Here is a 45,874-nt window from a genome sequence, read left to right as displayed (position 1 = left end):
TACCCCGGTCGTCGATCCGCCGCCACGGGGGCCGACGACCGGGGTACGTGGGGCGCGTCGGTCGGATGGGCGGTGATCGCCGGTGGCGCGGGCGCGGCGGGCGCCGGACGCCACGTCACCGCGATGGGCGGCCGGGGTGTGCCGTCCAGCGCCGCCCGGAGCAACTGTTCGGCCACGTCGGCGTCCATCCGCTCGGCCGGGTCCTTGCGCAGCAGACCGGCCAGCACCGGCGCGAGCGGTCCCGCGCGTCGCGCCACGGGCGGTGGCTCGGTGACCAGCGCGGTGAGACTCATCAGACTCGACGGCCGAGCGTACGGCGACTGGCCCTCGACGGCGGCGTACAGGGTCGCGCCGAGCGACCAGAAATCTCCCTCCGGACCCACGGTGCCCCGCATGGCCCGCTCGGGAGAGACGTACGCGGGCGAGCCGAGCACCACACCGCTGAGGGTCAGGTTCACGTCCTCGACGGCGGTGGCCAGGCCGAAGTCGGTGAGCACGATGCGGCCGTCCACGCCGACGAGGATGTTGGCCGGTTTGACGTCGCGGTGCATGATCCCGGCGCGGTGGGCGGCGCGCAGCGCACCGAGCACGGCCAGCCCGATCTCGGCCGCCCGTACCGGCGGGACGGGGCCATCGGTGGTGATGGTGTCGTGCAGCGAACGGGACGGCACGTACTCCATCACGATCTGCGGGTCGCCGTCGGCACTCAACAGCACATCGAAGACCCGGACGACGTTGACGTGGTCGAGCCGCGCGATTGCCCGGGCCTCTCGAAGTGACCGGACCCGCAATTCCTGTCGCGCCTCATCGGTCAGGCCGGGCGGCGGAACGATTTCCTTGATGGCGACGTCCCGTTGCAGCATTCGGTCGCGGGCTTTCCACACTCGACCCATTCCGCCCTGGCCGATGAGCTCGACGACGTCATACCGATCGGTAACAAGAAGCGGTAACATCTGCGACACCCGGAGAGGCTACCTGGCTTGTCGCCGAACAATTTCCGGCAGTCGAATCGAACCACCGTATGTGATTCGGCTCATCCCTACCGGGAACGTCGAATGTGGAGCCGAAGACGGTGCGGGCGCACCGTTGAGCCGCCAGGAATTGGCCTTTTGTTCACGATGGCACCCGCACCAGTCGCGGCGGAATCAGCCGATGTCGGCCAACCGGGGCAGCACCTCGTCGCCGAGTCGCTGGGCGAACTCGACCGGGTGCCGATCCGGCGTCACCTGCACCTCGCTCACCCCGAGCGCGGCGTACTCGGACACCTCGGCGAGGAACGCGTCGGTGTCGTCCAGCGGCGCCTGGGAGGCGACCACCGTCTTCTCGATGGTGTCGTAGTCGCGGCCCTCGGCCGCGCAGTGCGCGCGCAACACCTCCAGCTTGCGCGCGACGTCGTCGATGCCGCCGCGGCCGAACAGGTTGCAGGCGTCGGCATACCGGGCCACCAGCAGCAGTGTCTTCTTCTCACCGCCGCCACCGATCATGATGGGCGGGTGCGGGCGGCTCAACGGCTGCGGCGAGTTGATGGTCTCGGCGAGCTGGTAGTGCTTGCCGTTGAACGGGCCGTCGTCGGCACTCCACATCTGCCGGCAGATGCGCAGCGTCTCCTCCAACCGCTCGAACCGCTCGGCCACCGGGACGACCGGCACACCCAGCCCGAGCTGCTCCCGCTCGTACCAGGAGGCGCCGATGCCGAGACGGGCCCGGCCGCCGGAGAGCACGTCGAGGGTCGTCACGGTCTTGGCGAGCAACCCCGGATAGCGGTACATGACGCCGGTGACCAGCACGCCCAGCGTCATCCGCTGAGTCGTCGCCGCGACGTAGCCCAGCGTGGTGTACGCCTCCAGCATCGGTTCCTCGGCCGCGAACACCGCGTCCATCTGGAAGAAGTGGTCCATCACCGTGAACGACGCGACGCCGGCCTGCTCGGCGGTGGTCGCCGTCTGCGCCAGGGTCGGTGCGATCGCGGCCGGGTCGGCCGGGGTCGAGTAGTTCCAGTAGTGCAGCCCGAGTTTCATGTTCGGCACCTCCGCAACGAGCCTAGTGCCGCCGGCGTCCGCCGACAGCGGCTTGGAACCGCCGACGAATCGGGTCCGGCGACGGCCATTACCGGACCATGACAATTCGTGGATCACGTGCGGATATCCGGCTGGCAGCTTTCGGTGGGTGATCCAACAGCTGACCGAGTCCCGGCCCGCCGACCTGGGCCCGGGCGCGACGCGCGTCCGATCCCGTCACCGGACCATGCCCGCCCCCGCCGTGGGACGACCACAGCGGGCCGAGTGGGCCGATGCCGCGAAGGGCGTCTGCATCATCCTCGTCGTCCTGTGGCACGTCGTCGTGAAGGACTATCTCCAGATCGACTGGCACGTCGGCGTACCAATGCCGGGCCTCTGGGGGACGCTGGGTGAGCAGTTCCTTCCGTTGCGGATGCCGCTGTTCTTCACCATCTCGGGCGTGTTCGCGGCGAACGCCGCCCAGCGACCGTGGCGAGTGGTCGCCCGCAGCCGGATCGCCGGGTTCCTCTACCTGTACGCCGTCTGGCTGCTGATCCACACCGTGGTCCTCGCCGCCGCGCCGGAACTGCCGACCGACCGTGCCACCTCGGCTGTCGGCCTGCTGGAGCAGCTCACCGTCACGCCGTCCAACCTCTGGTACCTGTACGCCCTGGCGCTGTACTTCACGATCGCCAAGGCGACCCGTCGGGTGCCCCGGGCGCTGGTCCTGGTCCCCGCCGCCGCGTTGTCCGCCGTCGCCGCGGCCGGCCTGCTCGACACCCCGGGCAACCGCGCCGGTCTCTACCAGAACCTGCTCTTCTTCCTCGCCGGCCTGTACCTGCGGCCGCAGATCCAGCAGTGGGCCGGCAACGCCAGCCGCCGCAGGCTGGTGCTGACCTCGGGCGCCTATGTCCTGGCGCTCGCCGCGATGGCGGTGGCCGGCGCCCAGCAGTGGTTCGGGGTATGGACGGCGGTCTCCGTGGTGGCAGTGATCTTCGGCATAACCGCCGCTTCTCGGCTGGCCCGGTGGTCGGCGCTCAGCAAACCCCTGGCTAGGCTCGGCCGCATCACCCTGCCGATCTACGTCATACACATGCCGGTCCTGGCCCTGCTGCACCGGCTGTTGCTCGTACCGGTTTCCGGGCTGGGTCGGTCCGCTCAGGGCCTGATTGTCCTCGGTTATCCCATTCTGCTGACCGGCCTGGTGATCGGCCTGAGCCTGGCCGTCCACCGCGGGCTGCTGGCGGTTCGCGCCGGCTGGCTGTTCGCGCTCCCCGGCACGCGTCGGATGGGGGCGGCCGGATGAGCGCCCTCGCCGAAGCCCTGGTCGACCTCGACGCGATTGCCGCCAACGTGCGGACGATCGCGTCGGTCACCGGCACCGGACTGATGGCCGTGGTGAAGGCCGACGGGTTCGGCCACGGCGCGGTGCAGGTGGCCCGGGCCGCGCTCCGCGCCGGCGCCGCCTGGTTGGGGGTGACCTCGACAACCGAGGCGCTGACCCTCCGCGAGGCGGGTGTGACCGCGCCCACGTTGAGCTGGCTGCACGGCCCGGATGACGACTTCGGTATGTTGATCAAGGGTGACGTGGACGTCGGCGTGTCCACCACGACGCACCTGCACGCCGTCGCCGACGCGGCCCGTCTGCTCGGCGTACCGGCGATGGTGCAGCTCAAGGCGGACACCGGGTTGTCCCGCAACGGGGCCGCCGGGGACGACTGGCCCGAATTGGTCAATTGGGCCCGAAAGTACGAGCGGGAGGGCGGGATCCGGGTGCGCGGGGTGTGGTCCCACCTCGCCGACGCCGACCTGCCGGGCGCCCCCGCGCTCACCCGGCAGGTGGCGGTCTTCGAGGAGGCGCTGCGGATCGCACGGTCGGCTGGTCTGGACCCCGATCTCGTCCACCTGGCCAACTCGGCGGCGGCGCTCTCCGCGCCGCAGACCCGCTTCGACCTCTGCCGGATCGGGGTCGCCCTCTACGGTGTGGACCCGTTCGGCGCGAGCGGTCCGGGCGAGTTCGGGTTGCGCCCCGCGATGACCCTGCGGACCAGTGTGGTCAACGTCAAGCGGGTGCCGGCCGGCACGGGCGTCTCCTACGGGCCCGAGCACGTGACCGGCGCACCGACCACGCTGGCGCTGCTGCCGCTCGGCTACGCCGACGGGCTGCCCCGGGCCGCGGGTGGCCGCGCCTCGGTGTGGCTGGCCGGTCGGCGGTGCCCGATCGTCGGGCGCATCGCCATGGACCAGTGCGTGGTCGACGCCGCGGATCTTCCCGTGACGATCGGCGACCCGGTCGTCGTGTTCGGCCCGGCCGAGGGTGACCAGGGCCCTCCGACGGTCGTCGAGTGGGCCCGTTGGGCCGGCACCAACCCACACGAGATCTTGACCGGCATCGGGGCCCGGGTGGCCCGCGAGCACCTCCACGGAAGGGCACGGAATTCATGACAACCCGACTGGCAGTGCTGTACGGCGGGCAGAGCGGCGAGCACGAGGTGTCCTGCCGCTCGGCGGCGAGCATCCTCGCCCACCTGGACCGTGAGCGGTACGAGGTCACCGAGGTGCTCATCGACCGCGACGGCGGGTGGCACGTCGACGGCCGGCCGACACCCCTCCCCGCGGCGTTGCGCGTCCTGCGCGCCCAGGATGTGGTGTTCCCGGCCCTGCACGGCCCGTACGGCGAGGACGGCATCGTGTCGTCGCTGCTGGAATGGCTCGGCGTGCCGTACGTCGGCAACGGCGTCTTCGCCAGCGCCGCCGGCATGGACAAGGGGGTCACCAAGCGGCTCCTCGCGGCGGAGGGCCTGCGGGTCAGCCCGGGGGTGACCCTGCGTCCCGGGGAGGACCTGTCCCCCGATGACCAGCGCCGACTGGAGCTGCCGGTCTTCGTCAAGCCGGCCCGGGCCGGGTCGAGCCTGGGCGTGGTCAAGGTGGACGAGTGGGCCGGGGTTCCCGCCGCGCTGGAGCAGGCCCGCCAGGTCGACCCGAAGGTGCTCGTCGAGCAGGGGGCGCGGGGGCGCGAGATCGACGTGGCCGTCCTGCAACACCCGGACGGCCGGGTGCAGGCCGGGCCGCCGCTGGAGATCCGGGTGACCGGTGCCGGCTTCTTCGACTATGACGCGAAGTACGACGGCGGGGCGATCTTCCAGATTCCCGCCCCGCTCGACGCGGCGACCACCGAGGTGCTGCAGGACCGGGCGATCCGCGCCTTCGAGGCCCTCGACTGCCGCGGGCTGCTGCGGGTCGACTTCTTCCTGCCCACCGAGGGGTCGACCGAGCCCATCGTGAACGAGGTCAACACGTTCCCCGGTTTCACCGCCGCGTCACAGTTTCCGCAGATCTGGCAGCAGGCCGGCATCGAGTTCGCCGCACTGATCGACATCCTGATCGCCGGCGCGTTGGTAGACGGGGACCGCGTTCGCCACAGCGGGTCGTCCCGGCCGGAACGGGCGGTCGACCAGCTGGTGTGAGTCGGTGCCCGGTCACCTCATCGGGCATGCCCGAGGCCCCCGGGCGCCGTCCGGCCCGACGACGGTGACGGTGGTGGCGGTGTTCGCGGCGCTGACCTGCGCCGCGGCGGCGACCGCGGTGCAGATGATCTGGTCGACCGCGTGCGCTGACAACACGTGCGCGGCGGCGTCCGTCCGCACCGTGAGGTCACCGGACTGACCGGTTCCCTCCGTCACCGTCACCGGGCCGAGCCCGGCCGGAACGTCGCTGGTGAAACCCTGGTCGCGTTCGTTCTCCTGCGGACCGGCCGCGAGCAGCGCGAGCGCGGCGGCGGGCGACGGGTCCGTCGGGGCCGGGCGGAGGACCAGCACCAGTTCGCCCTGCGCGAGCAGGTAGAGCCAGGTGCCCTGGGCGCGGCCGCTGATCGGCGGGCGACCGATGATGACGGCGCTGGGTCGTACCCCACAGCCCGCCGTGAGCAGCGTCAGAAGCAGCCCGCCGGCGAGCAGCGCGCGGCCGGTCCGCCGGCCGGTCACCGGGCACCTCCGGTGTCGGCCGTGTCGCGGGGCAGGCGGAGGGTGAACACCGCGCCGCCGTGGGCGCCGTTGCCCGCGACGAGACTCCCCCGTCGCTCGCCGTGGCGGTGCAGGCGCGCGTTCTCCCAGGAGATGGCGAGGCCGAGGCCGCTGCCCTCGGAGCGGGTCCGCGCGGTGTCGGCCTTGTAGAGGCGGTCGAAGACGTGCGGCAACACCTCCGGGTCCAGTCCCGGCCCCCGGTCGGCCACCTCGACGGTGACCCAGTCCGGGTCGGCGCCCAGGCGCACCGACACCGGCTCGGCACCGTGCCGGAAGGCGTTGCCGACCAGGTTGGCGACGATGACGTCCAGCCGGCGGGGGTCGAGTCGGGCCACGACGCCGGGTGGCAGCTCCGTTCGTACCCGGTCCAGCCAGCCGCGGATCCGCAGGGTCGCGGTCACCGCCGCGGCCACGTCCACGTCGTCCAGGGCGAGCCGCGCGGTGCCGGAGTCGAACCTGCTGATCTCGATGAGGTCGTTGACCAGGTGGGTGAGGTTCTGCGTCTCCTGGCTGACCAGCCGGGCCGCCCGGCCCGCATCCCCGGGCAGGTGTTCCGCCTCCTCGTCGAGCACGTCGGTGACCGCCGTCATCGCGGCCAACGGCGTACGGAGTTCGTGCGAGACGTCCGCCACGAAGCGGCGGGCGTCGGATTCCAACCGGCGCAGCTCGCCGACCTGCCGCTCCAGCGTGCCGGCTGTGTCGTTGAAGGTCCGCGCGACATCGGCCAGCTCGTCGGCGCCCCGGACCCTCAGCCGGGTGGTCAGGTCCCCCTCACCGAGGCGGCGCGCCGCCCGGCCCAGGTCGCGAACGGGTCGCAGGACTCCGCGGGCGGACAGCAGGGCCAGCAGGACGGCGAGGACCAGGGACAGGCCGCCGGTCAGCCACGCCCTGGTGGCGAGCCGGTCGATGCTCTGCTGCTCGGGCACGAGATTGCGCACCGAGTAGACCTCCACCCCGGACGGGCGGGACGTGCCGTCCGGGCGGTCGAGCGCCAACTGGGTGCCGATGAGCAGCGCGGGCTCTCCGGCGAGTGACACACGTTGCCAGGCGATGCGACCGTCGCGGACCTTCTGCCGCAGCTCGGGGGTGAGCGGGTCGGCGGCTTCGGAGCCGCCCTGTGCCCGCAGGTCCCGGTAGACGACCACCGCGAAGCTCTCCCGGTCGCTGAGGCGCTGAGCCAACAGCTCAAGATCGTCCTGGGTCGGCGGAAGCTGGGCGATCGGGTAGATCTTCGTGAGCTGCTCGGTCAGCGACATCACCGCCGCGTCCTGCGCCTGCTGCAGGATGACGGTCCGAGCCTGGAAGTAGCTGCCACTGGCCACGGCCACCGTCGTCGTCACGCCCAGCAGCGCGAACGCCAGCACGAGCCGGACCCGTAGACCCGAGACCCGCGCGCCGATCCGGCGCCACAGTGTCACAGCGGCCCGAACCGGTATCCGAAACCACGCACGGTCTGGATGAAGACCGGCGCCGACGAATCGGCCTCGATCTTGGCGCGTACCCGCTGGACGCACGCGTCCACGAGTCGCGAGTCGCCGAGATACCCGTGCTCCCACACGGCCTCCAGCAGTTGCTGGCGGCTGAGCACCTGGCCCGGCGTGTGCGAGAGTTCGAGCAGCAGCCGCAGCTCCGTCGGGGCGAGGCTGACCGGCGTCCCGTCCTTGCTGACCACCAGTGCGGCCCGGTCGATGGTCAACGCGCCGTGCTGTTCCGGGCCGGCCCGGTCGCCGCCGCGCCGCGTCTCGGCACCGGTCCGTCGCAGCACCGCGCGGATGCGCGCCTCGAGGACCCGGGCCTGCACGGGCTTGACCACGTAGTCGTCGGCGCCGGCCTCCAGGCCCGCCACCACGTCCATGTCGTCGTTGCGGGCCGTGAGCATGATGATCGGCAGGTCCCCGAGCTGCCGGATCCGGCGGCAGACCTCGAACCCGTCCATCCCCGGCAGCATGAGATCGAGGACCACGACGTCGGACGGGGTGCTGCGCAACCGCTCCAACCCCTGCTCACCGGTCCCCACGGCGTGCACCGTGTGGCCCTGTCGGGTGAGCGCCAACTGCAGTCCGTCGCGCACCGTCTGGTGGTCTTCGATCAACAGCACCTGGGACATGTCGTCAAGTATCCCATCATGAGATATTTCGGAATTCGGTCGATGGCTGCGACCGCTCGGGGCTCCCCGTGCCGAACCGCGCCGCGAAATCCGTCGAACGCACCAGGAACACCACCGCGCCCACCAGGAACATCGCCGCTGCGGCCGTGGCCACGATGGCCACCAGCAAACCGCGCTGCACCGACGCGGCCAGACCGGGTACGACCACCACCAGCGCCCAGACCAGCACGACCAGCCCGACTCCCGTCTCGGCCAGCCGGCGCCAGAGGCCTCCGCCGTCCGACCCGCCGGCCGCGTGGCGGTCGCCGGGCCAGGCCGCCAACGCGGCCGCGGCCAGGCAGAACAGGGTCACCCCCAGCAGTACGCCACCGAGCACGTCGCTGAACCGGTGCCAGCCCGCGATCATCGTGGCGGAGGCGATCACGGAGACGGCCACCGCGCCCGGCACCGCCAGCCACCGTCGGGCCCACCCGGGCAGGACCAGCATGAACGCCAGCAGCAGGGCGGTCGCCGCCGCGACATGGCCGCTGGGGAAGCTGTTGTGGGTGGTGGAACTCTCGATCTGCAACTCCGGGCGGGGCAGCGCCGACTTCACCGCGCCGGCCACCAGCACCACGCAGACGACCAGGCCCACGCCGACGACCCCGGCCACCAACCGTCGGCGGAGCACACCCACCAGCAGCACCACGCCGAGCAGGGCCGCGATGAGGGTCGGGCTGCCGAAGGTGGCCAGCACGCTCCGGGCCGGGCCGACCAGCACGGTCTGCTGCTCGTACCCTCCGCCCCGCTCGGCGCGCGGCAGGAGCACCCCGTCCAGCCACTGCCCGGGGTACGTCCGCACGAAGACGGCGGCGGTGAGGACCAGGGCGAACAGACCGCACAGCGCCACCGCGAGCAGCTGAAGCCCCAGCGGCACCGCCGCGCGGGCGTGGGGCAGCGGTCGCGCCGGACCGGGCGTCGACCGCCCGACGGAGTACGACGATCCGATGGACATGGCGACCATGCTCGCCCCGGCAGGTCCGTACCCCGTCCTCGAATTGTCTTGGTTCTGTCACAACCACCCACACCGCTTCCGGAAAAGCGGATCGTCGGCGGTGGGACCGGGTGGGCCTGGACGGCACGGCGGGATTCACATGCTTACATGCGGCGATGTTTAACCCAGCCGAGATCAGCCACCACTAGGGTCAGGACGCCGATCGATGTTTCGGTCGGCGGCGCGAAAAATCCATCCGGAGTGAGTTGGGGAACCGGAAGGTGTTGGTAAATGCAGGGAGTTCCAGTCGCCAGCCTGGTCATCGGCATCGCATCATCGCCGGCCGAGCGACGACATCTGGCCCGGCTGCTCGGCGGCAGTGACGCCTTCCTGATCGTCTCGACCGTCGACCAGGCACGAGAGTTCCTCGGGGTGGTCGAGGCACCGCCCGTCCCGACTCCCCCGACCAGGGCGGCGCTCGCCGAGGTGACGCCGATCCCGCAGCCACCGCCACCGGATCTGGCCGTCGACTCCGACCGCCGGGTGCTGCGGTGGCGCGACCAGGAGATCGACCTGACCCGGTTGGAGCACGACGTCCTGCTCTGCCTGGTGCACGCGCCCGGGCAGGTCTGGACCTACGAGCGGCTGCACCTTGAGGTCTGGGGCAACCGGCACCTCGGCCGGGGCTCCGACATGCACTCGGTGATCCGCCGGGTGCGCGGCAAGCTCGCCAGGCTCAACGCCGCGGCGACGATCCACTCGGTGCGCGGCGTCGGCTTCCGACTCGCTCCCGTCTGACCACCCGGACGTCTTCGGCTAGCGCTCAGGCGTCAGCACCGGATGGGCGCCAACCCGAAGTTCTCCACCGTGGGAGTGGCGGTGTCGATCCTCGTCTGACGGGTCTGCGGCTTCCAGCCGTCCTTGGCCACGATCATCGTGAGCGGGTTGTTGCGGCGGTCCACCCAGTAGGCGTACTTGCCCTCGGCATCGGTGGCGAAGGTGTACGACGCCGCCCACGAGTCGACCTGCACGACCGCGCCGGTGAGCGGCGAGGTCGCACCCTGGCAGCTGGTGCCGGTGACCGTACCCATGAGCTTGCCCCAGGTCTTCGGGGGGTTCACGGTCATGGTCACCGCGACCGGCGCCACCGAGTACGGGGTGTTCTCGGAGATCGCGACCGCGCCGGAGTAGGTGCCCGGCTGGTCCACGTTCGCCGTCAGACCGACGGTGACCGTGACCTTCGCGCCCGGTGCGAGGGTGACCGCCGACTTGTCGATGGTCATCCAGCTGACGTCGGCCGCCGACTCGGAGCATCCCTCGAAGCCCGGGAGCACCTCGCTGTCCGGAGCCGCGTTGAAGCTGCCGGACGATCCGCCGATCTTGTAGAAGCCGCACGCCGCGCCGCCGCGGTACCGCGCGGTGTTGGCGTTGGGCAGGTTGGACCACGAACCGGCGGCCGGGTCGAAGGCGAAGCCGGCGTTGCTGATGGCCCCACCCTGCGAACCACCCACGACGAGGAGCTTGCCGCTGGCGACGGCGTACGAGCTGGCCCAGTTGTCGGCCGGCGCGTCGGCGATGGCGGTCCACGTGTTGGCACCCGGGTCGAAGGCGTAGCTGGACTTCTGCGCGGCGGAACCGTCGTTGCCGCCGGTGCAGTAGAGGACGCCGTCGATCCCGCCGCAGGAGGCGAAGGCCACCGACTTCGGGTAGTTGGCCATCGTCTCCCAGGTGTCACTGGTGGGGTCGTACCGGACGACGCTGTTCGACATCGGCAGGCAGGCCGCCGTCGTGCAGCCACCGACCGCGTACAGCTTGCCGTCGACGACGGCCTGGCCGGCCGCGGCCCGCGGCGCCGGGTTGTCGGCCAGCTCCGTCCAGGTGTTGGCCCCCGGGTCGTACGACCAGGTGGCGGAGTCCGGGCCGGCGTCGGCCCAGCCACCGGTGACAATGATCTTGCCGTTCACCACGCCCGCGGTCAGGGCGTTGCGCGCGCCGGGAAGGTCGGCGATCGCCGTCCAGGTCTGCGCGGCCGGGTCGTAGGCGTAGTTCTTGGTGGTGGAGGCCTCACCGTCGCCGCCACCGAGCGAATACACCTTGCCGTCCAGGTTCACCACCCGGTTGTCCATGATCGTGGCCGGGTAGTTGGCGATGTCGGTCCACGGCGCCGCCTGCGGGCCGGCCGCCGCGGCGGTGGCCTTGGCCTCCTTGCCGGACGCCTTGGCGGCGAACGACGTCGGTACGGTGAGCCGCTGCTCCGGCGCGCCGCTGGACCCGAGCACCTGCTGCCGGGTGACCGTGGAGCCGTCCGCCCGCAGGAGTTCGAATCCGTTGTCCCGCTCACCGAACTTGACCTCGACCGGCGCGCCGCCGGTGTTGGTCACCGTGAACGTCTTGCTGGTCTTGCCGCTGGGCATCTGGAGCGTCGCGCTCAACTGCGTCGGCGTCACCGACAGCCGCCCGGCCGCGAGTTGGAAGTTCGCGGTGGTCGCCCAGTCGGCCTCGACGTCGACAGGCTTGGTCTGGCTGACGTAGTTGCCGGCGGTCGCCGTGAACGGGTGCTCGCCGGTCAGCGACGAGTAGATCCAGTAGAAGCCGTCGGCCAGCCCCGGGTCGTCCGGGGTCGCCACGGTGACGGCCTTCTCGGCGGGCCGGTCGTTGCTGGTGACGGTCGCGCCGTTGACGTAGCTGTCGTCGTTCTTGTCGCGGACGTTGCCGACGACCAGACCGCCGTCGACCGGCACGCAGGTGACCTGGCTGCCGATCAGGACGTTGTCGACCTCCCACCACCACTCGTACGAGGCGTCGTAGTAGTGGAACCGCACCTGCACCTGCGCCTTGCCGGCCGCCTGCGGGATCGGGATCTCGGTCAGCTTCGGTCCCCGGACGTCGGTCTCCTGCCGGAGCACGTTGGTCCAGGTGGCACCGCCGTCGATGCTCAGGTCGACGTCGGCGGTGTCGTCGTTGAGCTGGTTGAAGTCCTGGTTGAAGCGGATGACCGGGGCCGTGACGCTGGTCAGGTCGACCACCGGGCTGACCAGGGAGGTGTCCTGGCTGGTGCCCGCTCCGTAGGCGTCGCTGTCGATCATCGCGAAGTTGCCGGTGCCGCCGGTCAGGTTGCCCCGGTCGCCGTCGTCGGTGAACTTCCAGACCTGACCGCTGCCCGCGTTGTCCACGACGGTCCAGCCGGCCGGCGTGGTCGTGGCGTCGAAGGTCTCGTACTCACCGTCGGAGCCGGTCGTGTATCCGGGCGCGGTGGTGCAGAGGGTGGTGTCCACCGGCACGGCGACGTTGGCGGTGGCGTTGCCCGAGCCGACCACGACCTCCTTGGTGACGGTCTGGTAACCCGGGTACTGCGGCTCGTACTTCAGGGTGTACGTCTGCCCAGCCGGCAGCTTGATGCTGTAGCGGCCGTTCGACGGGGTGGTGTAGTCGTAGACACCGGACACACCCGTCACGGTCACCTTCGCGTACAACGGCCAGCCGTGGCCGGAGCCGTCGGTGACCGCCCCGGTGACGTTGACACTCGGCACCGCCGTGAGGGCGACGGCGAGCGTCGTGGTCGCGCCCTTGGTGACCGTTGCCGTCCTGGTGGTGCTGGCGTACCCGAACGCCGCGACGGCGACCTGGTAGTCGCCGGTGGGGAGCTGGGTCGAGAACTTACCGTCGGCACCGGTGGTCAGCTCACGCTCGGACGGGCCGGTGAGCGTCAGGGTCGCGCCGGCGACCGGGGCGCCGGAGGTCGCGTCGGTGACCGTGCCGGTCAGCGTGCCGATGTCGCCGGTCGGGGCGGCGTTGAGCAACGCGAGGGCGTCCAGTCGGCCTTCGCCGTAGACGTTGTTGTCGGCCGCGGTGCCACCACACTGGTCGTCGGCCTTGTCGACCGCGGCGCCGTTGAGCAGCGCACGGGTCGCGTTGACGTCACCGACCAGCGACGGTGCCGCCGAGTACAGCAGCGCGATCGCGCCCGCCAGGTGCGGTGCCGCCATCGAGGTGCCGCTGATGCTGCCGTAGGCGTTGCCCGGGATGCTCGACCGGACGTTCACACCCGGCGCCGAGATGTTGGGCTTGATCTCGCCGTTCTGACCGGCGCCGCGGGAGGAGAAGCCGGCGACGTTGTTGTTGACGTCGTACGCGCCGGTCGAGTAGTTGCTGACGAGGCTGCCCGGCGAGCCACTGGTCTGGCAGGCCGGCCCGCTGTTGCCGTTGGACCAGGTGCCGAAGATCCCGGAGGCGGCCCAGGCGTCCGTCACGTCCTCCATGAACGGCTCGTTGGACGGGTCGCGGGTGCCCCACGAGTTGTTGATGATGTTGGGTCGCTTGCTCGCGTCCGCGTTCTGACCGTTGAGGTCCAGCGGCTCGAGCATCCACTGACCGGATTCGACCAGAGCGGCGTCACTGGGGCAGCAACCGTTCGCCGCGATCCACTTGACCCCGGGGGCGACACCGATCTGGTTCGCGCCGTCGGAGCCGGCCATGGTGCCCATCGTGTGCGTACCGTGGCCGTCGCCGTCGCACGGGGCGGTGGCGCAGGCCCCGGTGGCGTTGGCGGCGTTGAACCAGTTGTAGTTGTGGTCGAACGTCCCGTCACCGTTGTTGCCGCGGTAGGAGTTCACCAGCGCCGGGTGGTTGAACTGCACCCCGGTGTCGATGTTCGCGATGGTGATGCCCTCGCCCTTGACGCCGTACTGGGACCAGACGTCGTCGGCGTTGATGTTGGCGATGCCCCACTCCAGGGCGTTCACGGTCTTCTCGTCGGTGCCCTTGGTCGTCTCCGGCACCTTGTACGCGACCGGCGCGTAGAGGCCCTCGACCTCCGAGTGCCCGGCGAACTTCTGCGCCATCGCCAGGGAACCGCTGTTCACCTTGATGGCGTTGGTGGCCCAGAAGGTCTGGTACCTGGTGCCCGAGCTGTCGAGGTCGGCCCGGATCTTGCCCTGGCTCGCGGCGGCGGTCTTGCGCAGCGCGTCCGCCACCGCCGTGCCACGCTTCGACCAGTCCTTGATGGCGCTGGCCTTGCTCAGGTCCGCCCGGTCCTTGAACCGGATCCAGAAGTCCCCTTCACTCTTGGCCTGGAGCTGCTTGGTGAGCTCCGGTCGGATCTTGTCCCCGGTCGGGGCGCCCGCCCCCATCGCACCGCCCGGCGCTGCCTGCGCGCCCGAGCTGATAGTGGCCAAGCATGTCGCGGCGAGGACCGTCGCCGCGCCGGCGCTCACCAGTGATCTGGCTGCGCGCCGCCATTGTGGACGTCTGAACATCGGTGCTGCCTCCCTCAGAACGACCCAGGGTGTGATGGGCCATGGTGGACCTCCCCATGCACCGCGCGGGTCACGCCGGTTGCCCGAGTGGACACTATGATCGAGAAGAACGGACGATCAAGAACTTGCCGTGAGCAACTTGTCGCTAAGAGTTGCCCTGGCTGGCGGCGCGCTTGCCAATCATTGTCAGGACCGTGACGAGAGCTGGGCAGGGATGCCCATCGATCCCGGGTGGTGCGGTGGCCGAGGACGAGGCAACGGTGAACAGGGGTGACTCGGCCGACGAGCCGTTCCCACTGCTGATCGCGGTGACCCCGTCGCCGGCCGAGCGCATCCGGCTCGCGGAGCTTCTGGACGGCATCGCGCCGCTGCTGCTGGTCTCCGACCTCGACGAGTTGCGCCGGCTGATCGCCGCTCCGCAGCAGATCGTCGCCCCGTCCGCACCGGCGCCGGTCGCCGCGCTGGTGATCGACTCGGCCCGCTCCAGCGCCCGTTGCGGAGAACGCGAGATCGACCTCACCCGCCTGGAGCACGACCTGCTGACCTGCCTGATCACCGAGCCGGCCCGGGTCTGGAGCTACGCCGAGTTGCACCGGTCGGTCTGGGGTGACGAGGGGCGCGAACGCAAGGCGGACGTGCAGTCACTGGTGAAGCGGCTGCGCCGCAAGCTGCACGACCTGGGCACCGGAGCCACCATCGATGTCGTCCGCGGGGTGGGGCTGCGCCTGACCGATCACCAGCAGGCGCGGGTCGAGCGGGCCTGACCACGACGGCTGCCCGATGTCGCTCCGTCGAGGGACAACGGGTCAGATCAGCCCGGCGCGGGCCCACAGCAGACGACCCGGCCCGGCCACCAGGCCAACGCCCGCCAGGTTGGCGTGCACCCGCGCCGCCGACCAGCGGAGGGTGGCACGCCAGTGCGGATTGGCCCGGGCGGCGGCGCGGCCGACCGCCGGCGGAATGCCCACCGCCGCGTACGCGTCGGGATGGACCAGGCGGTTGGCGATCGTGTGGGCGGCGCGACCGACCAACAGTCGGGCGTACGCCATGCCCACCGGGCCGGTGGCCGCGACGGCGGCGGCCAACTCCTCGCGGGCGAACCGGACGTGTCGTGCCTCCTCCACCACGTGGATGCGGGAGACCATCCGGATGAGCGGCTGGAGCGACTCGTCCGCCATGATCTCGCGCTGGAACGCGTCGAGGATCTCCTCCGCGATGAGGATCGCGGCGTACATCCGGGGACCACTGGCGGTGGCCTTCAGGAAGCGCCCGAGGTGGTGGTCGACGGTGCTCGCGCGGTAGACCGGACAACCCATGGCCTCGATCAGCCGGCCGAACATGATGGAGTGCCGGCACTCGTCGGCAACCTCGGTCAACGCGTACTGGGCCTGCCGGCTGGTCGGGTCGGCGCGGTAGTACTCCCGGATCAGCATCTGCATGAGGATCGTCTCGAACCACAGCCCGGCGCTGGCCGCGCTGGCCACCTCGTGCTTGGTGAGCTCGACGCGCTGCTCCTCGGTGAGCTGCTCCCACAGCGGCGTGCCGTAGAGGCTGCTGCGCCGTGGTGGGAGCCAGTAGGCGCCAGGGGTGTGCGGTGCCTCCCAGTCGATCTCGACGGTGGGGTCGTAGCTGGTCCGCAGCGAGGACGCGAGCAGTCGCTCGGCGACCGCCGCACGCCCTGTTTCCGTCGCCTCCATGGCTCCTCCATATTGACGTGACGACCAGTAACCGTTACGAGTAGTAGCATGCAATTGCCGCTCACTGATGTCAATGCGTCCGACCCGTCGGCCACGCCCCCCGACGGCAGTCCGAAGCCGAAGGGCAACGGCCGCCGAGACCGTTGGGCAGACCATCGTGAGCAACGACGGCAGGAGCTGGTCGGGGCCGCCGTGCAGGCGCTGCTGCGGCACGGCCCGGAGGTCGACATGGAACAGGTGGCTGCCGCCGCCGGCGTCAGCAAGCCCGTTCTGTACCGCTACTTCGCCGACAAGTCACAGCTCTGGGTCGCGGTCAGCGAGGTGGTGGCGGCCCGGATGGTCGACACCATCGCGCCCGCCGTCGAACAGGTCCGCGAGGAACGTGGCCTGGTCGAGGCGACGATCGACGCCTACCTGGGCGTGATCGAGTCGGAGCCGAGGCTCTACCGGTTCCTGATGCACCAGTCCGGCGACCCCGGCATCCACCAGGTGATCGCCGGCACCAGCCGGCAGGTGGCCGCCGGGCTCGCCCGGGTGATCGGCGACCGGCTACGCACACTGGGCCTGGACGCCGGTCCCGCCGAGCCCTGGGCGTACGGCCTGGTGGGTTTCGTGCAGGCGGTCGGCGACTGGTGGACCACGCACGGCCAGCCGATCAGCCGGGCCGCCCTCACCGACTACCTGACCGCTCTGCTGTGGAGCGGCATCGAGGGGGTGCGGGCCAGCGCCGACCTGCCGCACGAGCTCACCCGCGCCCACGAACGGATCGTGCCGTGAGCTACCACGGCCCGGCGGGTGTCGAGGGCACCTCGGTCCGGGTGCACCTCAGCGGCCGGTGGGAGTCGGTCGACGGCCGCTTCCACTGGGGCGGGCGGATCGAGCCCGAGCCACGGGTGGCCCACCTGCTGCGCTCCGGCCGGCGCGACGTCGAGTTGCGCATCGCCGACCGCGTCCGGGCGGCCCGACTGGCCGAGGTCGATCCGTGGGGCGGCGTACGGGTCACCGGCGTGGGCGATCCGCCCTGGCCGCCCGTGGCCGACCCGACTTCCGCGCCCGAGCTCACGGAGGAGTGAATGGAGACAGACGTTGCCATCATCGGCGCCGGGTTCGGTGGCCTGGGCGCCGCGATCCGCCTACAGCGGGCCGGTTTCACCGACTTTCTCGTCTTCGACCGGGGTGCGGACGTGGGCGGCACCTGGCGTGACAACAGCTACCCGGGCTGCGCCTGCGATGTCCCGTCGCACCTCTACTCGTTCTCCTTCGCCCCCAACCCCCGCTGGTCGAACACGTTTTCCAGCCAGCCGGAGATCTGGGACTACCTGCGTGGCTGCGTCGACCGCTTCGGGATCCGCCCGAGATTGCGGTTGCGCCACGAGGTGCGCGAGGCGAGGTGGGACGAGCAGCGCCAACGCTGGCTGTTGCGCACCTCCGGCGGCGACCACAGCGCCCGGGTGCTGATCTGTGCCGCCGGCCCGCTCAGCGACCCGGCCATCCCCGACCTGCCCGGGATCGACGAGTTCGCCGGCACGGTGTTCCACTCGGCCCGTTGGCAGCACGACCACGACCTGACCGGCCGGCGCGTCGCGGTGATCGGCACCGGCGCCTCGGCAGTCCAGTTCGTGCCACAGATCCAGCCGACGGTCGAGAAACTGACGCTCTTCCAGCGCACCCCCGCCTGGATCATGCCGAGGTTGTCACGCCGGATCAGCGGGGTCGAGCAGGCCGCGTTCCGCGCCGTGCCCGGCGCGCAGCGGGCCGCCCGGGCAGGGCTCTATCTGGTACGCGAGAGCATGGGCCTGGGCTTCCTGCACCCGGCGGTCAACCGCCTCGCCTCGCGCCTGTCCCTGCGTACGCTGCGGCGGCAGGTTCCCGACCCGCACCTGCGGGACAAGCTCACCCCCCGGTACGCGATGGGCTGCAAGCGGGTGCTGATCTCCAACGACTACTGGCCGTCGCTGACCCGACCGAACGTCGACGTGGTCACCGCCGGCATCGCCCGGATCGTGCCGGACGGCCTCGTCACCGACGACGACGTCCACCACCGGGCGGACACGATCATCCTCGGGACCGGCTTCCACGTCACCGACTCCCCCGTCGTACGACGCATCCACGGTCGGGGCGGGCGCAGCCTGGGCGACGAGTGGACCCCCAGCATGCGCGCGTACCAGGGCACGACCATCGCCGGCTTTCCCAACCTGTTCTTCCTGCTCGGCCCGAACACCGGGCTCGGGCACACCTCGGTGGTGCTGATGATCGAGGCGCAGCTGCATCTGGTGCTCGCGGCCCTGCGGCACATGCGGGCCAGGGGCATCCCGGCCATCGAGCCCACCGCGCAGGCGCAACGACGTTGGACCGAGCGGATCGACCAGAAGATGGCCGGCACCGTCTGGCAGACCGGCTGTTCGAGCTGGTACCTCGACGCCACCGGCCGGAACACCACCATCTGGCCGGGCTTCGCCACCAGCTTCCGGATGCGGCTGCGTCGGTTCCGCCCGACCGACTACCAGATCGCCTCGACCGACAGCACCCCCAACGAGCCGGAGCGGGAGCACGCCGATGCGGTATGACCTGGCGGGCAAGACCCTGCTCATCACCGGCGCGGCGCGCGGCATCGGGGCGCGGCTGGCCCGCGAGGCCGTCGCCCGAGGGGCCCGGGTCGCCCTCGTCGGTCTGGAAGGCGATCTGCTCAAGCAGCTCAGCGCCGACCTCGACGCGCACTGGTACGAGTGTGACGTCACCGACCAGGCGGCGTTGGACGCCGCGGTTACCTCCACTGTGGACCGCTTCGGTGGCATCGACGTTGTCGTGGCCAACGCGGGCATCGCGAACCTCGGCACCGTCGCCGTGGGACCGGTCGACGCGCTGGTCCGTACCGTCGAGGTGAACCTCTGCGGCGCGATCCGTACGGTCAGCGCGGCGCTGCCCCATGTCACCGCCGCTCGTGGCCACGTCCTGATCGTCTCGTCGGCTGCCGCTTTCACGGCGATGCCCGGCATGGCCGCCTACTGCGCGTCCAAGGCGGGTGTGGAGCAGTTCGCCAACGTGCTGCGCCTGGAGACCCGCCCCCACGGCGTCACCGTCGGCACGGCGCATCCGATCTGGATCGACACCGACCTGGTCCGCGACATCCGTGCCGACCTGCCATCGTTCCGCACCGCGCTGCGCCGGTTGCCGTGGCCGCTGTCCACCGTCGTACCCGTCGAGCAGTGCGTCGAAGCCCTGCTGCGCGGCATCGAGCGCCGCAAACGCAAGGTGTACGTGCCACGGTCGCTGGCCATGGTGCAGGCGCTGCGGCCGGTGGTGCTCAGCGGCCTCTCCGACGCGTTGGTCACCCGCTTCGGTGGCCAGAGCATGGTCGGCCAGATGGAAGACGAGGTACGCCAGCTCGGGCGTTCCTTCGGCAGGACGTCGGTGGGAGGGCAGTCATGAGCATTCATCACCGACGTGCGGGCAGCGGAGAGCCGCTCGTGCTCATCCACGGCATCGGTCACCGTCATCAGGCGTGGGAGCCGGTGTTCGACCGGCTCACCGCCCACCACGAGGTGATCGCGCTCGACCTGCCGGGATTCGGGAACTCTCCGGTGCCCGGCATCGGCATGCCCGCCGACATGGCCGCCACCGTGGCCGGGGTCCTGCCGGCCCTGACCGAGTGGGGGCTGGAGCGTCCGCACGTCGCCGGCTACAGCCTCGGTGGGGCGATCGCCCTGGAGCTTGCCGCCACCGGGGCGGTCGCCTCGGCCACCGCCTTCTCCCCCGCCGGCTTCTTCACCCCGGCGGAGCGCCGCCGGGCGCTGGCCATCCTCCGGACGCTGCGGGCCAACTCGTACCTGCCCACCACGATCATGCGGGTCGCGCTGCGCTCGGCGTACCTTCGGGCGTTGTGTTTCGCGCCGCTGATGGCCCGCCCGACGCTGCTGGACGTTGAGCGCGCGTTGGGCGACGCGCTCGCCCTGCGACGCGGGCTCGGCTTCAACGCCGTGGCCCGAGCCGCTCGCGACTACCGCTTCGACTGCCTGCGGCTGTCCGACGCCACGGTGCCGGTGACCATCGGCTGGGGCGACTGTGACCGGATCTTCGGCGTCCACCAGGCCGAGCGCGCCCGGGCGGGCCTGCCGGCGGCACGGGTGGTGACGCTGCCCCGTTGCGGGCACGTGCCGATGAGCGACGACCCGGACCTGGTCGCCGCGCTCATCCTGGAGACCACCGGCGCCGTGCCCCGCACCGGACGACCGGATCCGTCAGTCTCCGTCTAGGGTCGCGGGTCATGTCGCCCACCTGATGTCTCCGTGCCCGCGTTTTTTGGTAACAGCATGGCGTGAACCGGCTGCCACGTAACGTGAGTGGGAGCCGGTTATCGGCTGACGCCAGACGTGCGCCGGGCCGCCACCGCGGCGGCGCCGCTCGGCCACCTGCCGGGTCGGACAGCTCGGCAACGTCGCGGCTACTCAGCCGCAGGAGGTGTGGACGATGCCCATGCTGTCGGTCTTCGATCCCCGGCACACGGTCGCTCCCCCGGGATACAGCCGCTGGCTCATCCCGACCGCGGCACTGGCCGTGCACGTTTGCATCGGCCAGGTCTACGCGACGAGCGTCTACAAGAACTCCCTCATCGCGCACTTCGACGTCAGCCAGACGGCGATCGGGGCGATCTTCAGTATCGCCATCGTCATGCTGGGTTCGTCCGCGGCGGTGGGTGGCCGTTGGGTGGAGCGCAACGGACCGCGCCGGGCGATGTTCGTCTCCGCCTGCTTCTGGGCCGTCGGGTTCCTGGTCGGCGCACTCGGCATCGCGACCCACCAACTCTGGCTCCTCTACCTCGGATACGGCGTCATCGGCGGCATCGGGCTCGGCATCGGCTACATCTCGCCCGTCTCCACGCTGATCAAGTGGTTCCCGGACCGCCCGGGCCTCGCCACCGGGTTGGCCATCATGGGGTTCGGCGGCGGCGCCCTGGTCGCCGGCCCGCTCGCGCGCCAACTGCTCTCCCTCTACGACTCCGGCTACAACCCCAGCAACCCGGCCGCCGTCGCGTCGGGACATGCGCTCGTGGCGCTCTTCGTCACGTTCGGCATCGGCTATTTCGTGATCATGATGTTCGGCCCGTTCAACGTCCGGGTTCCGGCGCCGGACTGGCGGCCCGCCGGGTTCGATCCCGCGAGCGTCGCCGCCCGGCCTCTGGTGACAACGGCGAGCGTGTCCGCGTCGAACGCCGTGCGTACCCGGTCGTTCTGGTTGCTGTGGATCGTGCTGTTCTGCAACGTCACCGCGGGCATCGGCATCCTGGAACAGGCAAGCCCGATGATCCAGGACTTCTTCCGGGACAACGGGACCGCCACCACGGTCTCGGTGACGGCGGCGGCCGGTTTCGTGGGAGTGCTGTCGCTGTTCAACATGGCTGGGCGGTTCGTCTGGTCCACGACGTCCGACCTGATCGGTCGCAAGCCCATATACATGGTCTACCTCGGCGTCGGCATGGTGCTGTACCTGTTGCTCGCCGTGGCCGGCCACTCCGCGACCGCGGTCTTCGTGCTGATCGCCGCCGCGATCATCTCCTTCTACGGCGGCGGCTTCGCCACCATGCCCGCCTACCTGCGTGACCTGTTCGGCACCTTCCAGGTCGGGGCCATCCACGGCCGGATCCTGACCGCCTGGTCGGCTGCGGGCGTTGCCGGCCCGCTGATCGTCAACGGGATCCTCGACACCCAGGGCAAGCCCGGCACCCTCACCGCGGCGGCGTACCGGCCCGCCCTCTTCACCATGGTCGGCATCCTCGCCATCGGGTTCATCGCGAACCTGCTGGTCCGTTCCGTGCCCGAGCGGTTCCACGAGCCGAACCGAGGGCCGACCTCGCCCGTGGCGAAGGCCACCGTCACCGACCCGGTCGCTCTCGGGCGGGACAGCCAGCCGCCCGCGCCGCCGCGCGTCGGCAGCCAGACCGGGCGGCTCTGGTTGTCGTGGCTGCTGGTGGCGGTGCTACTCGGGTACGGCATCGTCCAGACCGCCATCACCGCGGCGAAGCTGTTCACCGGCTGACGCGCGGCCGGACCGTCGCGGCCAGACCTCTCGCACCGAAACGGAAGGCGCCCCTCGAAAGGGACACCTTCCGTTTCGCCGACCCGCTCAGAGCCGGGTGGTCGACCGGTTCTCGGCGAGCCGCTCCCGTTGTGGCACGACCGTGTACTTCGGATCGCGTGCCGACACCCGTCCCGCCTCGAAGACGCCGAACCGGGTGGCGATCGACGATGCCACGAGGGCGGCGCCGGAGATCGCCGACAGGACCCGGCTGCGTCCGCTGACCAGCGCGGTGGCGGCGCCCACGGCGAGCAGGGCGCGTCCCGCCTTGACCAGCCGGCCGCTGCGTCCGTGCGTGTAGGGCTCGCTGGTGAGGCCCTGCCGCTCCAGCCGGTGCCCCCCGCCCAGCTCGATGGCCGCGGCGGCCAGGGCGAGTCGTCGCAGGGGGGCGGTCTCCGCGGTCGGTGCCGCGATCAGGCCGACACCGGACGCTGCGGCGAGCGCGCTGCCGGCGAAGACGAACGGCAGCGACGGGTAGGCGTCGTGCCAGGACGGAACGGCCGTGTCGGCGAGCAGCACCCCGGTGTACGTCGCCAGCGCCGGCGCGGTGGCCGCGGCAGCCAGGCCGGCGACGTTGCCGATGGGCGGTGCGATTCGGCGGGCGAGGCCGAGCACACCGTGCTGCGGGAGCAGCGGCGCGAGCTCGGCGACCGCGGCCACGCCGGCCAGCGGGCCGAACGCGGCGAGGATCCAGGTGCCGACCGACATCGGCGAGGTCACCTTGGCCACCCGGAGCATGTGGTGGAACCGGGCCGGCCGGCCGAGGTCGTGGACCAGCAGGTACGTGCTGGCGGCGACACCGCCGAGGGCCGTCCACCGGCCCACCCTGCGTAGCCCGGGTCGTCCGGTCAGTTGGGCGCCCGCCCCGATCAGCGCGCTTCCGGCGGCGAGGCCTCCGGTGAACAGGTAGCCGGCGATGTCGTACTTCCACACCGGCGGCTTCAGCACCGGCCGGCCGTAGTAGGAGGCGAAGTCGGCCGGCGGCACCGTGAGCTGCTCACCGCCGTCGCCGCCCCGTCCGCGCGGCCGCCGGTGGCGTTTCCCGTCGGGCCGATCGAGGCCGGCCCGGAACTCGCGGAACCGGGCGCCGACCGGCTCGTTCGACGGCGTCTCGTCGGTCATCGCCGCCTGCCCAGGAACGCGATCGCCGTGGCGACCGCCATCGTCACCGCCGCCAGACCGGCGCGCTTCCACATGGCCGGCAGGTCACGGGTTGTCACGATCGGGTCCGGTGGCAGCCCGTACACCTCGGGCTCGTCCAGCAGCAGGAAGAACGCCCCGTCACCGCCGACGCCGTCGTTCGGGTCGTGCCCGTACAACCGTGCCTCCGGCACTCCCCGCTCATGCAACTTCGCCACCCGGGCGGCGGCCCGCTCCCGCAACTCGTCCAGTTCCCCGTACTGGATCGACTCCGTCGGACACGCCTGCGCACACGCCGGCGTCATCCCCACCCCGAGCCGGTCGTAGCACAGCGTGCACTTCCACGCCCGACCATCATCCTTGCGCTGATCGATGACGCCGTACGGGCAGGCGGAGATGCAGTAACCGCAGCCGTTGCAGATGTCCTCCTGCACCACCACCGTGCCGAACTCCGTCCGGAACAGGGAACCTGTCGGGCAGACATCCAGGCAGGCCGCATGGGTGCAGTGCTTGCACACGTCCGACATCATCAACCAGCGAAAATCCGTCCGCCCCTCCGCGCCCGAACCCCTCCCCGGCGGCTGCGCACCCGGCATCCCCAGAAACTCCGGGCCGCCGGACATACGGGCCGCCACGGCAGGCGAGCCGGGTGAGAGGCCCGGATCCGTTCCGGTGTCGGTGCCGGTACGCGCACCCACGGCCGCCGTCAGCGGGCTGACCGACGGCCCGTCGGGTTGCTCCTCGAACGCCGGAGTCGCCCAGCCGGCCGAGCGGGGCTGCTCCACGAACGCGACGTGCCGCCACGAGTTCGCGGTCAGCGCGCCCGTGTTGTCGTACGACATACCCAGCAGGTCGAGCCCACTCTCGGGAACCCCGTTCCACTCCTTGCAGGCCACCTCGCACGCCTTGCAGCCAATACAGACGCTGGTGTCGGTGAAGAACCCCATCCTCGGCGGCGGGTTCTCGTACCCGGCGTCGGGTGCGGGGTCCAGCGGCCCGTACAGGGCATTGGCGTGGGGCATCGGTCAGGCCTCCTGGTCGCTGCTGCTGTCGGCGACGTCGGTCGTGACCATCGGCGGGTAGCGGTGGACGAGGTTCCCCGACCGCCGCCGGTAGTCGACGACGAGGTCCAACAGGTCCTGTCCTCTGGGGCGTCGTCCGGGCCGGACGTCGCACGTGCCGACCTTGCTCTCCTGAATCAGGACGTTGGGGTCGAGGGTGATGCCGAACAGGTCGTTGGCCGAGTCGCCGGTCACCAGGCCTTCGAAACCGAAGTGGTACGGCAGCCAGACCTGGTGGATGATCCGACCGTCCACCCGCAGCGGCGTGACACGGTCGGTCACCAGCACCTTCGCCTCGACGGCCGCGCGACTGGTGACCAGGTGGGCCCAGCCCAGGTGACTCAACCCTCGCAGGGCCGCCAGCTCCGGCGACACCTCGACGAACATCTCGGGCTGCAACTCGGCCAGGGGCGACACGTTGCGGCTCATCGCGCCGGCGGTGTGGTGCTCGGTGAGCCGGCTGACCGTGAACACGTACGGGAAGACGTCGCTGTGCTCCTGCGGCGGGCTCGGGTTCAACGTGTTGATCGGGTGCGTGTAGACCTTGCGGGTCGGGTTGGCCTGCTGCCGGTAGAGCGGGTTGCGCACCGGCGACTCGACCGGCTCGTAGTGGGTGGGCAGCGGGCCGTCCAGGACGCCGCTGGGCGCGTACAGCCAGCCCTTGCCGTCGCCCTGCAGGATGAACGGGTCGTCGCCGGCGATGCCTGCCACACCCGAGGTGTTGGGCGGGGGCCGGTACGTCGGCGCCTTGTTCTTTTCGAAGTCGGGCACGTCGTAACCGGTCCACTCACCCTTGTCCGGATCCCACCAGACGTACTTCTTGCGCTCGCTCCACGGCCTGCCCTCCGGGTCGGCGGAGGCCCGGTTGTAGAGGATGCGGCGGTTCGACGGCCAGGCCCAGCCCCACTCCAGGGCGACCAGGGACTGCTCGGCCCCGGGTTTGCGGCGGGCGGCCTGGTTGACGCCGTCGGCGTACACGCCTGTGTAGATCCAGCAGCCGCCGGCGGTGGAGCCGTCATCCTTCATCTCGGTGTAGCTCGACAGCGGGCGACCGCTGGCCACGTCGTACCCGTTGATCTCGTACAGCACCGCCTCGGCGCTCGGCTCGGCGTTCGGGCCGTGCGTCGGGTAGTTCCAGTTCAGGTCCAGCAGCGCCCGGTCGCGGGGCCGGGTCGACTGCGCCAGCCGTTCCCGGATGATGCGGCCGAGGTGGTAGAAGAACCACAGCTCGGAGCGGGCGTCGCCTGGTGGCTCGACGGCCTTCTCCCGCCACTGCAACAGCCGTTGGGTCTGGGTGAAGGTGCCCTCCTTCTCCACGTGGGAGGCGGCCGGTAGGAAGAACACCTCGGTGCGGCACCGCTCGGGCACGATCTCGCCGGTCTCGGCCTCCGGCGCGTTGTGCCAGAACGTGGCGCTCTCGATCATGAACAGGTCGCGGACGACCAGCCAGTCCAGGTTGGCCATGCCCAGGCGCTGCGCGCGACCGTGCGCCGAGCCGACCGCCGGGTTCTGCCCGAGCAGGAAGTACCCCTTGATCTTCCCGTCGATCATGTTGAGCACCTGCTGGTACGTACCGTGGTCACCGGTCATCCGCGGCATGTACCCGTAGCAGTAGTCGTTCTCGGCGGTGGCCGCGTCCCCCCAGTACGCCTTGAGCAGGTTCACCCCGTAGGCGCGGGCGTTGCCCCAGAAGCCCTTCTGACCGGGGTGCCGAATGCTTTCCACCCACTCGTCGAAGGTGGGGTGGTCGGCGTGGTGCGGCATCGGCAGGTAACCGGGTAGCAGGTTGAACAGTGTCGGGACGTCAGTGGAGCCCTGGATGCTGGCGTGGCCCCGCAGCGCCATGACCCCGCCACCGGGGCGGCCCATGTTGCCCAGTAGCAGTTGGATGATCGCGCCGGTGCGGATGTACTGCACACCCACGCTGTGCTGCGTCCACCCGACCGAGTAGACGAGCATGCTCGTCCGTTCGCGGCCCGAGTTCGCCGCCCACGCCTGCGCCAGTTCGAGGAACCTGTCCTGCGGGATGCCGCAGACCCGCTCCACCATCTCCGGCGTGTAGCGCGCGTAGTGCCGTTTGAGGATCTGGTAGACGCAGCGGGGGTGCTGCAACGTCTCGTCACGCTGTGTCTGCCCGTTCACCTGGGCGCCGTGCGACTCGTGTTCCAACCCGGCGGCGGTTTCCCGCTGCGTCTCGGTGTCGTGCTTGGCGCCGTTGGACTCGTCACCGTTGTACTGCCAGCTCGTCTGGTCGTAGGAGGCGTTCTCCTCGTTGAAGCCGGAGAAGAGCCCGTGCAGATCCTCGGTGTCGCGGTAGTCCTCGGTCACGATCGTGGCCGCGTTGGTGTAGGCGACGACGTACTCCCGGAAGTCCAGCTCGTTGTCGAGGATGTAGCGGATCACCCCGCCGAGCAGTGCGATGTCGGTGCCCGCCCGGATCGGCAGGTACGCGTCGGCCAACGCGCTGGTCCGGGTGAAGCGGGGGTCGACGTGGAAGACCTTCGCCCCGCGCCGCTTGGCCTCCATCACCCACTGGAAACCCACCGGGTGCGCCTCGGCCATGTTCGAACCCTGGATGACGATCATGTCGGAGTTCGACAGGTCCTGCTGGTACTGGGTGGCGCCGCCGCGACCGAAGCTGGTCCCCAGACCGGGGACGGTGGCGGAGTGTCAAATACGGGCCTGGTTCTCGATCTGCAACGCCCCCGTCGCGGTGAACAACTTCTTGATGAGGTAGTTCTCCTCGTTGTCCAGCGTCGCCCCACCCAGACTGGAGAAGCCCAGCGTCCGGTTGAGCGGTCGACCCTCGGCGTCGACGTCCTCCCAGGTCTCATCCCGGGCCGCCAGGACCCGATCGGCAATCATGTTCATCGCCGTGTCGAGGTCGAGGTCCTCCCACTCGGTGCCGTACGGCCGGCGGTAGCGGACCGTGGTCTGCCGCAACGGGCTGGTGACCAGACTCTTGCTCGCCGCGCCCTTCGGGCACAACCGACCCCGCGAGATCGGGCTGTCCGGATCACCCTCGATCTGACTGACCTGCCCGTCCTTCACGAACACCCGCTGGCCACAACCCACGGCGCAGTACGGGCAGACCGAACGGGCCATCGAATCGGCGGTGTCGGTACGGGCGGTGAGCGAACGGGACCCGTCGGACTTCGCCGCGGCCCCCCGGCCCAGCGGGTCCGTGCCGGTGAGCTGGCGATAGACCGGCCAACCCTCGAACCAGCTGCGCACCCCCATCGCCGCACCTTCCCGACCAAGCACGCCAAATATGAACACTCTGACGTTAGATGAGGTGCCGGCCCGGTCGCAGCGGGATCACCAACAGTCATGCCTCCGCCGGCCCGTTTCGGGCAGGCCGGGAGAGGCACGGAGTACGACGATGGTCAGTGCGGTTGCAGCTGGCCGACGTGCTGGTTGCCGAAGGTCCGGTAGCGGCGCAGCTCCCAGAACAGCCAGCCGATGCTGATGATCGCCAACACGACGAAGACCAGTGAGCCGGAGAACGTGTCCCAGAGGGTGTGCAGGACGACGACACCCACGAACGTGCCGACGAACCCGAAGAGCCGCCCGACGCTCGGGCTCGCCAGCAACGCCCAGAGCGCGCCGGCGGTCAGCCCGGTCCAAGCGGTGTGACCGGCCGGCGCCGTCAGACCCCGGATGAAGAGCGTCTGCTCCACCGCGCCGATGTTGCCCTGCGAACTCAGCAGCGCGGTGAACGCGTAGCCCATCGTCTCCAGCGCGGCGAAACCCATGCCGGCCGCGACACCGATGATCAGCCCGTCCGACGGCACCCGACGCCGATGCTGGGCCACCACCGTGAACAGCAGCACCACCGGGACGATCAGCTTCGCCGACTCCTCGATCAGTGCCACGAACAGCATCGGCAGGGCACCGAGGCCGCGCAGGGTGTCGTACTCCAGGGTGCCGGCGACCACCGTGCCGATCACACCCCCGAAGAACGCCGACGTCACCAACACCGACGCCGGCACCTGCCACCGCCCGGTCCGGGCCTGCGCGAACGTCAGGAACGTCAACGGCACCAACGTCGCCCCGAGCAGGATCAACGCCGGTACGAAGTTCGGATTCTTGGTGCTCACGAGGGTCCGCAGCACCGCCATGTAAAGGATCAGCCCGATGACGAGCACCCCGACCCACGCCCACCGGCGCCAATGATCACGCATACCGCGCAGTCTGGCCGACCAAGGTTACGAAGACCAGCCACGGCGCGGAGATCCTGACGACTCCGCGTGAACCTCGCCGATCATGGAGTTGTGGTGGGCGACAAAGCAACCGTTGACCGCCAAATCAGGCACCACGAATCCATGATCGACCAGCCTGTCAGGCGACGTGCGCCAGCCGGAACCGCTCGGTCACCACGAGGGTGTCGTCGTCCACGGTGAAGGTGGGGTCGCCCAGTTCGGCGCGCACTTCGGCGCTGTGCCAGAACGACTCGTGCCCCGCACGCCACTGTGCCACCGACTCGTCGCCTTCCCCCTCGGCCAGGGCGTGTGGCAGGTCGACCTCGGCGAGCCGGATCACCCGCACGTCGATCAGCTCGATGGCCGCGACCCGCCGGCCGGCGGAGTCCACCACGGCGGACAGTTGACCCACCTCGGGCAGCGGCTCGTTGGCGCACTCGTACCCGACCAGGAGCCCGGTCGTCGAGGTCTTCGCCCCGGACAGGATCGCGCCCACCAGTTTGTCCCGCAGTGGCCCCGGAAACGCGAACTCGGCGAGCGGGAGATCTTCGAGGTCCATTCACGGAGGGTACGGCTACCGCGTGGCGATGACCTCCCGGTCGCGGCTGACGCAGTACACGTCGCCGGAGTTCGCGGCGTGCGGCAGGTCGTGCAGGTACGTCGCCAGGTCGGTGGCGGGTACCCAGCGTTGGAAGGTCATCGACTTGTCGTCGCCCAACGCCACGTCGAAGCCGTCGAAGCCCAGCGCGGTCAGGCGGTCGAGACACCGGTAGGCAACCGCACGCGCGATGGTGGTGAACTCGAACGACAGCGCGGGCAGCGGGCGGCTCAGGCCGGCCAGCACCTCGTCCTCGAAACCCTCAACGTCGATCTTGGCGAAGGTCGGCACGCCGTACGTCTCGATCAGCGCGTCGACGGTGACCACCGGGACCTCGATGTCGGCATCCCACACCTCGCCCTCCCACCCGCCCGCGCCCTTCGCCGCTCGCACGAAGTCGGGTGAGGCGGTCGACACGGTGGGGTTGACGGAGTTGACGTGCAACCGGGTACGCCCCGGCAACGCGCCACACGCGGCGTCGATCAGGGTCACCTGGTCGTCGTCGGCGTAGATCGCCCGCAGGGCGCGCAGACACAGCGGCTGCGGTTCCACGGCGACGACCCGGGCGCCGAGGCGACGGAAGCTGCCGATGTGGTCGCCCACGTGGGAGCCGATGTCGAAGACCAGGTCCCCATGGCTGACGAACCGGGAGTAGAAGTCGTCCATCCTCGCGTCCCGCTCGGGATCGCCGTAGTAGACGTCCAGCGACCGGTGCAGCGGGGACAGGGCCGGATCGGTCCGGAGCGCGGCGATCCTGGTGGCGGTGGTAGCCGTCATCTGTCTGGGTCCAGTCCGTGAGAGAGGTGGCCGGGGTTACGGTCCGAAGGCGGTCAGGAACCGGTCCCGGAAGGCGTCCATCCGCCAGACCGGCGCCTGCGGCCCGGGCTTCAGCCCGTCCTGCCAGCCCCACCCGGAGATCCGGTCCAACACCGTCCGGTCCCGGGTGATGATCGAGATGGGGACGTCGCGGCTGGCGTTCTCGCCGGTGATGACGGCGGCGGGCTGGTGGTCACCGAGGAAGATGAAGACGAGGTCGTCGTCGCCGTAGGTCCGCACGTAGGAGACGAGCGTGTCGAGGGTGTACTCGATGGACTTCCGGTAGTCCGCCCGGATCTGTGCGGTGTTGCGGCGCTTGTCGTCCGACCTGCCAGCGCCGGCCGCGCGGTAGACCGCGCCGTCGCCGACGTCGGCCCAGTCGAGCAGCGGCGGGACGGGCGTCCAGGGCGCGTGACTCGACACCAGCGCCAGCTCGGTCATCACGTTGCCGTCGCGCTTCGCCTGCTCCAGGCGCTGCCAGCTGGCGAGGGTGTACTGGTCGGGCGGGGTGCCGAAGCTGAACTTCGGGCCACCGTACGCGAGTGTCTTGGCGTTGTAGAACCGGTCGTAGCCGAAGAAGGAGCCCTCCGGCCACGCCTTGGTGACGGCGGGCATCACACCCACGGTCTGCCAGCCTGCTCGCCGGAAGGCGCCGTTGAGGGTCATCCGGTCACTGGCCAGCAGGGTGCGGTGGCGCTGGTCGTTGTCGATCCAGAGGCCGGAGAGCAGCGTGTCGTGCGCGAGCCAACTGCCGCCACCGAAGGTGGGCGAGGTGAGGAAGCCGCTCTGCGCGGCGAAACCCGCCGCGCCCAGCGCGCTGGTGCCACGGTCGAGGACCGCACCGACCTGCGGCGCGAACTCCGGGTCCTCGACGGCGTCCCGGCCGTAGCTCTCCACGAAGGCGACGACCACGTTCTTGCCGCGTAGCGCGGTCAGGAGTTGGTCGCCGGGGGTGTCACCGAACTTGTCGGCCTCGATCAGGGCGCCGAACGTCTCGCGGTCGTCAAGGCGTAGGCGCACCTGGAAGCCGTGCCCGTTGGCCAGGGTGGTCGCGGAGGTGTCGGCGACCGGTACGCCCTCGACCACCCGCACGTTGAACGCGGCGCAGGCGACCCAGACGACCACCAGCGCGGCCACGACCCGGGTGGTCCCGGTGCGGTGCCGGACCACCAGTCGCCGCAGTCGCCGCATCGACAGCGTGACCAGGGCGGGCAGGCCCACGACCAGCACCGCCAGGGTGATCGCGGCACCGACGGCGGCCGGCCGACTGTACGACTCGCTGAGGAAGGCGAACCCCTCGTCGACGAGCGCCCAGTCGAGCACCGGGTCGAACGCCCGGCTCAGCGAGGCGGAGAACCCCAGGTCGAGCAGCTTTAGCAGGCCGAGCAGGCCGAGCGCCACGCCGGCGAGCGTCGCGACCAGCCGGCTGCCCCGAGACGGCAGGGCGAGCAGGAGGGCCACGACCAGCAGCGCCTCCAGGGGGATCCGTACGAACCCCGCCGGGCTGAGCCGACCGAAGTCGTACGGCACGGTGAGGACGAGCAGCACGAGCAACGCGGCCAGCACGGTCGTCAGCCGGGCCGCGATGGAACGCTTCGGCCGGCCCTCGGCGTCGGTGCCGTCGGTGGCGGTGACGTCGGTGGCGGTGACGTCGGAGACTTCGCCCTTCATCGATTTCCGTCCCTGGCTGGGGAGCTGACGTACGCGCGTCATGAGCGACAACCCGGGCATCCTTCCATGATCTTTGTTGGTGCGCGGTATCCGGGCGGCTCAGACGCGGGCGATCCCGCGTCGTGCCACGGCGACAGTGGGGCGGTCCGACCAGGGCAGCCCGTCACCCCGGCCCGAGGCCATCCCGGCCAACCCCGCGCCGGCACTCGGGGTGCTGTGGCTCGGCTGGCTGCTCGCGTGGGCCATCGCGCCCGAGGCGTCGTGAATGCCCGAGGCGTCGTGAATGCGCGGGGCGTGTCGGCGGCCCGGGGTGTGATGGACGACGGGGTGGCGGAGGTGACGGGTCGTCCAGAGCCACGCGACGTCCCGCCCGAACGACTCGACCAGCAGCGCCAGCGATGCCACCAGCACGACGGTCGTCAGCGGCCCGGGGAGCGCGTCGCCCATCGCCACCGTCAGCACCACGCCCTGGACGGCGGCGACGACCTTGCGCCAGTAGCGCGGTGGCAGGGACCCGCGCATCCAGCCCAGCACCCAGCTCGCGGCGACGAAGACGTACCGCATCGCGCCGATTGCGAGCACCCAGCCACCCACCGAGGGGGCCACGTGCAGGCAGAGCACCAGGACCAGGAAGGAGTCGATCTCCATGTCGAAGCGCGCGCCGAGCTCGCTGGTGGTCCCGGTGCGGCGGGCCGTGTACCCGTCCACGGCGTCGAGGGCCAACGCCACGCTGGTGAGGACGACCATCAGGGTGACCGGCGCCGACCGGCCGAACGAGTCGGCGGCCAGGGCCGTCACGCCGCCGACGAGGATCGCCCGGCTCAGGGTCACCCGGTCGGCCGGGCTCAGAGCACCCGCACCCGAGCGGGACATCCCCCGGCTGAGCAGGGCGCACAGGACCCCCCCGTACGCCAGCCCCGCCACCCAGCCCGCCGTGCCCAGACCGACTGTCTCCGCCAGCACCGCCAGCAGGACGATCTGCACGAGCAGTCCGATGACCGGACCAGTTCGAACCGTTGACATCGTGCCTCCGCGACTCTGGTGGGTGACCCTGACCGTCATCACGGAAAATATGACCGATCGGTTCATTCTGAACGTGACCCGGCAGGGCCCCACGGAGAGAGCTGCCCCTGTGGTGGCCGGTTAATCGTCCACCGTGGGCGACCCGTCGCCGGCTGACCGATGAGCGCCCGTACGGGTCAGGGCGTCGGCAGGGTCAGCACGTCCACACCGTCGTCGGTGATGGCGATGGTGTGCTCGCTGTGCGCCGTGCGGCAACCCGTCGCGCTGCGGAGCGTCCAGCCGTCGGCGTCGGTGACGAGCGTGGCGGTGTCCGCCATGACCCACGGCTCCAGCGCCAGCAGCAGCCCCGGGCGCAGCCGGTATCCGCGACCGGGACGCCCGGTGTTGGAGACGTGCGGGTCCTGGTGCATCGTCGATCCGACGCCGTGGCCGCCGAACTCGGTGTTGACCGAGTATCCCGCCGCGCTGAGGACCGAGCCGATGGCGTGGGAGATGTCACCGATGCGAACGCCGGGGCCGGCGGCGGCGATCCCCGCCTGTAACGCGCGCTGGGTCGCCTCGATCAGCGCGACGCTCTCCGGGGGCCGCACGTCGCCCACGACGAAGCTGATGGCGGAGTCCGCGACGACTCCACCCAGGGAGACGGCGAGGTCGAGCGAGAGTAGGTCGCCGTCGGCGAGCGGGTAGTCGTGCGGCAACCCGTGCAGCACGGCGTCATTGACCGACGTGCAGATGTAGTGGCCGAACGGCCCGCGCCCGAAGGACGGCTCGTAGTCGACGTAGCAGGACTGGGCCCCGGCCTCGATGATCATGGCCTGCGCCCACTGGTCGATCTCCAGGAGGTTGGTGCCGACCACGCAGCGGCTCTTCAGCGTCTGCAGGATGCCGGCGACCAGCGCGCCGGTGTCCTTCGCTCGCAGCACGTCGGTGGGGCTCAGGATCTCGATCATGCAGCGCCTTCCTCGGACGACCAATAAGTATCCCGGCCATATTATCCCGGTACTAGAATCGGAGCATGGTCAGGTTGCCGCTCACCCCCGCGGAGCTCGAACGCGGACAGCGCCTCGGCGCCCTCCTGCGTCGAGCCCGCGGAGAGCGTTCGATGCTCCTCACCGCGCTGGACGCGGGCGTCTCGCCGGAGACCCTTCGAAAGATCGAGTCCGGCCGGATAGCCACCCCCGCCTTTCCGACCATCGCGGCGATCGCCGACGTCCTCGGCCTCTCCCTCGACGCCGTCTGGTCGGAGATCAACAGGGCGGACGGCAGCGCCGAACTCCCCCGACCAGCTCGCACCCCACGGGAACGGCTGGCCTCGTAGTCTCGACCCCGCTGGCGCGGCATGACGCGTCGGCCGGTGACCAGCCAGACGACGCTGGCCCCGGTCGATGGACGACCGGGACCAGCGGGTGGTGCGCTCAGGAGGCGGCGATGCCCTCCATGCCGATGCCGTCGGCGAACTTCGGCAGACCCTCGACGGTGGTGACGAGCTTCAGGGACCCGTCCTCGCCCACCTCGTAGCCCTGCACGTTGCCGGCGGTGGCGTTCTGCACGTACAGGAAGCCGTCGCTAGTGGTCATGTCGATCGACCCGCCGCCGGTGTCGACGGCGACGGCCTTGACGAGTTCGAGCTTGCCGTCGTCGTCGACCCGGTAGGAGCTGATGGTGGAGCTACCGGCGTTGGCGACGAAGAAGTAGTCGCCGGCGCGCTGGATCCAGCACGGCGCCTGCTGCCCGTTGGGCACCGACGGCCCGATCTGGTCGAGCGCGCCGTCGTCCTCCAGCTCGAACCGGCTGACCGCGTTGGCACCCGACTCGGTGACCAGCAGCGAGTCCTCGGTGTCGAAGGTGAAGCCGAAGGGCGTGTTCCCCGCGTCGCTGATGACGGGGTTGCGGGACAGCTCGCCGTCCCGGCCGATCTCGTAGCTGAACATGACGTTGGCGCCCTTGGTCGACACCAGGACGAACTCGCTGTCCGGGTCGATCTTGACCTGGGCCGGGGCGGTCCCGAACGCGGGCGGGTTGCCGTTGTGCAGCCCGAGCGACCGGTTGGCGTCCTCGATCCGGGACAGGCGCCCCTTGTGCAGCTCGAAGCCCTGCACCGAGCCCTCGCCACCGGCGTTGAGGACGTAGACGAGGTCGCCACGGGCCGCGACGCTGACCGGCAGCAGACCGCCGGACCAGACGACCTGGAGCTTGTGCAGCTTGGTGCCCTCGACACGGAAGACCGTCACGGTGTTGCTGCCGGCGTTCACGGCGAACAGCAGTCCGCGGTGGTAGGTCAGGGAGCCCTGCGAGGCCAGCGCGTCGAGCGGCGCGCCGATGGTGAAGCCGCCCAGTCCGCCGGTCTCGTACTCACCCGCCCTGGTGAGACGGCCGTCCTCGTCGCGGTCGTACACCTTGATGGTGTTGCCCTCGGCCTTGTTGGTCTGGACGAAGACCGCGCCCTCGTCGCCGTGGTGGTAGTCACCCCCCTTGCGGTCGTCGTGGTACCCGGGGCCACCGCCATCGGCGACGGCGGTCCCGGGGATCGATCCGATGCTGGTCAGACCTGCGAGGAGGGCTGCCGCGAACGCGACACTGCGCTTCATCACTGACTCCTTATGCACCCGAAGGGAGGAATACGAGTTTTCCTCTCCTTAGAAAGCTATCGGAGCAGGTAGGCGGGTTGATTGCACTTACCCTAAAGCGGTAATTTTGCGCCTTTCCGTCGAATCGGCAGACGCGCCGTCACCGGACCTGATCGCGCTCAGGGCGTGGTCCCCGGTGGCCGGAAATCGAACACCTGCCCCCGGGCGGTCGGGTCGCACGCCTGCTGCACCAGACGGGCCCCAGCCGTCGTGGAACTGCCCACGATGCCCAGACAGTGCCCGCTCTGCAACGGGCGGATCAGATAGCCGGTCAGCGGCGCGCTGACCGGCTCCAGTCGGAACCGGTGTGCCGCGCTGGCGTCGGCCGGGCAGGCACCGTCGGCGACCGCGCTGCCGACGGCGATGACGGGATTCAGCACCAGCGTGCAGCCCACCCCGTTCACCGGGTGCGTGCTCTTGATCCAGTACCGCCCCTGCCCGGCCGCCTCCACCCGCATCGGCGGCGACGCGGTGGCGCACGACGCCTGCTGCAGCACGTGGTTCGGGTCGCCGGGGACCTCACCCACACAGAGCCCGGAGTGCACCGACCGGATCTGGGTGGCGCCCGGAGCCGGCATGCCGTCGTCGGGTACGCGTTGCAGGTCGAAGACCTGGCCCGGAGCGCTCGGATCGCAGGTCAGCTGCACGGCGACGGACCCGGGTGCGGTCACGTTGCCGGCGACCCCGATACAGAGTCCACTGTGCTCCGCCTTGATCAGGTGCCCGTGCAGCGTCGGGCCGAACACCGGGACCAGCCGGAACCGGGTCAGCCGCTCCGGCTTGCGGTCGACGCAGTAGTCGTTCTCCAACCGGGCACCCACCGCCGTGGAGTTGCCCGCCACGCCGGTACAACCCGTTCCGTGCTGCGGATGCGCGGTCATGATCCGGTACAGGTCGTCGCCGGCGAGCTGGAACGACAGGTCGGGGATCGCGTCGCGGCAGGCGGTCAGAAAGAGGTGACCGGCGGTGTCCAGGGGGTTCTCGCCCAGGCAGAGGTTGGCATGCTGAGCGAAGAGGCGCAGCGGCCCGGGTTCCGGCGGCGCGGCGATGCCGGCGAGGGCACGCACCTCGTCGATGACCGCGGCCCGGTCGAGCACCCGGACCTGGTCGACGACCCCCTTCCAGGGCGCCTGCCAGGCACCACCCCACCAGGCCCGACCGATCTGCAACGGTCCCCGGGCCGACCAGGGCCGGCGGTGGGTGACCACATTGGCGAACCGACCGTTGACATAGAGCCGCAGCTCGCTGGCCGCGGCGTCGTAGACACCGGTCAGGTGGGTCCAGGTGTTCAGCTGCGGAGCCGCGGTGGAGACCACCGTCGAGACCCGGTCCAGGCTCGTCGTGGTCCGGTCGTCGTGCGGCACGGTGAACGCCCACCGGTTGCGCTCGCGGCTGTACTCCAGGCTGAAGCCACTGGTTTGGGTGGCCTGTTGGCTTACCGCGACCCGGCGTACCCCAGTGTCGGTCAACTTGACCCAGGCGGCGACGGTGAAGTCGCCGGTGGTCCGCACGACCGGACCGGCCGTGCTCGCGTACCCGCCGGTGCCGTCGAACCCGAGGCCCTTGCCGCTCGTGCCGTAACCGGCGACGGTACGGTCCACCCCCGGGCCGATGGTGATGCTGTGCCGGTTGCCGGTGCGGTCCACCCGGGCCAGGGTCATCGGGCCGGCCGGCTCGGGCTCGAAGTCCCACTCGCCACCCGAGCCCTCCAGGTTGTCGCCGATCAGCCCCGCGATCTGACCCTGGGTCAGCGCCCCGCTGGTCAGCACCGGCTCGTCGATCACCCCGGCCCACCACTCCACATACCAGCCGTTGTTGCGGCCCCGTCCGACAAGCGACTGCCCGGTGGCGTGCCAGGTGCTGCGGTGCGCGACCGTGCCCGAGAGCGCCCCGTTCACGTAGAGGCGCAGCTGGCCCTGGTCGTGGTCGTACACGCCGGCCAGGTGGGTCCACTCGCCGAGCACCGGCGCGACGATCGAGTGCACGGCCGGCCAGTCCCGCCCGTCCGCCGCGTCGGCCCCGGCCATGGCGAAGGACCAGCGCCGCGACCCGGCGTCGTAGCGCAGGGTGAAGCCGCTGGAGGTCCGGCCATCCTGACTCAGGACGGTGCCGGTGGTGGTGTCGCGGGCCAGCTTCACCCAGGCGGCGGCCGTGAAACTCCGATCGGTACGGACCACCGGGCCCGGGGCCCAGGCCATGTCGCCGTCGCCATCGAGGTGCAGGCCGCCGCCGTTACGGCCCGGCCCCCACGGCTGACCGCTGGAGGACACGGCGAGGGTGTGGGTGTTGCCGGTCTCGTCGACGGCCGTGCGCCCCTCGGTCTCCTCCAACTGCCAGCGCGCCTCCGGACCCCACGGCTCCCCGGCCATCACCTCGCGGATCTCGGCCTCGCTTGTCACCCGATCGAAGATCCGTACGTCGTCCAGGCCGCCCGGCCAACGAGCCGGGTGCGTGCCGTGCCAGAAGCCGCTGCCGATGTTGACCGGTCCCGTCGCGTTCCAGGTGCTGCGGTGTGCCGCCGTACCGGCCAGCGCGCCGTTGACGTAGAGCCGCAGCTGCCCGGCCTGGTGGTCGTACACGCCAGCCAGGTGGGTCCAGACATCCAACTGGGCGGTGATCCCACTGGCCGAGGCGGCGTTCACCGACACCTGACCCTCGGTGCTGTCGGCGGTGGCCATCTCGAAGACCCAGCCCCGCGGCCAGAGGCCGTACTCCAGCTCGAAGCCGGGGAACCGCAGGCCCGACTGACCCAACGCGGTGAACCAGTCGTCGTCCCTGGTCAGCTTGACCCAGGCCATGGCGGTGAAGCTGGCGTCGGTGCGGATGACCGGACCCGTGGTACGGGCGTAGGTCTGCTCCGAGGCGTCCAACTCCAGACCGCCAGAGCCTCGACCAGCGCCGAAGACGGCCGCCCCGGTCAGCGTGGCGTGGTGCAGGTTGCTGCCCGTGTCCCACGCCTCGCTGCCGTAGTCCTCCATCGTCCACTCGGCGACCGGTGGCGTCAGGTGTTCGGTGTCGGTCACGAAGTCGAAGCGGGTCTCCGGGCCGGTCAGCCCAGCCCGGTCCACCCCACGCACCAGTACGGTGTTGTAGCCGCGGGTCGGCGTCACCTGGACCCGCGCCTGCCCACCGGTCGCCGGCACGTCGGGCTGCTCCTTCTCGTTGACCCAGTAGCGGAACGCCACCACGTCGGTGGCGCCGTTGGCGTCGAAGCGGACCTCACCCGCCTCGTACGGTCGGCCGGCGACGCCGTCGGCCATGAAGACCGGCGAGGTCACCGTCGGCGCGACCGTCGGCGGCAGGGCGTCGAGGACGAACCGGCACCAGGCGCTCCACGGGCCCGTGGTCTTGGCGTCCTGGGTACGTGCCCGCCACTGGTACGTGACGCCCTCGGTGAGCACCGTGCTGATCCGCGCGTGCACCGGGTTGCCGGAGAAGACACTCTGGTCCCCCGTCGCCTCACCGAGCACCCGACCGGTGCTGTCCGCCCACTGGAAGGCCACCGACAGGAACTGGTCGTCCTGGTCGGCGTCGAGTGGCACGGCGGTCAGGGTGGGTTGGTCGCTGGTCAGGTAACCGGCCGAGTTGTCGGTACAGCCGTCGAGTTCGGGGGCCTCCGGCACGGTGTTGTAGGTGATCACGAGCTTCGCCTTCGGGAGGAACTCCTTGGCGCCGTTGGCGCTTGTCGACTCGTCCGAGGCGAGGCCAAGCGTCAGGGTGGGCGCTCGGACGGCGGCGGCTTCGGCCACCGCCGCCGTGGCGGTGAGTTCCGCGTCGTTCGGGACCTGGCAGGAGGTGCCGGTGCCCTCGCCCCCGTACGCCTCGGTGATGGTGCTCAGCTTCCGGTTGGTGAGCAGCGGCGGAGCGGTGGTCCAGTTCATCGCCGACGTGATCGGCGCGGTGTGGTAGAGGTGCAGCGGCTCGGGGGTGCACGACCACGACCAGGTCTGTGGGATCCGCAGCTGCGCCCGGATGATGCTCTTGCCGGCGACCCCGGACGTGTCCAGCTCGAAGTAGGACCGGAACCGGTCGGTGCTCGACTCCCGTGGGTCGCGGCCGACCTGCGGGCGGAACTGCGTGCTGTCCCACCAGTTCTGGGTCGGCAGGTCCTTCTGCACCATGAGCCAGTGCTGCTGGTCACCGGTGAGGTCCGGGTCGAGGTAGAGCGGGAACCGGGCCGCCGGGTCGAGCAGCAGAGCCGGGTCGGGGACGAGGGTCAACCGCTGCGCGGTCAACTCCAGCCCGATCGGAGCCCGCCGGGTGGGTCGGTCCGACCCGTCGCGGGTCGCCGAGTCCCACATCCAGGCGCTACCCGAGCTGAGGACGGTCTTTCCAGCCCGGTCGGTGACCCGCAGGCCACCGGCGTCGTTGCGGGCGGCGGTCAGCTTCGTGGTGCGCAGCCCGAAGGTGTACCGGCGCAGCGCCGGCTGGCGTGCCGCCTCGGCCGTCCTGACCACCAGCACCTGGGAGAAACCGGTCGCGGTGGCCCGCACCCGCAGGTCCACACCGGGCAGGACGTCGGTGTAGCTGGCGGTCTCCCCGGTCAGCACCGGCGTGGGCAGCGGCATCGGCCAGCTCAGTTCGAGCCGGCCACCACCGGTGGCCAGGGTGGCCAGCGGTGTCGTTCCGCCGCCGGAGAGGGTCAGTTCGGCCGCGGCCACGGGTGCGATGGTGCCGTCCGGCCGGGCGCGCAGACGGGTGTCCACCGACACCCACTCCGCGCCCCGCCGGACCCGCTCGGGGCGCTGGCTGATCTCCGTGGTGAGGGTGCCGTCCGGGTTCACGAAGACCTGACTGGTCGCGGTCGTCCGTTCGGGCAGCTCCACCCGGGCGCCGCTGCGGGCGGCGCGGACCCTGGCGGGCTCCTCGGCCGGTGCCGCCACGGCGACGGCCGGGACGCCGTTGGTCGGCGCGGTGCCCGACGGCGACCGGGGGAACGTCAGCCCGGCGACGACGACCGCGAGCGCCAGCCCGCAGAGCGGCCAGAGCCGCCGGCGGGTCACGACCGCCGCCAGGAGAACGTCGGCAGGTCGAGCCGGTGCTCGGCGGGCAGGCTGAGCCAGGAGACCGGGCTCGCCCAGCCGGACGGTTCGGTGACGCGGTACGTCATCGGCGCCGGCACGGTGGGCACCGAGCGGTACTGCGTGACGGAGTCCAGTGCGGCGGCCGACTCCCACACCACGCTCTGCTCGATCGGACGTGGATAGAGGCACTGGTTCCACCCGACGCACGACCGCTCCTCGTACTCCACGACCGGCACCTCGTAGTCGTCCTCGTAGTAGTCGTCGTAGTAGTCGTCGACGGTGTAGTAGCCGTCGTCTCGGCTGTAGCCGTCGAGATAGACACCGCTGCTGGCACCGGTGGGCCTGTCTTCCCAGGTGAAGACGTCGCCACCGACCTCGAACTCCCAGTCGACATAGGTGGCCGCTCGGTACTCGACGGCCTGGTGCAGCCGTTCCTTGCTGCTGGTGACGAGCGACTGGGTGCTCCGGGTGGCGGTCGCGCCGATGGTGATGCTCTGCGACGACGACCTGGCCGGCTTGTCGAGTTTCTGGGTGGTGCGGATCAGTGAGTGCTCCACGGCCTTCTTCTTGGTCAACAGCCCGTCCGGGTCGGTGAAGGTGACCGGGTTGTGGTTCGCGTACGCGTAGCCGCCCAGTTGCTGCGGATCGGCGACGTCGGTGACCGGGTCGACCGAGACGAACCGGCCGGTGTCCGGGTCGTACTGACGGGCACCGAGCTGCACAAGTCCGCTGTCCGGGTCGGCGTTGCCACCGACGAAGCCCCGGTCACCGACCCAGCCGGCGACGGTGGTCCGCGGCTGGCCGTACGGGCCGAGCAGCCGGCTGGTCGCGGTCAGCGTGGTCGAGTCGAGCAGGGTCTCGGCCGTTCCGTGGTGGTCGGTGGCGAGCCAGCTCACCGTGCCACCCCGGCGCAGCGCCACGGTGGCACCGTTGTGCCGGTAGTAGCGCGTACCGGTCACCACCCCGGCCGGGTCGCGGTGCAGTTCGGTGTCACCCAGGTAGAGCGTGGTGCCGCTGGCGTCGCGGCGCAGCACCCGGTTGCCGTCCGCGTCATACCCGAAGGAGGAGGTCCGGCCGGCGGCGGTGACCGTGGCGAGCCGGCCCTCGGCGTCCCAGCCGAGCTGTTGGCCGGGCCGGGTCAGCGTGTTGCCGTCGGCGTCGTAGCTGAAGGTGTCGGTCCGGGTGCCGGCCGGACCCTCGGTGCGCACCGAGCGCAACGTGTGCGGCTGCCCGGTGCCGGGGGCCGGGTAGGAGTAGGTGCGGCTGCTCTGCCCGGCCGCGCCGCGCCGGATCTCGGCGGCCCGGTTGCCCGCGTCGTCGAAACTCCACGAGTCCCAGTACCGGGCTGGTCCGCCCAACCCGGCGACGCTCGGCGCGGTCGCACAGTCGCCCCCGGCCGGCGTCCAGCCCTCGACGAGCCGGCGCAGACCGTCGTAGCGCAGGCACTGGGTGTCCGCGTTGGTCGCGTCGGCGATCCGGGTCACCCCGCCCACCTGGTCGTAGGAGTAGGAGACGTCGCCGGCAGCGCCCATGCCCTGCCGGCGGGTCTCGGCGCGGGTCAGCCACCGGGTCACCGGGTCGTACCCGAACGCCCGGGTGACCTGCCGACCGGCGGCCCCGAGCTGGTACGACTCCACCTCGCCGGTGCGCGTGTAGGTGGTGGCCGCGACATAGGTGCTCTGACCCAGCAGGGTGCTCGGCAGACCGCTCGCCTCGTAGCCGTGCCGCAGCGTCTCGGTCGTCGCCAACCCACCCAGGTTCGCGACCGGCAGGGTCACCGTGGCGGTGTACGGCTGGTCGTCCTCGTACCAGGCGTGTCCGGTCCGGTAGGTGCCGGCCAGCCCCGGCTCGGTCACGGTGAGCGCCGTACCGGTGATCCGACCGCGCAGGTCGTAGCCGCTCACACCGGTGACGATGTCGCCGCTGGCGGCGTGCCGGGTGCTGCTGGCCAGCCGGCCCCGACCGTTGGTCGCGGTGTCGTACGCCCAACTGGCGAGCACGGTGGCACCCTCACGCACCGCCGTGCGGCGGCCCAACTGGTCGTAGTCGTAACCCACCGTCCGGCCGTTGCCGTCGGTGCTGGTCAGCACCCGTCCCTCGGCGTCGTAGCTGGTCGAACGGGTGCCGGAGTTCGGCGTCTCGGCACGCACCTGCCGGCCCCGCCGGTCGTAGCCGTAGCGCCACACGTTGCCAGCGTGGTCGGTGATCGAGGCGAGTTGGCCGGTCAACGTGTACGCGTACCGGGTCGTCTGGTAGGTCCCGTTCGGGGCGCCGCCGAGGAACTGGCGCAGCTCCACCGTGCGGTTCCGGGCGTCGCGGATCTCCACGCTGGCGGTGCCGCCGACCGGCGGATCGACCGAGACCCGGTCGCCGCCGTGGGTGGTGCTGGTCCGCCACTTCTCCACGCCCTGGCCGTAGAGCACCTCGGCGTTCTGCCGGCCGGCGCCGTCGTAGCCGAGCCGGGTCTCCGCCGCCAGCACCGCCGGCTGGGCGACCAGGCCGGTGCCGGGTGCTCCGCTGTCGAAGCGCGGTGCCGACGTGCGGGCCACCCGGCCGTGTGAGTCGTACCGGGTGTCGGTCAGGATCCGGCCGCCACCGGGAGCCGGCTGCTGCACCTGTCGGGACCGCAGGAACCCGTCGAAGAGCTCGGTGCCGGTCCGGTAGGCCGCGCCGGTGCCGATCAGTTGTTGGCTGGTGACCACGCTCGGGCCGTTGCCCGGGACCAGGTAGGAGTAGCGGTGGTTCGGGGTCGCGGTGGTCGCCCGGCCGGGCAGCCACACCGAGGTCAGCCGGCCGAGCGGGTCGTACCCGTTGGTCGTCACGCCGCCGTTGGCGTCCCGGGTCGACACCGGCTGCCCCAGCAGCGGGTCGATCGTGGTGGTCACGGCGAACCCGGCCGGGTCGGTCACCACGGTGCCGGTCAACGGCCCGCCGACCGCCGGGGTGTACGAGGTACGGGTCAGGTCGCCGGAGGCGTCGCGCCGGTCCAACGGGCGGCCGTGCACGTCGAAGGTGGCGCGCTCGGTCACCTGGTAGCCCGACTCGGTGCCCTCCTCGACCCGGGTGACGTCGCCCTTCGTCGGCGGGCTTCCCCACCCCTCGGCGCCGTCGTGGACGAACCGGCGGTCGGTCAGCACCTCGCTGCTCTGGCAGTCTCCGGCGACGGTGACCTGCCGGGACCGCGCGTTCAGGATCCAGCTCGCCTCGTTGACGGCGTAGGTCTGCACCTCGCAGGTGTCGTCATTGGAGAGCGCCAGGTCGCCGAGGTCGTGCGTCTCGGTGAGCAGTCCCGAGCCGTTGTAGCCGTAGCGCTGCTCGGTGACCCGGCTGCCGGTGGGCAGGGTGGTCGTGGTGGTGCTGGACTTGATCTGGGTGACCCGGGCGCGCAGCGGGATGCCGGCGCGGTCCCGGGTCGCGCTGACCGGCAACTGCATCGGCTGCGCCACGGTACGGGAGAGCACTGTCGCGCTGTCGCCGTCGAAGACCGTGGTCTGCCGGGCGAACCCCCGCAGCGGCGCCTCGTCGGCGAGCCCTTCGATCGTCACGTTCTTGGTGGTGCCGTCGGCGTTGCGGTCGCCGTGCATGCCCCGCAGGTAGACGTGCTCGGTCAGGGTGCGGGGGCCGTCGCCCGGATGACCGGCGCGGATGCGGACCCGCTGGTAGCCGCGCCACTGCCCCCACGACTTGTACCGGTCGGGGACGAGTTCGGCGTCGTCGTGGTGCCAGGCGGCCGACCCGTCGTACTCGTACTCGGTGATCTTGGGGTTGGCGCTCTCCCCGCCGACCAGGTCGGTCTCGGTGACCCTGGTGACCAGGTACTTGGCGAACCAGTCCCGGGTCGGGGTGGCGAACTCGGTCGACCAGTAGACCGGGAAGCAGCGGGCCGTGTTGCGGTCCGGCGTCGGCAGCGCGGTCGGCTGACAGTCGGACGCGGCATAGCTGATCTCGATGCGGCCACCGGTCTCGTTGCGGATGGCGCCCAACCGGTACTTGCGCATCGCGGGTTGGGTGTCGCCCGGGGTGTCGATCCGGTTCGGGGTGCCCTCCCCCTCGGCCGTGGTACCCGGGTCGAAGTCGACGGCGGGCATGCTCGCGGTGCCGCGTACGTGACCGGTGTGCACGATCGACTCCAGCCACAGGCTGGGCGCCGAGTCGTCACCGGTGGCCGGGAAGGTGTGGGTCAGGCTCCAGGAGTCGACATCCCGGAAACCGCCGTCGTTGACCTGGGTGGTCACCTTCGCGAGCCGCCGGGTGCTCCAGAAGGTCGGGGTCGACAGTGGGCAGAGCGAGGCGCACGCCTGGTCCAGCGGGGTGTCCGGGAAGTCCGCCGGTTGCGACTGCTGACAGGGCGACCCGGGACGGCACCGCTCGGCGCTGCCGAACAGCACCCGCGCCCCGGCCGACGCGGTGTAGAGCGTGTCCAGGCGTTGCCCGTACTCGATGCGGGAGACGGTGGCGGCCCGCACGTACGGCGTCGGGTTGGCGGGAGTGGCGTTGCGGCCGTAGCTGTTGGTCTCGCGGTCGTAGTGGTAGGTGGTGACATCGCCGTGCGGGGTGACCACGAAGTCCAACATCCACCGGTACGCCTGCTGGCACCACGACGTGGCGAAGGAGGAGCTGCCCTTGCACGGCTCGTTAGCGTGGTTGCCGAAGACCGGCACGGTGAGGGCCGAGTTGGTCTCGGCCGCGCCGGCCGTCCAACCCGGCATCCGGTTGCGACCGAAGTGGTACTGGGTGCCGTCCGGCGCGGTCATCCGCCAGTACTCGCCCCGGTCGTCCGGGCTGGCCGAGCCCTCGTCACCGTTGACCGCGCCGGTCAGCAGCTCGGTCCGCCAACCCTCGTCCTGCTCGGCCCGCCAGGCCCCGGTGGCATCGTCGCGGACCAGCTCGCTGTTGAGACCGGGCAACGAGATCGTGGCGCTCTGCACCAGCTTCCCGGCGCCGTTTGTCGCCCAGCAGAGGTCGCCGACGCCGGCCTGGCCGTCCTCGACGCAGGGCTGGTACGACCGCTCGATGAAGCCCGGTTGCAGCTCGAAGCCCTCGCCCGCCCAGGACGGCTGGTTGTTGGTGGCGGCCGTGCGGCCGTCGACCCGCCCGGACGAGTAGTCCAACGCCAACTCCGGGGCACCACCGGGCAACTGCGGCGTCCGCAGCGGGTAGGACCACTGGAAGTCACCGGCCTGCGGGCCGACCTGCCAGGTCGCCGACGGCGACAGGGAGGTCGGCCGGAAGCTGCCGGCCGCGCCGCTCGCCCCGGCGGTCAGCGCGTACGTGCCGTCGGTGACCCGGGCCGAGACCCGGCCGGCGTGTTGGTCGTTCGTCGCGGCGACCGGTTGGCTCGGCCCGCAGGCCGGGCCGGCGCTCGGGGCACAGTCGGGCAGCTTGACCAGGCGCAGCCGGGCCGCGTAGTCACCACCGAACGCGCCCCGGAAGCCGGAGTAGTCGATGTCGACGGCCGAGCGGCGCGGCGTCCGGTCCTCGTCGGTGGCCGCGTGCCGGACCTTGATCACCAGTCCGCGCACCTGCGCCCGGGCGGTGGCCGCCCGGTCCAGCACCTCGACGCCCACCCGGCCTGCCCGCCCGTCGGCG

30 protein-coding genes and 2 pseudogenes are annotated in these 45,874 nt (G+C 70.9%); 12 read left to right on the top strand and 20 right to left on the bottom strand.

Annotation, left to right across the window (positions count from 1 at the left end):
- Both PSH25_RS15875 and PSH25_RS15870 read right to left on the bottom strand, forming a co-directional pair.
- Positions 1 to 962: serine/threonine-protein kinase (locus tag PSH25_RS15875; protein WP_238659829.1), on the bottom strand; the 962-nt coding region annotated here is incomplete at its 3' end.
- 183 nt (positions 963 to 1,145) lie between these two features.
- Positions 1,146 to 2,018: an LLM class F420-dependent oxidoreductase gene (locus PSH25_RS15870; RefSeq protein ID WP_238659828.1), complete on the bottom strand. Its 873-nt coding sequence runs from the start codon at positions 2,016 to 2,018 to the stop codon at positions 1,146 to 1,148.
- Between the two features lie 241 nt (positions 2,019 to 2,259).
- Between PSH25_RS15870 and PSH25_RS15865 the strand changes: the two genes are divergently transcribed.
- The 3 genes from PSH25_RS15865 to PSH25_RS15855 are packed head-to-tail and all read left to right on the top strand — an operon-like array spanning position 2,260 to position 5,464.
- Positions 2,260 to 3,303: an acyltransferase family protein gene (locus PSH25_RS15865; protein ID WP_238659827.1), complete on the top strand. Its 1,044-nt coding sequence runs from the start codon at positions 2,260 to 2,262 to the stop codon at positions 3,301 to 3,303.
- On the top strand, positions 3,300 to 4,442 hold the full coding sequence (alr, locus tag PSH25_RS15860) for an alanine racemase (protein WP_238659826.1): 1,143 nt from the start codon (positions 3,300 to 3,302) through the stop codon (positions 4,440 to 4,442). The genes PSH25_RS15865 and alr overlap by 4 nt, the downstream gene beginning before the upstream one ends.
- Entirely contained in the window at positions 4,439 to 5,464 is a 1,026-nt protein-coding gene (locus PSH25_RS15855; RefSeq protein ID WP_238659825.1) for a D-alanine--D-alanine ligase family protein, read from the top strand. The genes alr and PSH25_RS15855 overlap by 4 nt, the downstream gene beginning before the upstream one ends.
- 12 nt (positions 5,465 to 5,476) lie before the next feature.
- Here PSH25_RS15855 and PSH25_RS15850 read toward each other — a convergent pair whose 3' ends face one another.
- From PSH25_RS15850 to PSH25_RS15835, 4 genes are read right to left on the bottom strand one after another with little or no spacing between them, the layout of a single operon-like run.
- Positions 5,477 to 5,980 carry a hypothetical protein gene (locus tag PSH25_RS15850; protein ID WP_238659824.1) on the bottom strand — a complete coding sequence of 168 codons (504 nt, stop codon included), beginning with the start codon at positions 5,978 to 5,980 and terminating at the stop codon, positions 5,477 to 5,479.
- Positions 5,977 to 7,437: an ATP-binding protein gene (locus tag PSH25_RS15845; protein ID WP_238659823.1), complete on the bottom strand. Its 1,461-nt coding sequence runs from the start codon at positions 7,435 to 7,437 to the stop codon at positions 5,977 to 5,979. Before PSH25_RS15845 ends, PSH25_RS15850 begins: the two co-directional genes overlap by 4 nt.
- Positions 7,434 to 8,126: a response regulator gene (locus PSH25_RS15840; RefSeq protein WP_238659822.1), complete on the bottom strand. Its 693-nt coding sequence runs from the start codon at positions 8,124 to 8,126 to the stop codon at positions 7,434 to 7,436. Before PSH25_RS15840 ends, PSH25_RS15845 begins: the two co-directional genes overlap by 4 nt.
- Before the next feature lie 16 nt (positions 8,127 to 8,142).
- Positions 8,143 to 9,120 carry a phosphatase PAP2 family protein gene (locus PSH25_RS15835; protein ID WP_238659821.1) on the bottom strand — a complete coding sequence of 326 codons (978 nt, stop codon included), beginning with the start codon at positions 9,118 to 9,120 and terminating at the stop codon, positions 8,143 to 8,145.
- Between the two features lie 270 nt (positions 9,121 to 9,390).
- On the opposite strand from PSH25_RS15835, the gene PSH25_RS15830 reads away from it, so the two are divergent.
- The gene (locus PSH25_RS15830) at positions 9,391 to 9,897 is read left to right on the top strand and encodes a winged helix-turn-helix domain-containing protein (RefSeq protein WP_238659820.1); all 507 of its coding nucleotides are present in this window, start codon (positions 9,391 to 9,393) and stop codon (positions 9,895 to 9,897) included.
- Between the two features lie 32 nt (positions 9,898 to 9,929).
- Here the strand turns inward: PSH25_RS15830 and PSH25_RS15825 are convergent, their stop codons facing one another.
- A complete protein-coding gene (locus tag PSH25_RS15825) occupies positions 9,930 to 14,228 on the bottom strand; it encodes a S8 family serine peptidase (RefSeq protein WP_238659819.1) in 4,299 nt (1,432 codons plus the stop codon).
- A 365-nt stretch (positions 14,229 to 14,593) separates the two neighbouring features.
- Between PSH25_RS15825 and PSH25_RS15820 the strand changes: the two genes are divergently transcribed.
- Positions 14,594 to 15,118: a winged helix-turn-helix domain-containing protein gene (locus PSH25_RS15820; RefSeq protein ID WP_238659818.1), complete on the top strand. Its 525-nt coding sequence runs from the start codon at positions 14,594 to 14,596 to the stop codon at positions 15,116 to 15,118.
- A gap of 42 nt (positions 15,119 to 15,160) precedes the next feature.
- On the opposite strand, the gene PSH25_RS15815 is transcribed toward PSH25_RS15820, so the two are convergent.
- The gene (locus tag PSH25_RS15815) at positions 15,161 to 16,051 is read right to left on the bottom strand and encodes an AurF N-oxygenase family protein (RefSeq protein WP_238659817.1); all 891 of its coding nucleotides are present in this window, start codon (positions 16,049 to 16,051) and stop codon (positions 15,161 to 15,163) included.
- Positions 16,052 to 16,099: 48 nt separating this feature from the next.
- Between PSH25_RS15815 and PSH25_RS15810 the strand changes: the two genes are divergently transcribed.
- From PSH25_RS15810 to PSH25_RS15785, 6 genes are all read left to right on the top strand, one after another.
- The gene (locus PSH25_RS15810) at positions 16,100 to 16,828 is read left to right on the top strand and encodes a TetR family transcriptional regulator (protein WP_238659816.1); all 729 of its coding nucleotides are present in this window, start codon (positions 16,100 to 16,102) and stop codon (positions 16,826 to 16,828) included.
- Complete coding sequence (locus PSH25_RS15805) at positions 16,825 to 17,124, top strand: DUF4873 domain-containing protein (protein ID WP_238659815.1); 300 nt, start codon at positions 16,825 to 16,827, stop codon at positions 17,122 to 17,124. The genes PSH25_RS15810 and PSH25_RS15805 overlap by 4 nt, the downstream gene beginning before the upstream one ends.
- Positions 17,125 to 18,618 (top strand): flavin-containing monooxygenase, encoded by a 1,494-nt coding sequence (locus PSH25_RS15800; protein ID WP_238659814.1) that lies wholly within the window; start codon positions 17,125 to 17,127, stop codon positions 18,616 to 18,618. It abuts the gene before it with no gap.
- Complete coding sequence (locus PSH25_RS15795) at positions 18,608 to 19,480, top strand: SDR family oxidoreductase (RefSeq protein ID WP_238659813.1); 873 nt, start codon at positions 18,608 to 18,610, stop codon at positions 19,478 to 19,480. The genes PSH25_RS15800 and PSH25_RS15795 overlap by 11 nt, the downstream gene beginning before the upstream one ends.
- Positions 19,477 to 20,304 (top strand): alpha/beta fold hydrolase, encoded by an 828-nt coding sequence (locus PSH25_RS15790; RefSeq protein WP_238659812.1) that lies wholly within the window; start codon positions 19,477 to 19,479, stop codon positions 20,302 to 20,304. Before PSH25_RS15795 ends, PSH25_RS15790 begins: the two co-directional genes overlap by 4 nt.
- A gap of 220 nt (positions 20,305 to 20,524) precedes the next feature.
- Complete coding sequence (locus PSH25_RS15785) at positions 20,525 to 22,084, top strand: OFA family MFS transporter (RefSeq protein ID WP_238659830.1); 1,560 nt, start codon at positions 20,525 to 20,527, stop codon at positions 22,082 to 22,084.
- Positions 22,085 to 22,171: 87 nt separating this feature from the next.
- On the opposite strand, the gene nrfD is transcribed toward PSH25_RS15785, so the two are convergent.
- The 9 genes and pseudogenes from nrfD to map form a co-directional block, all read right to left on the bottom strand.
- Entirely contained in the window at positions 22,172 to 23,245 is a 1,074-nt protein-coding gene (gene nrfD / locus PSH25_RS15780) for an NrfD/PsrC family molybdoenzyme membrane anchor subunit (protein WP_238659811.1), read from the bottom strand.
- Positions 23,242 to 24,285 carry a 4Fe-4S dicluster domain-containing protein gene (locus PSH25_RS15775; RefSeq protein WP_238659810.1) on the bottom strand — a complete coding sequence of 348 codons (1,044 nt, stop codon included), beginning with the start codon at positions 24,283 to 24,285 and terminating at the stop codon, positions 23,242 to 23,244. The genes nrfD and PSH25_RS15775 overlap by 4 nt, the downstream gene beginning before the upstream one ends.
- A 30-nt stretch (positions 24,286 to 24,315) precedes the next feature.
- A pseudogene (fdh, locus tag PSH25_RS15770) lies at positions 24,316 to 27,564 on the bottom strand (formate dehydrogenase); the annotation flags it as partial.
- Between the two features lie 146 nt (positions 27,565 to 27,710).
- Complete coding sequence (locus tag PSH25_RS15765) at positions 27,711 to 28,508, bottom strand: PrsW family intramembrane metalloprotease (RefSeq protein WP_238659809.1); 798 nt, start codon at positions 28,506 to 28,508, stop codon at positions 27,711 to 27,713.
- Positions 28,509 to 28,665: 157 nt separating this feature from the next.
- On the bottom strand, positions 28,666 to 29,085 hold the full coding sequence (locus PSH25_RS15760; protein WP_238659808.1) for an ASCH domain-containing protein: 420 nt from the start codon (positions 29,083 to 29,085) through the stop codon (positions 28,666 to 28,668).
- A 15-nt stretch (positions 29,086 to 29,100) separates the two neighbouring features.
- Positions 29,101 to 29,901: an FkbM family methyltransferase gene (locus tag PSH25_RS15755; protein WP_238659807.1), complete on the bottom strand. Its 801-nt coding sequence runs from the start codon at positions 29,899 to 29,901 to the stop codon at positions 29,101 to 29,103.
- 36 nt (positions 29,902 to 29,937) lie between these two features.
- Entirely contained in the window at positions 29,938 to 31,611 is a 1,674-nt protein-coding gene (locus PSH25_RS15750; RefSeq protein WP_238659806.1) for a sulfatase-like hydrolase/transferase, read from the bottom strand.
- A 339-nt stretch (positions 31,612 to 31,950) separates the two neighbouring features.
- A pseudogene (locus tag PSH25_RS15745) lies at positions 31,951 to 32,634 on the bottom strand (CDP-alcohol phosphatidyltransferase family protein); the annotation flags it as partial.
- 176 nt (positions 32,635 to 32,810) lie between these two features.
- Positions 32,811 to 33,584, bottom strand: a complete 774-nt coding sequence (map, locus tag PSH25_RS15740) for a type I methionyl aminopeptidase (RefSeq protein ID WP_238659805.1) — start codon at positions 33,582 to 33,584, stop codon at positions 32,811 to 32,813.
- 65 nt (positions 33,585 to 33,649) lie between these two features.
- Here map and PSH25_RS15735 point away from each other — a divergent pair, with 65 nt between their 5' ends.
- Positions 33,650 to 33,952: a helix-turn-helix domain-containing protein gene (locus PSH25_RS15735; RefSeq protein WP_238659804.1), complete on the top strand. Its 303-nt coding sequence runs from the start codon at positions 33,650 to 33,652 to the stop codon at positions 33,950 to 33,952.
- Positions 33,953 to 34,049: 97 nt separating this feature from the next.
- On the opposite strand, the gene PSH25_RS15730 is transcribed toward PSH25_RS15735, so the two are convergent.
- From PSH25_RS15730 to PSH25_RS33995, 3 genes are all read right to left on the bottom strand, one after another.
- On the bottom strand, positions 34,050 to 35,222 hold the full coding sequence (locus PSH25_RS15730; protein ID WP_238659803.1) for a lactonase family protein: 1,173 nt from the start codon (positions 35,220 to 35,222) through the stop codon (positions 34,050 to 34,052).
- 158 nt (positions 35,223 to 35,380) lie between these two features.
- Positions 35,381 to 40,264: a LamG-like jellyroll fold domain-containing protein gene (locus PSH25_RS34000; protein ID WP_238659802.1), complete on the bottom strand. Its 4,884-nt coding sequence runs from the start codon at positions 40,262 to 40,264 to the stop codon at positions 35,381 to 35,383.
- The gene (locus PSH25_RS33995; protein ID WP_238659801.1) at positions 40,261 to 45,852 is read right to left on the bottom strand and encodes an RHS repeat domain-containing protein; all 5,592 of its coding nucleotides are present in this window, start codon (positions 45,850 to 45,852) and stop codon (positions 40,261 to 40,263) included. The genes PSH25_RS34000 and PSH25_RS33995 overlap by 4 nt, the downstream gene beginning before the upstream one ends.
- Positions 45,853 to 45,874 lie beyond the last annotated feature (22 nt).

The organism is Micromonospora foliorum, from assembly GCF_022229015.1.
GTDB lineage: Bacteria > Actinomycetota > Actinomycetes > Mycobacteriales > Micromonosporaceae > Micromonospora > Micromonospora foliorum.
Note: the sequence above shows the minus strand (reverse complement) of the source record. Positions and strands in the feature narration are given on the sequence as shown.

Excerpts from the sequence above, each read along its gene's own strand:
- PSH25_RS15730 (WP_238659803.1), bottom strand. The coding sequence starts at position 35,222 with ATGAAGCGCAGTGTCGCGTTCGCGGCAGCCCTCCTCGCAGGTCTGACC.
- PSH25_RS15760 (WP_238659808.1), bottom strand. The coding sequence starts at position 29,085 with ATGGACCTCGAAGATCTCCCGCTCGCCGAGTTCGCGTTTCCGGGGCCA.
- PSH25_RS15830 (WP_238659820.1), top strand. The coding sequence starts at position 9,391 with ATGCAGGGAGTTCCAGTCGCCAGCCTGGTCATCGGCATCGCATCATCG.
- PSH25_RS15840 (WP_238659822.1), bottom strand. The coding sequence starts at position 8,126 with ATGTCCCAGGTGCTGTTGATCGAAGACCACCAGACGGTGCGCGACGGA.
- PSH25_RS15800 (WP_238659814.1), top strand. The coding sequence starts at position 17,125 with ATGGAGACAGACGTTGCCATCATCGGCGCCGGGTTCGGTGGCCTGGGC.
- alr (WP_238659826.1), top strand. The coding sequence starts at position 3,300 with ATGAGCGCCCTCGCCGAAGCCCTGGTCGACCTCGACGCGATTGCCGCC.
- PSH25_RS15855 (WP_238659825.1), top strand. The coding sequence starts at position 4,439 with ATGACAACCCGACTGGCAGTGCTGTACGGCGGGCAGAGCGGCGAGCAC.
- PSH25_RS15815 (WP_238659817.1), bottom strand. The coding sequence starts at position 16,051 with ATGGAGGCGACGGAAACAGGGCGTGCGGCGGTCGCCGAGCGACTGCTC.
- PSH25_RS15775 (WP_238659810.1), bottom strand. The coding sequence starts at position 24,285 with ATGCCCCACGCCAATGCCCTGTACGGGCCGCTGGACCCCGCACCCGAC.
- PSH25_RS15765 (WP_238659809.1), bottom strand. The coding sequence starts at position 28,508 with ATGCGTGATCATTGGCGCCGGTGGGCGTGGGTCGGGGTGCTCGTCATC.
- PSH25_RS15755 (WP_238659807.1), bottom strand. The coding sequence starts at position 29,901 with ATGACGGCTACCACCGCCACCAGGATCGCCGCGCTCCGGACCGATCCG.
- PSH25_RS15810 (WP_238659816.1), top strand. The coding sequence starts at position 16,100 with ATGCAATTGCCGCTCACTGATGTCAATGCGTCCGACCCGTCGGCCACG.
- PSH25_RS15750 (WP_238659806.1), bottom strand. The coding sequence starts at position 31,611 with ATGAAGGGCGAAGTCTCCGACGTCACCGCCACCGACGTCACCGCCACC.
- PSH25_RS15735 (WP_238659804.1), top strand. The coding sequence starts at position 33,650 with ATGGTCAGGTTGCCGCTCACCCCCGCGGAGCTCGAACGCGGACAGCGC.
- PSH25_RS15835 (WP_238659821.1), bottom strand. The coding sequence starts at position 9,120 with ATGTCCATCGGATCGTCGTACTCCGTCGGGCGGTCGACGCCCGGTCCG.
- map (WP_238659805.1), bottom strand. The coding sequence starts at position 33,584 with ATGATCGAGATCCTGAGCCCCACCGACGTGCTGCGAGCGAAGGACACC.
- PSH25_RS15795 (WP_238659813.1), top strand. The coding sequence starts at position 18,608 with ATGCGGTATGACCTGGCGGGCAAGACCCTGCTCATCACCGGCGCGGCG.
- PSH25_RS15825 (WP_238659819.1), bottom strand. The coding sequence starts at position 14,228 with ATGGGGGCGGGCGCCCCGACCGGGGACAAGATCCGACCGGAGCTCACC.
- PSH25_RS15790 (WP_238659812.1), top strand. The coding sequence starts at position 19,477 with ATGAGCATTCATCACCGACGTGCGGGCAGCGGAGAGCCGCTCGTGCTC.
- nrfD (WP_238659811.1), bottom strand. The coding sequence starts at position 23,245 with ATGACCGACGAGACGCCGTCGAACGAGCCGGTCGGCGCCCGGTTCCGC.
- PSH25_RS15785 (WP_238659830.1), top strand. The coding sequence starts at position 20,525 with ATGCTGTCGGTCTTCGATCCCCGGCACACGGTCGCTCCCCCGGGATAC.
- PSH25_RS15870 (WP_238659828.1), bottom strand. The coding sequence starts at position 2,018 with ATGAAACTCGGGCTGCACTACTGGAACTACTCGACCCCGGCCGACCCG.